This is a genomic window from Nocardia sp. NPDC003693, assembly GCF_053981095.1.
In genome coordinates this window covers 1-56114 of record NZ_JBSFNO010000007.1, presented here as the reverse complement: position 1 = coordinate 56114, position 56114 = coordinate 1, and the positions used below count along the sequence as shown (strand labels likewise).

General features: G+C 68.9%; 50 protein-coding genes and 2 pseudogenes (1 of these 52 running past the window's edge). 38 read left to right on the top strand and 14 right to left on the bottom strand.

Translation table 11 applies throughout. From position 1 onward, the window contains the following. A protein-coding gene (locus ACWDOP_RS10905) for an ArsR/SmtB family transcription factor (RefSeq protein ID WP_454207352.1) crosses the window boundary here: on the bottom strand, positions 1–313 show its 5' portion. It extends 5 nt beyond the left edge of the window; 313 of the gene's 318 nt are visible here — the first part of the coding sequence; the start codon lies at positions 311–313; its stop codon lies off the left edge, out of view. Between the two features lie 87 nt (positions 314–400). Between ACWDOP_RS10905 and ACWDOP_RS10900 the strand changes: the two genes are divergently transcribed. Then, the gene (locus ACWDOP_RS10900) at positions 401–1171 is read left to right on the top strand and encodes a glucose 1-dehydrogenase (RefSeq protein WP_456344872.1); all 771 of its coding nucleotides are present in this window, start codon (positions 401–403) and stop codon (positions 1169–1171) included. A gap of 107 nt (positions 1172–1278) precedes the next feature. Here the strand turns inward: ACWDOP_RS10900 and ACWDOP_RS10895 are convergent, their stop codons facing one another. Further along, positions 1279–2151, bottom strand: a complete 873-nt coding sequence (locus tag ACWDOP_RS10895; protein ID WP_456344871.1) for an alpha/beta hydrolase family esterase — start codon at positions 2149–2151, stop codon at positions 1279–1281. Positions 2152–2456: 305 nt separating this feature from the next. Then, positions 2457–3086, bottom strand: coding sequence for a TetR/AcrR family transcriptional regulator (locus ACWDOP_RS10890; protein ID WP_456344870.1), 630 nt, complete (start codon positions 3084–3086; stop codon positions 2457–2459). A gap of 88 nt (positions 3087–3174) precedes the next feature. On the opposite strand from ACWDOP_RS10890, the gene ACWDOP_RS10885 reads away from it, so the two are divergent. Continuing rightward, positions 3175–3966: a thioesterase family protein gene (locus tag ACWDOP_RS10885; RefSeq protein ID WP_456344869.1), complete on the top strand. Its 792-nt coding sequence runs from the start codon at positions 3175–3177 to the stop codon at positions 3964–3966. An 80-nt stretch (positions 3967–4046) separates the two neighbouring features. Here the strand turns inward: ACWDOP_RS10885 and ACWDOP_RS10880 are convergent, their stop codons facing one another. Together ACWDOP_RS10880 and ACWDOP_RS10875 are read right to left on the bottom strand one after the other, a co-directional pair. Beyond that, entirely contained in the window at positions 4047–4604 is a 558-nt protein-coding gene (locus ACWDOP_RS10880) for a DivIVA domain-containing protein (protein ID WP_456344868.1), read from the bottom strand. A 58-nt stretch (positions 4605–4662) separates the two neighbouring features. Continuing rightward, positions 4663–5328, bottom strand: coding sequence for a TetR/AcrR family transcriptional regulator (locus tag ACWDOP_RS10875; RefSeq protein WP_456344867.1), 666 nt, complete (start codon positions 5326–5328; stop codon positions 4663–4665). Between the two features lie 58 nt (positions 5329–5386). Here ACWDOP_RS10875 and ACWDOP_RS10870 point away from each other — a divergent pair, with 58 nt between their 5' ends. From ACWDOP_RS10870 to ACWDOP_RS10845, 6 genes are all read left to right on the top strand, one after another. After that, the gene (locus ACWDOP_RS10870; protein ID WP_456344866.1) at positions 5387–6880 is read left to right on the top strand and encodes a flavin-containing monooxygenase; all 1494 of its coding nucleotides are present in this window, start codon (positions 5387–5389) and stop codon (positions 6878–6880) included. 347 nt (positions 6881–7227) lie between these two features. Then, positions 7228–7647 carry a preprotein translocase subunit YajC gene (gene yajC, locus ACWDOP_RS10865; RefSeq protein WP_454202863.1) on the top strand — a complete coding sequence of 140 codons (420 nt, stop codon included), beginning with the start codon at positions 7228–7230 and terminating at the stop codon, positions 7645–7647. A gap of 95 nt (positions 7648–7742) precedes the next feature. Continuing rightward, the gene (secD, locus tag ACWDOP_RS10860; protein ID WP_456344865.1) at positions 7743–9488 is read left to right on the top strand and encodes a protein translocase subunit SecD; all 1746 of its coding nucleotides are present in this window, start codon (positions 7743–7745) and stop codon (positions 9486–9488) included. Between the two features lie 2 nt (positions 9489–9490). Further along, positions 9491–10696, top strand: a complete 1206-nt coding sequence (gene secF, locus ACWDOP_RS10855; protein WP_456344864.1) for a protein translocase subunit SecF — start codon at positions 9491–9493, stop codon at positions 10694–10696. A 19-nt stretch (positions 10697–10715) separates the two neighbouring features. Then, positions 10716–12434, top strand: coding sequence for an ABC transporter substrate-binding protein (locus ACWDOP_RS10850; RefSeq protein WP_456344863.1), 1719 nt, complete (start codon positions 10716–10718; stop codon positions 12432–12434). Positions 12435–12483: 49 nt separating this feature from the next. Next, positions 12484–13041, top strand: a complete 558-nt coding sequence (locus ACWDOP_RS10845; RefSeq protein WP_454203133.1) for an adenine phosphoribosyltransferase — start codon at positions 12484–12486, stop codon at positions 13039–13041. An 85-nt stretch (positions 13042–13126) separates the two neighbouring features. Here ACWDOP_RS10845 and ACWDOP_RS10840 read toward each other — a convergent pair whose 3' ends face one another. Next, positions 13127–13414, bottom strand: a complete 288-nt coding sequence (locus ACWDOP_RS10840) for a hypothetical protein (protein ID WP_454202867.1) — start codon at positions 13412–13414, stop codon at positions 13127–13129. 163 nt (positions 13415–13577) lie between these two features. On the opposite strand from ACWDOP_RS10840, the pseudogene ACWDOP_RS10835 reads away from it, so the two are divergent. From ACWDOP_RS10835 to ppnP, 9 genes and pseudogenes are all read left to right on the top strand, one after another. Next, a pseudogene (locus ACWDOP_RS10835) lies at positions 13578–14480 on the top strand (M23 family metallopeptidase); the annotation flags it as partial. Positions 14481–14522: 42 nt separating this feature from the next. After that, positions 14523–15041 (top strand): annotated as a pseudogene (locus ACWDOP_RS10830) (lytic transglycosylase domain-containing protein); the annotation flags it as partial. Continuing rightward, positions 15018–15515 (top strand): C40 family peptidase, encoded by a 498-nt coding sequence (locus tag ACWDOP_RS10825; protein WP_456345004.1) that lies wholly within the window; start codon positions 15018–15020, stop codon positions 15513–15515. The pseudogene ACWDOP_RS10830 and the gene ACWDOP_RS10825, both read left to right, overlap by 24 nt. A 197-nt stretch (positions 15516–15712) precedes the next feature. Continuing rightward, the gene (locus ACWDOP_RS10820) at positions 15713–17308 is read left to right on the top strand and encodes an ABC-F family ATP-binding cassette domain-containing protein (RefSeq protein WP_456344862.1); all 1596 of its coding nucleotides are present in this window, start codon (positions 15713–15715) and stop codon (positions 17306–17308) included. Positions 17309–17602: 294 nt separating this feature from the next. After that, the gene (locus ACWDOP_RS10815; RefSeq protein WP_454202869.1) at positions 17603–19957 is read left to right on the top strand and encodes a RelA/SpoT family protein; all 2355 of its coding nucleotides are present in this window, start codon (positions 17603–17605) and stop codon (positions 19955–19957) included. Between the two features lie 183 nt (positions 19958–20140). Next, positions 20141–20779: a pyridoxamine 5'-phosphate oxidase family protein gene (locus ACWDOP_RS10810; RefSeq protein ID WP_456344861.1), complete on the top strand. Its 639-nt coding sequence runs from the start codon at positions 20141–20143 to the stop codon at positions 20777–20779. Continuing rightward, entirely contained in the window at positions 20776–22080 is a 1305-nt protein-coding gene (locus ACWDOP_RS10805; RefSeq protein ID WP_456344860.1) for an MFS transporter, read from the top strand. The genes ACWDOP_RS10810 and ACWDOP_RS10805 overlap by 4 nt, the downstream gene beginning before the upstream one ends. A 103-nt stretch (positions 22081–22183) precedes the next feature. Next, positions 22184–22711, top strand: a complete 528-nt coding sequence (locus ACWDOP_RS10800; RefSeq protein WP_456344859.1) for a hemerythrin domain-containing protein — start codon at positions 22184–22186, stop codon at positions 22709–22711. A gap of 35 nt (positions 22712–22746) precedes the next feature. Then, positions 22747–23058, top strand: coding sequence for a pyrimidine/purine nucleoside phosphorylase (gene ppnP / locus ACWDOP_RS10795; RefSeq protein ID WP_456344858.1), 312 nt, complete (start codon positions 22747–22749; stop codon positions 23056–23058). Positions 23059–23134: 76 nt separating this feature from the next. On the opposite strand, the gene ACWDOP_RS10790 is transcribed toward ppnP, so the two are convergent. Next, the gene (locus ACWDOP_RS10790) at positions 23135–23896 is read right to left on the bottom strand and encodes a 3-hydroxyacyl-CoA dehydrogenase (RefSeq protein ID WP_454202873.1); all 762 of its coding nucleotides are present in this window, start codon (positions 23894–23896) and stop codon (positions 23135–23137) included. Between the two features lie 292 nt (positions 23897–24188). Between ACWDOP_RS10790 and ACWDOP_RS10785 the strand changes: the two genes are divergently transcribed. From ACWDOP_RS10785 to ACWDOP_RS10725, 13 genes are all read left to right on the top strand, one after another. Continuing rightward, positions 24189–24857: a hypothetical protein gene (locus ACWDOP_RS10785; protein WP_456344857.1), complete on the top strand. Its 669-nt coding sequence runs from the start codon at positions 24189–24191 to the stop codon at positions 24855–24857. A 17-nt stretch (positions 24858–24874) separates the two neighbouring features. Further along, a complete protein-coding gene (locus tag ACWDOP_RS10780; protein ID WP_456344856.1) occupies positions 24875–25750 on the top strand; it encodes a MinD/ParA family ATP-binding protein in 876 nt (291 codons plus the stop codon). After that, on the top strand, positions 25747–26412 hold the full coding sequence (locus ACWDOP_RS10775; RefSeq protein ID WP_454202876.1) for a hypothetical protein: 666 nt from the start codon (positions 25747–25749) through the stop codon (positions 26410–26412). The genes ACWDOP_RS10780 and ACWDOP_RS10775 overlap by 4 nt, the downstream gene beginning before the upstream one ends. 160 nt (positions 26413–26572) lie before the next feature. Beyond that, a complete protein-coding gene (locus ACWDOP_RS10770; RefSeq protein ID WP_354986899.1) occupies positions 26573–26863 on the top strand; it encodes a hypothetical protein in 291 nt (96 codons plus the stop codon). Between the two features lie 11 nt (positions 26864–26874). Beyond that, positions 26875–27126, top strand: coding sequence for a hypothetical protein (locus ACWDOP_RS10765; RefSeq protein ID WP_454202877.1), 252 nt, complete (start codon positions 26875–26877; stop codon positions 27124–27126). Positions 27127–27179: 53 nt separating this feature from the next. After that, positions 27180–28004, top strand: coding sequence for a hypothetical protein (locus ACWDOP_RS10760; RefSeq protein ID WP_456344855.1), 825 nt, complete (start codon positions 27180–27182; stop codon positions 28002–28004). 51 nt (positions 28005–28055) lie between these two features. Continuing rightward, on the top strand, positions 28056–29528 hold the full coding sequence (locus ACWDOP_RS10755; RefSeq protein ID WP_454202879.1) for a hypothetical protein: 1473 nt from the start codon (positions 28056–28058) through the stop codon (positions 29526–29528). Next, positions 29525–31015, top strand: coding sequence for an SCO6880 family protein (locus ACWDOP_RS10750; protein WP_454202880.1), 1491 nt, complete (start codon positions 29525–29527; stop codon positions 31013–31015). The genes ACWDOP_RS10755 and ACWDOP_RS10750 overlap by 4 nt, the downstream gene beginning before the upstream one ends. Before the next feature lie 2070 nt (positions 31016–33085). Then, positions 33086–35644 carry a hypothetical protein gene (locus ACWDOP_RS10745; protein ID WP_456344854.1) on the top strand — a complete coding sequence of 853 codons (2559 nt, stop codon included), beginning with the start codon at positions 33086–33088 and terminating at the stop codon, positions 35642–35644. After that, positions 35641–35949 carry a transposase gene (locus tag ACWDOP_RS10740; RefSeq protein ID WP_354986893.1) on the top strand — a complete coding sequence of 103 codons (309 nt, stop codon included), beginning with the start codon at positions 35641–35643 and terminating at the stop codon, positions 35947–35949. Before ACWDOP_RS10745 ends, ACWDOP_RS10740 begins: the two co-directional genes overlap by 4 nt. Positions 35950–36107: 158 nt before the next feature. Next, on the top strand, positions 36108–36638 hold the full coding sequence (locus ACWDOP_RS10735) for a hypothetical protein (protein WP_456344853.1): 531 nt from the start codon (positions 36108–36110) through the stop codon (positions 36636–36638). 37 nt (positions 36639–36675) lie between these two features. Next, complete coding sequence (locus ACWDOP_RS10730; protein ID WP_456344852.1) at positions 36676–38538, top strand: type IV secretory system conjugative DNA transfer family protein; 1863 nt, start codon at positions 36676–36678, stop codon at positions 38536–38538. Then, positions 38535–38921: a DUF4913 domain-containing protein gene (locus ACWDOP_RS10725; protein WP_454202884.1), complete on the top strand. Its 387-nt coding sequence runs from the start codon at positions 38535–38537 to the stop codon at positions 38919–38921. Before ACWDOP_RS10730 ends, ACWDOP_RS10725 begins: the two co-directional genes overlap by 4 nt. A 437-nt stretch (positions 38922–39358) precedes the next feature. Here ACWDOP_RS10725 and ACWDOP_RS10720 read toward each other — a convergent pair whose 3' ends face one another. Then, positions 39359–39913 (bottom strand): hypothetical protein, encoded by a 555-nt coding sequence (locus ACWDOP_RS10720; RefSeq protein WP_454202885.1) that lies wholly within the window; start codon positions 39911–39913, stop codon positions 39359–39361. Between the two features lie 407 nt (positions 39914–40320). After that, entirely contained in the window at positions 40321–41199 is an 879-nt protein-coding gene (locus ACWDOP_RS10715) for a peptidylprolyl isomerase (RefSeq protein ID WP_454202886.1), read from the bottom strand. A gap of 128 nt (positions 41200–41327) precedes the next feature. Between ACWDOP_RS10715 and hisS the strand changes: the two genes are divergently transcribed. Together hisS and ACWDOP_RS10705 are read left to right on the top strand one after the other, a co-directional pair. Beyond that, positions 41328–42602: a histidine--tRNA ligase gene (gene hisS, locus ACWDOP_RS10710; protein ID WP_456344851.1), complete on the top strand. Its 1275-nt coding sequence runs from the start codon at positions 41328–41330 to the stop codon at positions 42600–42602. A gap of 223 nt (positions 42603–42825) precedes the next feature. Continuing rightward, positions 42826–43473 (top strand): hypothetical protein, encoded by a 648-nt coding sequence (locus ACWDOP_RS10705; RefSeq protein WP_456344850.1) that lies wholly within the window; start codon positions 42826–42828, stop codon positions 43471–43473. A 119-nt stretch (positions 43474–43592) separates the two neighbouring features. Here ACWDOP_RS10705 and ACWDOP_RS10700 read toward each other — a convergent pair whose 3' ends face one another. Next, on the bottom strand, positions 43593–44294 hold the full coding sequence (locus ACWDOP_RS10700; protein WP_456344849.1) for a hypothetical protein: 702 nt from the start codon (positions 44292–44294) through the stop codon (positions 43593–43595). A gap of 247 nt (positions 44295–44541) precedes the next feature. On the opposite strand from ACWDOP_RS10700, the gene ACWDOP_RS10695 reads away from it, so the two are divergent. Next, positions 44542–45552, top strand: coding sequence for a malate dehydrogenase (locus ACWDOP_RS10695; RefSeq protein ID WP_456344848.1), 1011 nt, complete (start codon positions 44542–44544; stop codon positions 45550–45552). 168 nt (positions 45553–45720) lie between these two features. On the opposite strand, the gene ACWDOP_RS10690 is transcribed toward ACWDOP_RS10695, so the two are convergent. Beyond that, complete coding sequence (locus tag ACWDOP_RS10690; protein ID WP_454203135.1) at positions 45721–46596, bottom strand: TIGR03619 family F420-dependent LLM class oxidoreductase; 876 nt, start codon at positions 46594–46596, stop codon at positions 45721–45723. 252 nt (positions 46597–46848) lie between these two features. Here ACWDOP_RS10690 and ACWDOP_RS10685 point away from each other — a divergent pair, with 252 nt between their 5' ends. Beyond that, positions 46849–47598 (top strand): SDR family oxidoreductase, encoded by a 750-nt coding sequence (locus tag ACWDOP_RS10685; RefSeq protein WP_454202891.1) that lies wholly within the window; start codon positions 46849–46851, stop codon positions 47596–47598. Positions 47599–47956: 358 nt separating this feature from the next. On the opposite strand, the gene ACWDOP_RS10680 is transcribed toward ACWDOP_RS10685, so the two are convergent. After that, complete coding sequence (locus ACWDOP_RS10680; RefSeq protein WP_456344847.1) at positions 47957–49618, bottom strand: hypothetical protein; 1662 nt, start codon at positions 49616–49618, stop codon at positions 47957–47959. Further along, positions 49615–49944, bottom strand: coding sequence for a type VII secretion target (locus ACWDOP_RS10675; RefSeq protein ID WP_454202893.1), 330 nt, complete (start codon positions 49942–49944; stop codon positions 49615–49617). Before ACWDOP_RS10675 ends, ACWDOP_RS10680 begins: the two co-directional genes overlap by 4 nt. A 203-nt stretch (positions 49945–50147) precedes the next feature. On the opposite strand from ACWDOP_RS10675, the gene ACWDOP_RS10670 reads away from it, so the two are divergent. The 4 genes from ACWDOP_RS10670 (at position 50148) to ACWDOP_RS10655 (ending at position 55331) form a co-directional block, all read left to right on the top strand. Further along, positions 50148–51140: an NAD-dependent epimerase/dehydratase family protein gene (locus ACWDOP_RS10670; RefSeq protein WP_456344846.1), complete on the top strand. Its 993-nt coding sequence runs from the start codon at positions 50148–50150 to the stop codon at positions 51138–51140. 31 nt (positions 51141–51171) lie between these two features. Beyond that, positions 51172–52188 (top strand): Rv2578c family radical SAM protein, encoded by a 1017-nt coding sequence (locus tag ACWDOP_RS10665; RefSeq protein WP_454202895.1) that lies wholly within the window; start codon positions 51172–51174, stop codon positions 52186–52188. A 111-nt stretch (positions 52189–52299) separates the two neighbouring features. Continuing rightward, a complete protein-coding gene (locus ACWDOP_RS10660; protein ID WP_456344845.1) occupies positions 52300–54252 on the top strand; it encodes a 2-oxoacid:acceptor oxidoreductase subunit alpha in 1953 nt (650 codons plus the stop codon). Continuing rightward, positions 54252–55331: a 2-oxoacid:ferredoxin oxidoreductase subunit beta gene (locus ACWDOP_RS10655; RefSeq protein ID WP_456344844.1), complete on the top strand. Its 1080-nt coding sequence runs from the start codon at positions 54252–54254 to the stop codon at positions 55329–55331. Before ACWDOP_RS10660 ends, ACWDOP_RS10655 begins: the two co-directional genes overlap by 1 nt. 138 nt (positions 55332–55469) lie before the next feature. Here ACWDOP_RS10655 and ACWDOP_RS10650 read toward each other — a convergent pair whose 3' ends face one another. Continuing rightward, entirely contained in the window at positions 55470–55931 is a 462-nt protein-coding gene (locus ACWDOP_RS10650) for a GNAT family N-acetyltransferase (protein WP_456344843.1), read from the bottom strand. Between the last annotated feature and the right edge of the window lie 183 nt (positions 55932–56114).

The following is a 56114-nucleotide window of genomic DNA, read 5'->3' as shown; positions in this document are numbered from 1 at the left end:
GGACCAGGGTCGGGTCGCGGTGGGACGCGGCTATCAGGCTGTCGAGCAGGCCGGGGAAGCGGGCGTCGAGGTCCTCGCGGCGCAGGGACTGCAGGGTCTCGCGGCCGTTGGGGCGCTGCCAGATCAGGCCGGCCTCGCGGAGCACCCGGTAGTGGTGGGTGAGATTCGACTTGGGCACGCCGGGGGCGATCGTGCCGCAGGGCTGTTCACCCTCGCCCGCGAGTTTGCGCACGATGCACAGGCGTAGCGGGTTGCCCACGGCGGCAAGCACGTTCGCCAACTGGATCTGATCCCGCTCGGGGTGCGCCGTCATCACCCGCACAGGATAGCGCGACTGTTGACAGACAGTCGAACTGTACGTAAGTCTATGAACAATCAAACTACCTCGAGAGGTCATGACATGGGTTCCGGCGCTTCACGATTCGACGGCAAGATCGCACTCGTCACCGGCGGCAGTAGTGGAATGGGCCTGGCGACCGCGCGCCGCCTGCTCGACGAGGGCGCGCGCGTCGTGATCACCGGGCGGGACAAGGCGCGGCTCGATGCCGCCGTCGCTGCGTTGAACGCAGGGGACCGGGTGCTGGCGGTGGCCGGTGACGCCGCGAATCTCGCCGACCTCGACGCGTTGACCGGTGCGATAGCCGAGCGTTTCGGCCGGCTCGACGTGGTCTTCGCCAACGCCGGCATCGGCGCGTTCCAGCCGATCGGGGCCGTCACCGAGGAGGAGTTCTACCGGGTGGTGGATCTCAACTTCAAGTCGGTCTTCTTCACCGTGCAGCGAACCGCCCCGCTGGTGGCGGACAACGGCGCGATCGTCATCAACGCGTCGTTCGCCGTGCATCGCGGGTCGCCGGGGGCGGCGCTGTATTCCGCGACGAAGGCGGCGATACACAATCTTGCGCGGACTGTCGCGGCCGAGTTGGCGCCGCGCGGCATCCGGGTGAACTCGGTGAGCCCGGGCTATACCGCGACGCCCGCCTTCGACGCGGAGGCGTCACCCGAAATGCGCAGCGGCGCGGCGGCTTCGGTGCCTGCGGGGCGGATCGGGACTTCCGAGGAGGTGGCGGGGGCGGTCGCGTTCCTGGCGTCGGCGGAGGCGTCGTACATCAACGGGCAGGATCTCAAGGTGGACGGTGGGCTCATCGATGTCACCGCGGGGGCGATGATCTGACCCGGAAAGGGCCGCGAATTTTCGTGCACGATCCACCCCCGTTCGGCGGTTTCCCGCCGATCCACTGGCGACAGTGCACGAAAATTCGCAGCCCTCCGATGTTCGGCCTACGGCCGCGGGTTCGCCTGGAACAGCGACCACATCCGGTTCAGCATCTCGGTCTTGCGCGACCCGGTCGGCCACTCGTGGCTGCCGTTGTTGTACACGCGCCACAGCACCTTGGTGCCGTCCGCGCAATCCCAGATCTTGGAGTCCTTCACGTCGGTGCCGCCGTCACCGCGCTCGTTGGAGCAGGGCCGGTTCTCCCAGCTCCAGTACATGACGTGGCTGTACGCGACGGGTTCGAAGACGACCGGGTCACTCGCGGAGGCGAATACACCCCAGGAGATGGCGCGCGCCGGGTTGCAGCCGGTCGGCGGCGGCGCGGGCGCGTAGACCGCGCCCGAGGCGAACAGCTCCGGCGCGACACAGCCCGCGCGCGAAGCCATCTGCCCGCCGTTGGAGTGCCCGCTCAGGTGGATGCGGGTGGGTGCGACGCAGTAGGTCGCGCGCACATTGGCGACGACCGCCTTGATGTAGTTCACGTCGGCGGTGTCGGCGGCCCAGCCGTACTTGCCCGTGCCCTCGGACTTGCCGCCGCGCGGGTAGACGACGATGAACTTCTTCGAATCCGCCAGCGCGTTCCAGCCCGAATCCGCCTGGTGCGTCGCCGGATTGGACTGGCCGCCGTGGATGGCGACCACGAGCGGGGCGCCGGAGGCCGAGATTCCGGACGGCACGTGGATGCGGTACTTCTCGCGCTGCCCGAAGGTGACGTCCCCGGACTTGGGGGTCGTCGAGCAGGCCGCGGCCATGGCGCTGGGATCCTCGAAGCTCGCGTCGTCGGCGGTCGCCGACCCCGCCGCCGAGACCGCCAGAGTCATTGCCGCACAGGTCGCGCCCACCAGCGCGGCCATCCGTTTGAATAGTGAAGATGCCACGGAATCTCCTTGCGTACGAACGTGATCGCACTGAGAAAAGCCGACGCGCCGGACGACCGGCGAGCCCCCACTTCTGGGGCTGCGCGAAAGCTCCTGTGGCACCGCAATTATGCGATAGCATCGGCGCAGTCATGCCTTGGTAAACCGGTGTGCCGGTGCCGAAAGCGCCGCTGCGGTCTGCGTTTAGCGACTGCTCCGGCCTATCCGGCTACCGCCTGTGTGTTTTGGCGTTCCGGTGAGCGAACGATCGGCTAGACCCTCTCGATGCTTCAGCATCGCCCCGAATTCCCTCGGATACACCGGCCTCAGTCCGCGCGGGTGAACAGCCGCATCGACTCCTGGACCACCGTGTCGCGGGTGCGCCCGTCCGGGTCGGCCTCGGGGCGCAGCCAGATCGAGGCGTGGTTCAGCACGCCGTGCAGACAGTGCAGGGCTACCGCGGGATCGGGGCAGTCGAACTCGCCCGCGGCGATGCCGGCGTCGATGACCTCCCGGAAGATCCGGTCGTGCCGGCGGCGCATGGCCTTGATGGCTTCACCGTGCTGCTCGGGCCAGGGCGCGGGGAACGAGAAGAGTTTGCCCACTTCGGGATACAGCACCGTCAGCACCCGCAGTTGCTCGGCGATCAGCGCGCGCAGCCGCTCGGTTGCGGAGAGCCCGGCGGCGGCGTCCAGTGCCTCGTCGAGCCGGGTCAGCGCGTCGGAGGAGAGCTTCTCCAGGGCCGCCGCGACCAGCGCGTCTTTGCTCGGAAAGTAGTGGTAGAGGGTGGCTTTCGCGATGTCCGAGCGCTCGGCGACGTCCTCGAACCGCATGCCCTGGTAGCCGACCGCGGACAGGATCTGCAGCGCGGCGACGATCATCTCCGCCTTGCGCCGGTCGCGCCGCCGTTCCGCGCGCCCGGCGGGCGCCACGGTCTCGTCCGTGCTCGAGGTCATCGGTCGATCCTATCGAGGCGGTCGGTATCAACCGTGAGGATGGTCATTCGACTTGATGTATCAAAACTCGACCCGTAGGTTGAGAAATGTGAACACGACCAGCGTGGCGTCCGCCTACTTCCAGCGCGTCGGCCCGAACAGCTTCGTGCCGACCGTCCACGCCGGTGGTGCGTGGAACGCCGACGAGCAGCACTTCAGCCCGCTCGGCGGGCTGATCGTGCACGAGATCCAGCGTGCCCGGGCGCAACGGCCCGCGCTCGCGCTGAGCCGGATCAGTTTCGACATCCTGGGCCGCATCGGCTTCCAGGAGTTCGAGATCGCGGTCCGCACGCTCCGGCCAGGGCGCACCATCGAACTGGCCGAAGCTGTCGTCACGATCGCCGGGCGCGACGTCGTCAATGCCCGGGCCTGGCTGCTGAGCGAACAGGACACCGCGAGCGTTGCCGGCGGGGAACCCGATCGGCTCCCCGCCCCGGAAGCACTGCCGTCCTGGCCGCTGTCGGCGATCTGGTCCGGCGGCTACATCGCCTCGGTCGACACCCGGGCCGTGCGCGCCTACGAGCCGGGCCGCAACACCGCTTGGGTGCGCTCGACCGTGGATCTGGTGGCGGGGGAGCCGGTCGATCCCCTGGCGGGCTTCATCGCCCTGGTCGACACCGCGAACGGCATCGCGGTCCGCCAGGACCCCGCCAAATGGATGTTCCCGAACCTGGATCTGACCATCCATCTCCATCGGCAGCCCCGGGGTGCGTGGACCGGGCTGGACACCGGCGTCACCTTCGGTCAGGCCGGACAGGGGTTGACCAGCACCGTCCTGCACGACGTCGACGGCCCGGTGGGTGTGGCCCAGCAGATACTCACGGTCCGGCCGCAGCCCTGACGCGCGCCCCCGAACAGCCTGCGAGACAAAGCTTTACCGCTCCCGCGGCGCTCGTCATCGAGCAACAGCGCTCGCGCGCTTCAGTTCTCGCCCTTCAACTGCTCGAGGACCAGGTCGAGAAAGGCGTCCACCTCGGGGCGGTGATAGGAGGGCGCGCCCTGGGCGGCGATGTGAAACGTGGTGGTGCGCACGTCTTCGGCCGTCATGCCGTTCGGGCCGTCGTGCGCGAGGGTGGCGGCGAGGCGGTCCAGGAAGGCACCCACCTCCTCGATCGAATACCCGGGTAAGCCGAACGGGGGAGCGGAGAAGTGCACGCGCAGCACGTCGTCGTGCGAGAGCGTGTCCTCCACCCGGCCCTCGGGCGCCCGGCCCCGGCCGTGGCGCAGGAGTTCCAGCTCGACGCAGACCTGATCGAGGAAGTCGTCGACCTGTTCGCAGTCGTAGCCGCGGCGGCCGAACGGCGGCCCGTCGAACACGGCCAGCCGGATATCCGCGGCACTGAGATGATCATGGCCGCCCATGGTGTCGGCGATGCGCGCGCAGAAGGCGTCCACCTGTTCGGGGTGGTAGCCGTGATGCCCGAAAGGGGCAGATCCGAACTGCCTGCGGCGTACGTCCTCGGGGGTCACGAGCGTCATTGTGCCAATGCCCTCATGTCCGAATCGCCCCCGCCCCTTGCCAATCCGATTCGTCCGGTCAATCCCGCCGTACGCCGTCGATGATGAGCCGGCGAATCGCCTGTGTGAGATCGGCCGAGAGCCCCTGATCGGGGTTGCGCAGCCCGTGCAGGATCGCGCTCAGGATCATGCCGGTCACCGCGCGCGAGGTATTGACGGTGTCGAGATCTGCGCGCAGATACCCCTGTTCCACACCGTGTTCGAGGTAGGCCGTGGTGAGCGCGTCGGCGGTGTCGAGCAGGCCGTACAGCCGCGTGGTGAGTTCGATGTCGATGCCGGTCGCTTGGAACAGCAGCAGCTGCGCCACCCGGCGGTCCTCGAGGAAGATGTCGTTCAGCGCGCCGCCGATGCGCTCGAGCTGCACCCGGTACTCCTCGAGGCTCTCGGTCGCGTCCGGCGCGTTCTCGAGCCCGAGCGAGGCCACGATGCGCGCGGCCAGATCGTCGATGACGTGATCGATGATGTCGCGCTTGTTCGCGAAGTACCGATAGAACGTGCCGTGCCCGATGCCCAGCTCACTGGCGATATCGGCGATGCCGGTGGCGTGATAGCCCTTCTCGGCGAAGCAGGCGAACGCGGTATCGATGATCTCCTGGCGGAGCTCGGCCTTGCGCCGTTCGATTCGGGAGGATGGCTTCGTCACGGGCTCGATGATACGGTGTTCACAAACGGAATGAGATGTCATTCCGTGACAAGTGAGTCACAGCGGCCGGGTTGGGGCGCTGGTTACAGGGAGGTTCGGCGTGGCACCTCAGTACGACGCCATCGTGGTCGGTGCGGGTTTCGGCGGTATGGGCGCCGGCATCCAATTGGATCGGCTCGGTCTGAGCAACTTCGTGATCCTGGAGCGCGAGAACGATCTCGGCGGCACCTGGCACGTCAACCGCTACCCGGGCCTGGCCGTGGACATCGCCTCGGTCACCTATTCCTATTCCTTCGAGCCGAACCCGAACTGGTCGCGACTGTTCGCCCCGGGCGCCGAGCTCAAGAAGTACGCCGAGCACGTGGCCGACAAGTACGACCTGCGCCGTCGCATGCGCTTCGACACCGTCGTCGGGGGAGCGCGCTGGGACGAGGAGCAGCAGCAGTGGGTCGTGTCCGTCGAGGGCGGTGAATCCCTCACCGCGCGTTACCTGCTCGCGGCCACCGGCTTCCTGTCCCAGCCGTACACCCCGCCGTTCCCGGGCATCGACACCTTCGCGGGCAAGATCATCCACACCACCGCGTGGCAGGACGACTACGACCTCACCGACACCAGGACGGCCATCATCGGCACCGGCGCGACCGCCGTGCAGCTGATCCCGGAGATCGCCAAGAAGGCCAAGGCGCTCACCGTCTTCCAGCGCACCCCCATCTGGGTGGTGCCCAAGGTCGACACCGCCATCCCCAAGCCCGTGCAGTCGCTGTTCGCCCGGGTTCCGGTGACGCAGAAGGCCGCTCGCCTGGCCAACACCGCCATGCTCGAGGCCCTCATGGTCGTGGGCGTGCTGCACTTCAAGCAGGCCAAGCCGCTCAACAAGGCCGCCGCCGCGCTGGCCAAGGCGCACCTGCGCACCTCGGTCCGCGATCCCGAGACCCGCAGGAAGCTCACGCCGGACTACGACTTCGGCTGCAAGCGCCCCACCTTCTCCAACCTGTACTTCAAGACCTTCAACGAACCGCACGTGCGGCTCGAGACCAACTCCATCGATCACATCGAGCCCGACGGCATCGTCACCGCCGACGGCCACAAGACCGAGATCGACACCCTGGTGCTGGCCACCGGCTTCAACCTGTGGGACGTGAACTTCCCGGCCATCGAGATCATCGGCCGCGACGGGCTCAACCTCGGAAAGTTCTGGCGCGACAACCGCTTCCAGGCCTACGAGGGCATCACCGTGCCGAAGTTCCCCAACTTCATCAGCCTCAACAGCCCGTACTCCTACAGCGGCCTGTCGTACTTCACCACCATCGAAGCCCAGATGAAGCACATGGCCCGGCTCTTCGGCGAGATGTTCCGCCGCGGCGCGAAGACCTTCGAGGTCACCGAGACGGCCAACGCCGAGTTCCTGGACCGCGTCACCGACAAGCTCGACTCCTCGGTGTTCTACGGCGGCCAGTGCTCGACCGCGCGCAGCTACTACTACAACCAGCACGGCGAGGCCGCGCTGCTGCGCCCGACCAGCACGGTGAACGCGCACCGCGAGGCCGTGAGCTTCCCGCTCGACGATTACGCCTACGGCGAACACTCCGCCTGACCCACCGTCCCGCCGGGCCCCTGCCCGGCGGCACGATCGATGCCACCGCCGCGGCCGATGTCCCCTCGACATCGGCCGCGGCCGTGTCCGGCATATCCGGGGCACACGCAGGCGAATGGTCCCGCGGCACGGTCCGTGCTCCGGCGTCCGCGCGGTCCGGCGGCGCGCCCGCGTCCGGCCCGGCGGCGGCGTGCCGGACGATCCCGACCGCCCGGCACGGGAATCGGCACGTACCGGGGCGCGCGGCGAACAGATAGAGCAGGTCGGCGCGCCCTACTCGGCGGATAGCTGGCAGACTGTGTGGGCAACGACCCATTCGACCACCTGACTAGGGGCTGACTTCGACGATGGACCTTCTGCTGCCACTGCTTCTGGTTGCTCTGCTCATCCCGATGTTCCTCGGCGTTCGCCGACAGAAGCGGGAAATGGCCAAGGTCACCGAGATGCAGGACAACCTGAAGGTCGGCGACGGGGTGATCACCACCTCCGGGCTGTACGGCACCGTGGTCGACGTCGATGACACCACCGTCGATCTCGAGATCGCCGAAGACGTCGTGACCACCTGGTCGCGCGCCGCGATCCGCGAGGTCCGCGCCGAGGAGACCACCGACGGCGATTCGGCCGAGACGGATTCGGCCGTCGCGGCCACCCCGGCCGAGGCCGACGCCGTCGAGGCCGCCGCCGTCGAGACCACCGGGGAACCCGGTTCCGTGCTGGGCGACCGGCCCGAGACGGCCGACGAGAACCCGAAGCTGACCAAGGACTGACACGACCCCGCGCCGTCGGCCGCCGCATCCCGGCGACCGGCGGCGCTGCGGTGTGCCCGCTCGTTCCACCACCATCCGCCTAGGAGATAACTGCTGTGCCACCTTCCCAGGGAACGGCGCATCCCATGCGCCTGCTCGGCGTGTACGCCGCACTGGTGGCCGTGATGTTTGGCCTGGTGTTCTTCACCGGTGACAAGTCCGCGACCCCCAAGCTCGGCATCGACCTGCAGGGCGGTACCCGCGTCACGCTGACGCCGCGTACCCCCGACGGCGGCAAGCCGAGCAAGGACAGCCTGCAGAAGGCGCAGGACATCATCGAGCAGCGCGTCAACGGCCTGGGCGTCTCGGGATCCGAGGTCGTCATCGAGGGTGACAACCTGGTCATCACGGTCCCGGGCGAGGACGGCGCGCAGGCTCGCACGCTGGCCACCACCGCCAAGCTCTACGTCCGCCCGGTGATCGGCCAGCCGATTCCGCCGCAGGTGAAGAACGGCCAGCCGGTCAATCCGCAGCAGCCGCAACAACCTCAGCCCGCCCCGGCGCCGGAATCGGCCGCCCCGGGCGCGCCCACCACGGCCGACGCGCCGACCACGCCGGAAACCGCCCCCACCACGGGTGAGGCTCCCGCACAACAGAACCGGGTGTTCCCCGCCCAGGCGCCGACCACCGACGCGCCCGCGCCGACCACCGACGCACCGGCTCCCGCGCCCGCACCGGCGTCGCCGCAGCAGGCGCAGAAGGAAATCGCCGAGGCCAAGGCGCTGCGCCAGAGCACCGATCCGACGATTCAGCAGACCGCCATGCTCACCATGGACTGCACCAAGCCGGATCCGCTGCAGGGCAACGACGATCCCAACCTGCCGCTGGTCGCCTGCAGCGCCGACGGGACCGAGGTCTACCTCCTGGACAAGAGCCGGCTCGACGGCCAGGAGATCAAAGACGCGCGCGGCCAGTTCAATTCGCAGGAATCCAAGTGGACCGTGGACGTGGAGTTCAAGTCCGGCGGCGCGGACACCTGGGGCAAGCTGACCACGGAGTTCTACCAGAAGCAGCTGGCCTTCGTGCTCGACACCAAGGTCGTGAGCGCACCGCAGGTGCAGGCCGCCGGCCAGTACACCGGTAGCACCTCCATCTCGGGCACGGGCATCAACAAGACCACCGCGACCGAACTCGGCAACACCCTCAAGTACGGCTCGCTGCCGCTGTCGTTCTCGACCTCCGAGGCCGAAACCGTCTCGGCGACACTGGGTCTGTCCTCGCTGCGCGCGGGTCTGATCGCGGGCGCCATCGGCCTCGTCGCGGTGCTGCTGTACTGCCTGCTCTACTACCGCATGCTCGGCTTCCTGGCCGGCTTCTCGCTGCTCGCGGCGGGCGTGGCGGTGTACCTGATCATCGTGCTGCTGGGCCGGTCCGTCGGCTTCACGCTCGACCTGGCCGGTATCGCCGGTCTGATCATCGGTATCGGTATGACGGCCGACTCGTTCGTGGTGTTCTTCGAACGAATAAAGGACGAGATGCGCGAGGGCCGAAGTTTCCGGTCCGCGGTGCCCAAGGGCTGGGCGCGCGCGCAGCGCACCAACCTCTCGGGTAAGACGGTCAGCCTCATCGCCTCGGCGGTGCTGTACTGGCTCGCCGCCGGACAGGTGAAGGGCTTCGCGTTCACCCTCGGCATCACCACCGTGCTCGATGTCATCGTGCTGTACCTGGTCACCGCGCCGCTCATGATGATGGCCTCGAAGTCGCCGTTCTGGGCCAAGCCCTCGGTGAACGGCCTCGGCGCCGTCGCTCAGATTGCCCGGGAACGCAAGGCGGCCGCCGGCGTCCTGGTGAAGGAGGCGTGACCATGCGCAAGACCAGTCCCGTTCTGGACGTCGACTCCGAACTCGATTACGAGGCGGCGTCCCCGCAGCACGGATTCCTCGAACGGCTCTACACCGGTACCGGCGGCTTCGAGATCGTCGGCCGGCGCAAGTTCTTCTACGGTCTGGCCGCGGTGTTCCTGGTGATCGCCCTGGCGAGCATCGGCATCAAGGGCTTCACGCTCGGCATCGACTTCGCGGGTGGCTCCCGCATCCAGATGCCCGCCGCCGAATCGGTGACCACCGAACGCGTCGAGCAGGTGTACACCGACACGCTCGGCCACGAACCGGTGACGGTGCAGAAGGTCGGCTCGGGAGCGACCGCGGCGATGCAGATCCGGTCCGAGACGCTGGACCTGACGCAGACCGAGCAGTTGCAGGCCGCGCTGTTCGAGGCGTTCCAGCCGAAGAACTCCAGTGGCCAGCCCGATATCAACGCGATCAGCATCGCCGAGATCAGCGAGACCTGGGGCGGCCAGGTCACCGAGAAGGCGCTGTGGGCGCTGCTGGTGTTCGTCCTGCTGACCATGCTCTACATCGCCTTCCGCTTCGAACGAGACATGTCGTTCGCGGCGATCGGCTCGCTGTTCTTCAACCTCATCGTCACCGCGGGCATCTACTCGCTCGTCGGTTTCGAGGTGACGCCGGCCGCGGTCATCGGCCTGCTCACCATCCTCGGCTTCGTGCTCTACGACAACGTCGTGGTGTTCGACAAGGTCGAGGAGAACACCCGCGGCGTCTTGCACCTGACCAAACACACGTACGCGGAGAAGGCGAACCTGGCCGCCAACCAGACGCTCATGCGCTCGATCAACACCACGATCATCGGCATCCTGCCGATCATCGGCATGCTGGTCGTCGCGGTGTGGCTGCTGGGCGTCGGCACCCTGAAGGATCTGGCCCTGGTGCAGCTCGTCGGCATGATCGTCGGCGCGTACTCGTCCATCTTCTTCGCGGTGCCGCTGCTGGTCAGCATCAAGGAACGCTGGGGCCCGGTGGCCGCGCACACCAAGAAGGTGGCGGCCCGGCGCGCCGGCGGCAATGCGGCGGACGTGCACGCGGCCGCGACGCAGCGGGCGGGCGCGGCAAGTCGCGCCGGTGGGCGGGAAGGCTCCGCGCCGCGTCCCCGGGGCGAGGCCCCGCGCCCGGGAACTCGACCGAGCGGAAAACGACACAAGAGAAGGCCATAGGCGCAGGGGGTTGCGGACGGTGCGACAGAACAGGATTCGACGTGGCGCCGCCGTGGCCGTCGCGGGTGTGCTCGCCGTCGGTGCGCTGACGGCGTGTGGTGGCAAGAACCAGGTTCCCTCCATCGGATACGGCGTCGACACCGTGCTGGCCAGCTACAACGGCGGCAGCACGGCGGGCGCCAACGGTGGTGCGGCCGCGGTGTTCGGACGCGTGATCACCGGGTTCTTCTACACCGGCCCCGACGGGCAGCCGGTAGCCGATACCGACACCGGTACCGCCAAAGAGGTGCCGGGCGAGACGCAGACCATTCAGTACCGGCTCAATCCGGACGGGGTGTACTCCGACGGTGCGCCGACCTCCTGTGACGATCTCGTCATGGCGTGGGCGGCGCGCAGCGGGCGCTTCACCAAACCCGGTGCGGGCGGGCAGATTCCGGCGTTCGACGCGGCGAGCACCGCCGGCTACGACGAGATCGAGCGGGTGGACTGCCAGCCCGGGTCCAAGGACGCCACCGTGGTGTTCCGGCCGGGACGGCACTACACGCCGTGGAAGACGCTGTTCAACGCCGGCGAGCTGATGCCCGCGCACGTCGTGGCCAAGGCCGTCGGGGTGCCCAACGTGGTCGCCCCGATCCAGGGCAACGACCAGGGCGCGGTCGAGCGCATCGCGGACTTCTGGAACAACGGCTGGACGCTGACGCCGGGCAAGGTGGATCTCACCGTGCTGCCGTCGTCGGGTCCGTACCGGATCGAATCCTTCGGTGAGAAGGACGGTCTGGTGCTGGTCCAGAACGAGCGCTGGTGGGGCAACGCCGCGCGGACGCCCCGCATCGTGGTGTGGGACAAGAACACCGACCTGAAGGGCAAGCTCGAGGCCAAGTCGATCGGCGTGCTCGATATCGGCGCCGGCGCGTTCGGCGACGCGAGCCTGGACGGGCTGGCCGCGGAGAACGTGCCCGGTCGCGGCGTGGAGCAGCTGGTGCTGAGCACCGGCGGAGTGTTCAGCAACGTCAACGCCCGGCGGGCGCTGGCGCTGTGCACGCCCCGGCAGGAGCTGTTCGATCAGCTCGGGCACCCGGGTTTCGACACCCCGGCGACCGGACTCGGTGCGGGACCGCTGAACTCGCGGACCGTGCAGCAGGACACGCTCTACTACGGCGCGGTGACCGGCGCCGCCGACAAGTACAAGAACGTCGACGTCGCCGGGGCCAAGAAGGCGCTCGAGAACGCCGGGGTGCAGAACCCGACCGTCCGCATCGGCTACGTCCAGCCGGACGAGCGGCGGGCCGCCACCATCGCCAAGATCGCCGAATCCTGCCGTCCGGCGGGCATTTCGGTGGTCGACGCCGGCGCGGCCGACTTCGCGGCGGTCCAGCTCGCCGAGGGCAAGGTGGACGCCGTCCTCGGCGGCACCGCGTCCTTCCCCGGCCCCTCGGGGGCGAGCGTGGCGACCGACGCGACAGCCTCGCTGCGCACCGGTCAGGGGCTGAATTTCGGCCGGTTCGGCAATGGCCGTTACGATGCCATCGCGGATCAGCTTGCGGCGGAGGACAACTCGACGACCGTGCTGAACCTCATGACGGAGCAGGAGAACCTGCTCTGGAGTGAGATGCCTTCGATTCCGCTGTTCGCCGAACCGCGCACCATCGCGTTCGGTGACGGCATGAAGAACGGAATCGTGAGCCCGACCCGGGCGGGAGCGGGCTGGAATATGGATCGCTGGGTGCTCGAGCGGTGAGGGCCTCGGGAGATGAGCGTGTGAGGAGCGGGTGTTGAGCAAGCACGAGATGGTCGATACGGCGGAGGTCGCGACCGAGCGCACCGGACGGGCGAACGCGGCGGTGGAGCGGCTGACCCGCTGGCACGACGACTTTCCGACCCCGGGGGTCCGGTTCGCCGATCTGACCCCGGTGTTCGCCGATGCCGAGGGCTTCCGCTCGGTGCTGGACTGCTTCGCGGCCTGCGCACCGGACGCCGATCTGGTGGCCGGGGTGGACGCGCGCGGGTTCCTGCTCGGCGCGGGCGTCGCCGCGGTGCTCGGCACCGGCGTGGTGGCGGTGCGCAAGGCGGGCAAGCTGCCGCCGCCGGTGCACACCCGGTCCTACACCCTCGAATACGGTTCGGCCGCACTGGAGATCCCCGCGGACGGCATCGAGCTGCAGGGCCGCAAGATCCTGCTGCTCGACGACGTGCTCGCCACCGGCGGCACCCTGGCCGCGGCCGCGGAGCTGTTCCGCGCGGCGGGGGCCGAGGTGGTCGCGGCGGCCGTCGTGCTCGAGCTGGAATTCCTGGGCGGGCGCGCCAAGCAGGGCGACTACCCGCTCACCTCGATCGTGCAGCGCTGAGCGCGCGAGGCGAGCGGGCGCGCTGACAACACGTTTCGGAAGCGGCGGATGGCGACGGTGACGTCGCCGCCCGCCGCTTCCGGCGTCACCGGGCGATCACCCGGGCGACGAATCCACTGACGACCAGCCAGAAGATCGCTGCGAGACCGTAATTCAGGACGACGTCCAGGTCGGGGTTTCCGGTGGTGAACAGGCCCGGGAAGAACAGGGCCAGGGGCTCGGCCAAGGACTTGATGAATTGGAAGAACCGATTGGTCTGATCGGCGTCCAACACCAGCAGCAAGATATACAGGCCCTCGACGAGGGCGAACAGTGCACCGACCGTTGCGATGATGCGCGCGGCGGTGGCCTCATTGCGGGCGACGTACGGCATTACCGAGGGATGCCCGTTGTGTGTGGGTTGAAACCGTGTCGCGGGTCCGTGAAAAGGCGTGTCCGCCATGACATGATGTCCCGGTGATGACCACGTCGTCGGGGAGCGCTGGGGCGTGAACGCCAAGTTCGTCGTCGGAAGTGTGGTCGGCATAGCGTTGTCGATGGTCACGCTCGTATTGGTGATCATCCTGCCGTCGACCGAGGAGAACTGCGCTCCGGGTTCCCCGCTCATTCCGGCGGCCACCACCGCGCGCACCGAACCCGATTGCCCGAGTACGGGTTCCCCCGCCGAAGCGGGTTTGCAGGACGGCGCGCTGCGCGTGTTGCGGTGCACGGTGGCGCGTTTCGGCAGTCTCGAGATGCGTGGGGTGATCGCGGACGACGCCTACCCCGATCATCGCGCGGGCCGCGCGGTGGAGTTCATCGTCGGAACCGACCAGGCCAAGGGCGATTCCATCGTGGCGTTCCTGCAGGAGAACGCCGCCACGTTCCGCGTGGACTACGTCATCTGGAAGCAGCGCAGCTGGACCCCGACGGCCGCCTCGGGCACGCAGTGGACGGCCATGCCCGATCGCGGCGACGCGGTGCGCAACCACCTGGATCGCGTGCAGGTGACCATCAAGGCGGCGGCCGCGACCTCCACCGCGGTGCAGACCCCGGAGGTCTCGCTGGCCGCCATGCCGGGCACCGTCAACGAGGCCGGGCGGCTCTCCGGTGCGGGCCGCCGTCAATACCCCTTGGCGGCAGGCACTTTCACCGTGTCCGACACCTACGGCTCGCGCGGCGGGGATCACCTCGGCGTCGACATGGCCGCCGCCAACGGGACCCCGATCTACGCCGCCGCCGACGGTCTCGTGGTCGCCTCCGGCCCGGCGTCGGGTTTCGGGAACTGGATCGTCATCGACTCCCTCGACGAGAGCGGGCGGCGGTACTCCACGGTCTACGGGCACATGTACGCCTCGGGCCTGTTCGTGCGCACCGGCGATATCGTCACCATGGGCCAGCACATCGGCGCGGTCGGCTCCGACGGCCAATCCTCGGGCCCGCACCTGCATTTCGAGGTGGTGCCCGGCGGGCGGCTCACCGGCGGCAGCCAGGTCGACCCCATGCCGTGGCTGTCGGGTTCGGGGCTGCCGGACGCGAGTGCGAGTTCGCCCAACTGCGAGAACGGATTCGGCACGGCCGGAGGCAATCTCGCCGGCGGCAAGGTGCCCGCCGAACTGGAGATCTGGTATCGGCGCGCGGGCTCGCTGTGCCCGCAGATCAGCTCCTCGCTGCTGGCCGCGCAGGGGCAGGCCGAATCCGGCTTCCGGCGCGGGCTCACCTCACCGGCGGGCGCGATCGGACTGGCCCAGTTCCTGCCGAGCACCGCGACCTCCCTGGCCCCCGACGGACAGCCCTACGTGATCGACGCCGACGGCAACGGCCAGGCCAGCCCTTGGGACGACGGCGACGCCATCATCGGCCAGGGCCGGTACATGTGCACCATCGCGGGCAAGGTGCAGGGCTGGCTCGAGCAGGGCAAGGTGACCGGCGATCTCACGGCGCTGACCGTGGCCGCCTACAACGCCGGCGAGGGCGCGGTGCTGGCCTCGGGCGGCATGCCCAACCAGGTGCCCGGGCACTTCAGCGAAACCCGCCCGTACGTGGCGCGCATCCTGGCCGCGGAGGCCGGCTTCCGCAGCATGGGCAGCACCGGGCGCTTCGTTCCCGACGCCGCCGCGGACCTCGGCCCGCAGATCGCCTCGGCGGGGCACGAATGGATCGGCACCCCTTACGTTTTCGGCGGGGGCGGCACCCAGGGCCCGACCGAGGGCGGCTTCGACGAACCCGGTCTCACCGCGGCCGCGGTGTTCGCCGCCAGCGGGGGCACGATCCAGCTGCCGAACACGGCCGAGCAGCAGTGGGAGATCGGGGTCGAGGTGGCGTTGCTCAAGGCCCAGCCCGGTGATCTGGTGTTCGGGAGCTGGGGGACACGCGGACCCTCGAGCGTCGGGATCTACCTCGGCAGCGGCAAGATGCTACACGCCGAACCCGGCGGGAAGGTGGCCGAGGTCCCGCTGCTCAACGGCATGAAAGCGCGTCGCATCGGGCAGTGAGGACGGGAGCCGGATCCGATCCTGAGATCCGGCTCACGGAAATTGCCACTTGCACACCGGCATCGGGACTGGTTACCTTTGTAAACGTTCCATTCCCTCCCGATCGGAGACCTTACGTTGATCTTCTGAGGTAACGCAGCCCATGGCCCGCGCTCTCGAGCGCCGCCTTCACTCGCGCTTACCTTCCAGGAGTCCGTATGTCACTACCTGTCATTTCCATTTCCGATCTGAGCTTCCTCTGGCCGGACGGTACCCCCGTTTTCGACGGTCTCAACGCGCTGCTCGGACCCGGTCACGTCGGCGTGGTCGGCAGCAACGGCGCCGGTAAATCCACGCTTTTCCGGTTGATCACCGGTGCGCTGCTGCCCGCTCGCGGGTCGATCACGGTGCCGGGGCGGCTGGGCTATCTGCGCCAGGACCTCGGCCTGTCGGCCGGGCAGCGGGTGGACGAGGTGCTCGGTATCGCGCCGACGCGAAAGGCGTTGCATCGCATCGAGTCCGGGAACGGAACCGACGCCGACTTCGAGGCGGTCGGGACGGCCTGGGATATCGAGGAACATGCCATCGCCCTGCTCGGCCGACTCGGATTGCACTATGTCGCAAGCGATATCGGTCAGCTCGATCGCCGGCTGGACACCCTGTCCGGCGGGGAGACCGTGTTGCTGGGCCTGGTAGCCGAACTGTTGCGGGAGCCCGATGTGCTGCTGCTGGACGAACCCACCAACAACCTCGATCGGGTGGCGCGCGAACGCCTGTACGAGGTCGTGGGGCAGTTCCAGGGCACCGTGCTCACCGTCAGTCACGACCGCGAGCTGCTCGACCGGGTCACCACCGTGGCCGAACTGCGCCAGGGCGAAATCCGTTTGTTCGGCGGCAATTTCGGCGACTACGAGCGGATCGTCGAGGCCGAGCAGGAGGCCGCGCGAGCGGCCATCCGCGATGCCAAGGGCGATGTGCGCAAGCAGGCGCGCGAGCTGGTGGACACGCGGATCAAGCTCGACCGGCGACTGCGAACCGGAGCCAAGGCCGAGCGGGAGAAGCGGGTGCCGAAGATCGTCGCGCACAACCGCAAACGCGAGGCGCAGGTCGCGGCGGGCAAACTGCGCAACGAGCACATCGGCAAGCTCGCCGACGCCAAGGACGTGCTGACCGAGGCGGAGGAGCGGTTGCGCGACGACCGCGAGATCCGCGTCGAGCTGCCCGGCACCCGGCTGTACCCGGGGCAGGATGTGATCGAACTGCGGGATGTGGCGCTGGCGAACGGCCCCGTCGTGACGCTGACGATCACCGGACCCGAGCGGATCGCGCTCACCGGCCGCAACGGTGCGGGCAAAACCACACTGCTGCATCGGATCTGCGCGGAATCGCCCACGGTGCCGTGGCGGATGCTGCCGCAGCGGCTGGACGTGTTCGACGAGACGCTCACGGTCTTCGAGAACGTGGCCGCGGCAGCGCCGCACGCCTCGGCGGAACAGATTCGAGCCCAGCTGGCTCGCTTCCTGTTTCGCGGCGGCGACGCCGACGTCCTCGCCGCCGCGCTCTCGGGCGGGGAGCGACTGCGGGCCGCGCTGGCCATGCTGCTGCTGGCCGAACCCGCGCCGAAGCTCCTGCTGCTCGACGAGCCGACCAACAATCTGGATCTGCCGAGCCTGCGGCACCTCACCGAGGCGCTCGCCGGATTCCAGGGCGCGCTCGTCGTGGTGAGTCACGACGAGCGGTTCCTGGGTGAGATCGGCGTCACACGCCGGGTCGAGCTCGACGGGTCCGGATTGACCGAATCCACGGTCGGATAGTGCCCCTGAACGCGGGTCGCGCGGTTTCCGCGCGGCCCGCCGGCGGGTCCGGCGGGGCCCGGGAGAAAGGCCGCCGCGAGCGGGGGATCGACCCGAAATGGAGATCGGAGCAATCCGGACGCAATGCCGCGCCGAACACGGTGCGGATGCGAGTAAGGTTCAACGCTCCGGACGGGTCCGGGAGGGCGTGATTCGCCGTTCCGGTCTCGGAACGTTTCCAGGACTAAAGTGGGTGGTCTACGTGGTTGGACGGTCCGGTAGGTTGAGCCGATCGAGGCCGGGAGAGGTGGTGGCATGACACAGAATCTGGAGAAGGCGAACGCCGGGCAATCGGAGAACGGCGAGCCGGCCACCCCGGCGTCCGGCGCCGCGCGTCCCGCTTCCGCCGCCGTGCCCACCTCCGCCTCGCGCCGGGTGCGTGCGCGCCTGGCGCGCCGCATGACGGGCCAGCGTGGCATCGCCGCGGTGAAACCGGTGCTCGAGCCGCTCGCCACCGTGCACCGCGAGCTGTACCCGAAGGCGAATCTCGCTCTGCTGCAAAGAGCTTTCGACGTCGCGGACGAGAAGCACCAGCACCAGTTCCGTAAGTCGGGCGACCCGTACATCACCCATCCGCTCGCGGTGGCGAACATCCTCGCCGAGCTCGGGATGGACACCACCACGCTGGTCGCCGCGCTGCTGCACGACACCGTCGAGGACACCGGCTACGCGCTCGAGGACCTGACCAACGAGTTCGGCACCGAGATCGCCCACCTGGTGGACGGCGTCACCAAGCTGGACAAGGTCAACCTGGGCGCCGCCGCGGAGGCCGAGACCATCCGCAAGATGATCATCGCCATGGCGCGGGACCCGCGCGTGCTGGTGATCAAGGTCGCCGACCGGCTGCACAACATGCGCACCATGCGCTTCCTGCCGCCGGAGAAGCAGGCCAAGAAGGCGCGCGAGACGCTCGAGGTCATCGCTCCGCTGGCGCATCGCCTGGGTATGGCGACGGTCAAATGGGAGCTCGAGGACCTCGCGTTCGCGATCCTGCACCCCAAGAAGTACGACGAGATCGTGCGCCTGGTCGCGGACCGCGCACCCTCACGTGACACGTACCTGGCCAAGGTTCGGGACGAGATCGTCAACACCCTCGCCGCCAGCCGCATCAGCGCCATCGTCGAGGGCAGGCCCAAGCACTACTGGTCGATCTACCAGAAGATGATCGTCAAGGGTAAGGACTTCGACGACATCCACGACCTGGTGGGCATCCGCATCCTGTGCGACGAGGTGCGTGACTGCTATGCCGCTGTGGGCGTTGTGCATTCGCTGTGGCAGCCCATGGCCGGGCGGTTCAAGGACTACATCGCCCAGCCGCGGTACGGGGTGTACCAGTCGTTGCACACCACCGTCGTCGGGCCGGACGGCAAGCCCCTCGAGGTGCAGATCCGCACCCAGGACATGCACCGGACCGCCGAGTTCGGCATCGCCGCGCACTGGCGGTACAAGGAGACCAAGGGCAAGCACTCCAATGATTCGACCGAGGTCGATGACATGGCGTGGATGCGCCAGCTGCTGGACTGGCAGCGGGAGGCCGCGGACCCGGCCGAGTTCCTGGAGTCGCTGCGCTTCGACCTGAAGTCGCCGGAGATCTTCGTGTTCACGCCCAAGGGCGACGTGATCACGCTGCCGCAGAAGTCGACCCCGGTGGACTTCGCGTACGCCGTGCACACCGAGGTCGGGCACCGCTGCATCGGCGCGCGTGTCAACGGGCGGCTCGTCGCGCTGGAGCGGCAGCTGGAGAACGGTGAGGTCGTCGAGATCTTCACCTCCAAGGCGCAGAACGCCGGGCCCTCGCGGGACTGGTCGAACTTCGTGGTGTCGCCGCGGGCCAAGGCCAAGATCCGGCAGTGGTTCGCCAAGGAACGCCGTGAGGAGGCGCTCGAGGCCGGTAAGGACCAGATCTCCAAGGAGGTCCGGCGCTCGGGTCTGCCGCTGCAGCGCCTCATGAGCGCGGACGCGATGTCCTCGCTCGCGCACGAGCTGCACTACACCGACATCTCGGCGCTGTACGCCGCGGTCGGTGAGAACCAGGTGTCGGCGCATCACGTCGTGCAGCGGCTCATGGCCCAGCTCGGCGGGGTCAGCGACGTGGAGAACGAGCTCGCCGAACGGTCCACGCCGTCGACGGTGCCCGCGCGTCAGCGGCTCACCGGGGACGCGGGCGTGGAGATCCCGGGTGCGCCCGGAACCGTCTCCAAGCTCGCCAAGTGCTGCACCCCGGTGCCGGGCGACGAGATCATGGGCTTCGTGACGCGCGGCGGGGCGGTCAGCGTGCATCGCACCGACTGCACCAACGCCGATTCGCTGCGGTCCGAGCCGGAGCGGATCATCGAGGTCAAATGGGCGCCGTCGCCGTCCTCGGTGTTCCTGGTCGCGATTCAGATCGAGGCGCTCGATCGCACCCGGTTGCTGTCGGACGTGACCAAGGTGCTCGCCGACGAGAAGGTGAACATCCTGTCCGCGGCGGTCACCACTTCCGGTGACCGCGTGGCGATTTCGAAGTTCACGTTCGAGATGGGCGATCCCAAGCACCTGGGTCATCTGCTGAACGTGGTGCGCAACGTGGAGGGCGTCTACGACGTCTATCGCGTGACGTCCGCGGCCTGACAACCCGAAAGTCCCAGCGCGGCATCCGCTCTCCGGAGCGGGTGCCGCGCTGTCGTTCTGTGCCGTGGTCGCGGTGACGTCGGCGGACCGCTCGAGATTTCTCGACCGGGTCGGGAATCCACCGGTCGATGTAACTGTTCAAGTTGATATGACTGGTTATATAGCCGCATCGGTGTCTCGATCATGACCGGGCACTACGCGCAGGTGGCGTTCACCCCCGCGGTCCGGGAGCATCAGCGCAAACACGGCAGCCTGCGCGGCTACGAACGGATGGCGGCGGTGCCCGAGGTCGCGGACGCGATCGGGCAGGACGAGGCCTGGTTCATCGGAGAGCGCGACAGCTTCTACATGTCCACGGTGAGCGAGACCGGCTGGCCCTACATCCAGCACCGGGGCGGCCCGCGCGGGTTCCTGAAGGTCCTGGACCCCCACACCCTCGCCTTCGCCGACTTCCGCGGCAACAAGCAGTACATCAGCCGCGGCAACCTCGACCACGACGACCGCGTGGCCCTGTTCCTGATGGACTACGCCGCCAAGGCCCGCATGAAGATCTTCGGCCACGCCAGAGTGGTTGAGGCGGAGGACGATCCGGCCCTGATGGCGTCCCTGACCCTCCCCGGCACGACGGTCCCGGTGGAACGGGCCGTCCTGATCGAGGTCGAGGCGTTCGACTGGAACTGCCGCCAGCACATCCCCGAGCTCTACCCCCGCGAGGAGGTCCTCGAGGCCGTCCAGTCCCTGCGCGACCGCATCACCGAACTGGAACACGAGAACGCCCGCCTGCGCGCGGACGTGACGACCCGGAAGGAACAAGAGGGATGAACCAGGGATCGAGCGTTGCCGGCGCGCCCCGCGTCGCGATAACCGACGTCGTTCCGGGCCTTGCCGCGTCCGCCGTGACGAGCCCGGCCCCGGGGCGCGGTCGCCAGGTGGCAGAAGCGGGTGTCTCGGGCGCGGCTGCGGCCGGTGGCCGGGCGAAAGTCGCCGGGGTGAAGCTTGCCTGGGCGGGGTTGGCGGCCATGACCGTGTCCTTCGGCTTGAACTTCGGGATGGGGGTGTTCTTCGCGCCCGCGGCGGCCGCGTACGGGGTGAGTGCGAGTGTCCTGGCCGGGGCGGCGGCGTTCAGCACGCTCGTGACCGGGGCGGCGCAGAAACCGGTGGGGTGGCTGCTGGACGTCGTGGGCGCGAAGGCCGTGTTGGTCGGCGGGCTGAGCTTGATCTCCAGCAGCTATCTCGTGTTGTCCGTGGTCCGGGAGACCTGGCAATTCGTCACGGCATACATGCTGCTGGGCGGGCTGGGGTTCGCCGCCTCGTCCACCCTCGCGGTCACCACGCTCATCGGGCGGGCACAGGGGGATCAGGCGGGACCGGCGCTCGCGCGGGCGGCGCTGGGCATCAACCTCGGGCAGCTGCTCACCCCGTGGGCGGCGACGGCGCTGTTCGAACCGGCCGGCGTGCGCGGGGCCTTCGCGTTGCTCGGCGCCGCCGGGGTCGCCGCGACCGCGGTGCTGTGGTTCGCGCTGCCCGCCGACGAACGCGCGAAGGGCCCTGCCGGACAAGCGGAATCGCTCGCCGGGCGCGGAAAGGTGTTGGTCTCGTTCGGGTTACACGCCGCGACCCTGTACGTGTTCGTGCTCATGCTGCCCGCACACGCCGCCGAGTCGGGCTGGTCGGTCGCGTCCGCCGGCAGGCTGGTCGCCCTGGCAGCCCTCGCCGCCGGTCTGACCTCCGCCGCGATGGTGCGCCTGCTCGGCCGACATCGCCCCGAAAACCTGCTCCGCACCCTGTATCTGGTGCGCGCGTCGGCCCTCGCCCTGGCCGTGTTCGTCCCCGGCCCCGAGATCCTGATCCCCGTGGCGATCCTGTTCGGCATCGCGTCGTTCCCCGTGATCCCCCTGACGATGGCCGTGCTCTCCCGCGGCCTGGACCCCGCCCGCATGGGCCGCACCCTGTCCCCGGCCTGGGTGATCCACCAGCTGTCCGCGGCCACCGGCCTCGCCGCGGCGACCCTGATCCACGCCCAGACCGGCACCTACCGCCCCTTCTTCGCCCTGACCCTGTTCTTCACCGTGGCAGCGGCGGCGCTGGTCAGCCCGGCGCGGGCCGCCGCGTCACAGCGCTGAGGTGCCGCCCGGGAGCGTGTGCCGGGCGGACCCACCCCGTGGCAGAAAACCCTCCAGCTACCGGCTGCGCTGGCTAGGCTGCCCTCGACCGAAGGATCATGTTATGTCCCTTGATGATTCACAGCCCGCGGTGGACGTCTCCCGAGCAGAGGCTCCCGGTGATCGGGCGGTCGCCTTCGGCCGCGAGCTGGTGCGTGTACACGACCGGCTGCGGGCCGATCTGCGGCGACTGACCGGCGAACTCGACTCCTACGCCGCGGGCGCGGACCGCCCCGCGGACCTGCGCACCCACTGCCTGGCGTTCTGTACGGCCCTGACCGACCACCATACGAGCGAGGACGCCACGGCCTTCCCCGCCCTGGCCCGCCGGTTCCCCGAGCTGGAGCCGGTTCTGGCCGGCCTGCGCGACGACCACCGCCTGATCACCGGCATCCTGACCCGGTTGAAGGAGCTCCTGGACACCCTGACTCCCGGCAACGTCGGCGCGGTGCGGGGCGAGCTGGCCGGCCTGGCGGCGATCATGGAGTCCCACTTCCGCTGGGAGGAGCGGCGCATCGTGACCGCGCTGAACGAGCTGACCGGCGGTCCGTACACCGGTGCCGAGTTGTTCGGTGTGTCCCCGGTAGGCTGACCGACCGTTGTCCGAGTTCACGACCAGGAGAGTTCATGACCGCGTTCGAGAATGTCAGCGTCACGAAGAAGGCGAACGTCTACTTCGACGGCAAGTGCGTCAGCCACAACATCGAGTTGGCCGACGGCACCAGCAAGTCGGTCGGGGTCATCCTGCCGGCCACGCTGACGTTCAACACCGGGGCGCCGGAGATCATGGAACTCATCGAGGGTGAGGCCAAGGTGACCCTCGCGGGGGAGACCGAGGGCGTGGTCTACAAGGGCGGCGAGTCCTTCTCGGTGCCGGGGAACAGCTCGTTCCGGATCGAGGTCGCCGAGCCCGTGCACTACGTGTGCCACTTCGGCTGAGCCCGAACCGCGAAACCGGCCGAGAGCTTGTGGCTCCCGGCCGGTTTCGCGTTTCAGGGGGGTGCGACCCGCCTGACTAGCGCGGGGCCATGCGGATGGCGCCGTCCAGGCGGATGGTCTCGCCGTTCAGCATCGGGTTCTCCACGATGTGGCGCACCAGGGAGCCGTACTCGGACGGATCGCCGAGGCGGGCCGGGTGCGGCACCTGCGCGCCCAGCGCCGCGATGGCGGAATCGGGCAGGGTGGCGAAAAGGGGCGTGTGGAACAGGCCCGGGGCGATGGTCACCACGCGAATCTTGAGCGGGGCCAGGTCGCGCGCGACCGGGAGGGTCAGGCCGACGATGCCGCCCTTGGACGCCGAATAGGCCGCTTGACCGATCTGACCGTCGAACGCCGCGACGGAAGCGGTGTTGACGATGACGCCGCGCTCGCCGTCGGCCTCCTCGGTGGCCGCGATGCGCTCGGCCGCCAGGCGGATCACGTTGAACGTGCCGATCAGGTTCACGTTGATGATCTTCTTGAACGAGTCGAGCGGGAACGCGCCCTGCTTGCCGACCGTCTTGATCGCATTGCCGATTCCGGCGCAGTTCACGGCGATACGCAGGGTGCCCAGCTGCTCGGCGGCGTCGAGCGCGGCGGTCACGTCCTCCTCGCTCGTCACGTCGCCGGGCGAGAACACCACGCGCTCACCGAGTTCGTCGGCCACAGCCTTGCCCTCGGACGAAGGAAGGTCGAGGATAACGACCTTCGCGCCCGCCGAGTGCAGTTCGCGCACAGTGGCAAGGCCGAGTCCCGAGGCGCCGCCGGTCACGACCGCGGCGATGTCTGCTGTCTTCACAAAACCTCCAAATTGCTTGTCTTGTGAATGTAGATTCTCGTGTGACGCGGGTGCCGGGCGGGTCCCCGGCGTGGTGTGCACACGGAGCCGGGGAGCCTGCTATCGCGTACGCGCGCGGATTACAAGGAGCGTCCTCGGCGCGTCGAGTCGTTGGAATTCTGTACATACGAGAGAATTTCCGATTGGGACCGTACTGCCGCAGTACAGAGATCGACCGTGGCACCAACGGGCCGTAGCTCGATACCGACGACGCCCGACGTCCGTCACGACCGATCGCCGAGAGGGTCCGACGATGCAGCACGACGCGCCCGACGCAGCGGGTACGCGCGCAATGTTGAAGTCGTACAAAAAAGTTTCGCGCTGGTACCCCAGTCTCGAGCCCGGCGCCGACGGCGCGGTGCTCACCGATGCTCAGGGCGACACCGTATTCGGCGACGAGGACGGCCCCGCGCGGTTCCCGCACTACATCAGTGACGCCGAAGCCGAACTGGTGATCCCGCCGGTGCCCGAGTCGATCCTGCGCCGCAGTCACTTCGCGGGCGCCTGGTCGGACTGGATGACCGATCGTGAAACCGCTTCGTACACACCGAAACTGCGCTACCGCGAATCCACCGTGGTGGAGTTCCCCTCCGAGAGCGGTGAATACACCGAGCGTGAGCCCGCCGACACCGCGTCCGCGCTGCTGGACGCCGTCGCGGACGCTCCGCCACCCACCGCGCCGCACTTCGTGCGCAGGCGGATCATCGCCGTCGCGATCCTCGTTGTTGCCATTCTGTTGCTAGCCGTAGCCGGAGGGTTAGCTCTACATACGCTCAAATCTTCCCGTGACACTTCGCAATCCGTCGGCACACTCGAAGAGGATGACCGTTCCGGTCCGAGCGCCCGCATGGCGGCGTACAACGAGATGACGGACACCTTGGTCATCGGCGACCATATCCCCGCGGGCATCCCGGCCGGATAAGAGGAGAGCTGAGACAGATGGATCAGGACTGGAGCCGTTGGCTCGACGAGGTCCCCGACGAGGGGGAGTCGTCGAGCGATCCCGCGCGTTCCAAGGCTCCGGTGGTTCGATTGCGCAAGCGCCGTGGCGATTCCGGCGAACCGGGCCCCGCGCAACGCTCGATCCTGGTGGTCGGCGGCTGCGGCGGCGCGGGCACGACGACCACCGCGCTCGGCATCGCCGGCGAGGTCGGCGCGGCGGGCGCACAGGTCGTCGCGGTGGACGCGACCCACGCCGGTAGCGATCTGGCGCTGCGGGGCGCGGACGAGCATCTCAGCCCCATCAGCCTGCAATCGTGGCTCTACGGCCGCGGTGACGACGAACCGGCGCCGCTCAAGGAGTGCCTGTCCCGCGCCACGTCCGGAATCGGGTTGCTGTGGCGCGATCCCGAACCGCTGCGCAGGCGCGCCACCTACCTCACGGTCGCGCGCGCCATCGGCGACTCCGGATACACCCCCGTATACGACGGCGGCAATCCGATCGCCGGACGGCACCTGCGCCCGCTGCTCGAGGACGGCGATATCGCACTGGTCCTTGCCATTCCGGCTCGCGTGGACGCCGCCAACCGGCTGCGCGTCACCCTGGAGTGGCTCGACGACCAGTTCAGCGGCCAGGGCGAGGGTCAGGGCGCCGGAATTGTGGGGGATACCACGATCGTTGTGTCCCACCAGTTGCCGGGCGTCGACTCTCGAATCGCTGACCATTTGCGAGAGCATCTGGACGGCTGGGTGCGCGATATCCGTGAGATACCCTATGACCCGCACCTCGCGCGCGGGGAGTTGGTGCGGCACAGCAACCTGGCCGCCGAGACACGCCGTGCGTATCGCCGCCTGCTTGCTGGAGTGGCATCATGACCGCAGCCATGAAGGAACGTCGATCTTCCTCCGAGACCGCTATGGCGGCCGGAGTGGTGCCGCCGCCGGAGACCCGCCGCGCACCCATCTGGGACCGTCCCGTACCCGGAGCAGGTCGAGCGCCACTGGTGTGGCTGCTCGGCGTGCACGGCGGCGCGGGGGCGAGCACCCTCGCGCATGTGCTTGCGCCGGCGGCGGATTCGTACCGGCGCTGGCCGGGCGGCTTCGACCGGGAATCACCCTTCGTCGTGCTCGTCGCCCGCGAGACCATCTCCGGACTGACCCGCGCGCACGACCTGCTGCGCCAGCACCACGCGGGCCTGGCCGGTTCGTGCGAGGTGCTCGGCCTGGTGACCGTCGCGGCCCGGCCGGGCCGAATCCCGGCCGAGATCAGGCGCTATCGCGACGTGGTCGGCTCGCTCGCGGGCGAGGTGTGGCAGGTGCAGTGGCACGAGGAGTGGACGCTCGTCGAGCCCGATCAGCTGCCGATCTGGTCGCCCGGCGACGCGGTGCCGCAGCAGCAGCGCCGGCGCAAAACCGATGCGCTGGAAGAGGTCATGCCCGACGTCCGTGAGCTCGGCGCGGGAATCGTGGCGGCCGTGCAGGACGCCCTCGACGCCCCTGCCGCCCCCCGGTCCGATCCGCCGGACGCCGGGGAGTGATCATTGTGCCGAGTGGAAAGCTTTGCGCACCAACGTTTTTATCCCCGCCCACCGGGGTGCGGGAGCGATTGTCCGAAGGAGTTGCCGGGGCCGGCCGTGCACGAGGGCCGATCATCGGCGAGATTGTAACTAGCAGTTCGCTTTTGGAGAAGGACAGACAATGAGCATGCTCCTCGCAGTGCACGACGCCTACGGTTCCATCCTCGCCCAGGTCGGTAATCCGACCCCCGAGGCGCCGCCCGCGTCGGACAAGTTGTTGAAGCTGGTTCGGTACTTCACCTGGTTCGTTCTGTTGTCGGGAGTCTTGGGGATCACCTACGCGGGTGGTCGCTTCGCCTGGGAGAAGTGGACAGGAGGCGGTTTGGAGTCGCCGAAGATGGTGGCGGGCGCGATGATCGGCGGCATCATCGCCACCAGTGCTGGAACGATCATGAACGCAGTGATCACCTAATGTCCGCCACAGTGGCCCTGCTGGCCTACAAGCAGATGCCCGCAGACGTGTTGCGGCCGATGATGCAGTTGATCGACTGGCTGCTGTGGTGCGTACTGCTGTTATGCCTGGCCTGGATGATCCTGTCCGCGGGCAAGCTGTGGTACGCGTTCCGCGACGATCTCGCGGCGAACGACGCGACGCACGGGGTCGTGGTGAGCCTGATGGGTGCGATCATGGCGAGTTCGGCCAGTGGGATCGCGCTCGCCCTCTTGCCGACCTAAAGTTCTTAGTTAGCTCAATTGTCCAGTGACATACAGACTTTGGAGGCGCCGCAATGAGCGAGAAGGAGTCGCCCGAGCGCGACCGGATCTCGTTCGGCGTCATCGTCTCGGCGGCCGTGGTGACGTTGATCGTCATCGTCGGCGTCGTGGTCTACATCGGCCGCGACGACACCCCGTCGAGTACGAAGGCCGAGGGAACGACACCCATCGCGGGTGATGCGGGTGCGACGGGATTCGCCGCGCCCGAAGTGGATCTGTTCGGCCGCCGGGTCGACATACCCAACAATTCGGCGGGGCAGCCACTCTCCCAGGAACCGGGCAAGCAGCGCAAGCCCGCGGATAAGGACTGGCTGACCGGACTGCCGCACGGTATCACCGAACCGCACGGCTGGCAGCGGGTTTTCGGCGCTTCGGTGCCATTCTCCACCTCCGACGGTCCGGCCCGGCTCGAAAACGGTTTGGCCGTCGGCTATTCGCACACGCCGCAGGGCGCCGTGCTGGCCGCGGCGCAGATCACCTACCGGCTCAACGCCCGTCCCGCCGACCGCGAGCTCTACGTGCGGCAGGTGCGGGTGTCGGCACAGCAGGTGGCCGCCTACGACCAGGCCCTGGCCGATCAGCGGTTACCGAAACAGCAGCCGGAGCGGGTGACCCGCTACCTGGTGGCCTCGGACGGCTTCCAGGTGGAGAACTACGCCGACGACATGGCCATCGTGCGCCTGGCCGCGCGCGGTCCCGTCGTCGACAACCGGCAATTGTGGGCGGCGGTACGCCTGATCATGGTGTGGGACGCCGGTGACTGGCGCCTCAAACCGTCGGCTTCGAAGTCCTCGCAGACGGAATACGTCGATTCCCTCGCGGGATGGACGCGGTGGTGATGAACGAATGGTGAATGAAGTGGCAACTCGACCCACGAAGGGGCGGACCACATGCTGAGGCGCATCCTGACGATCCTCGCGGTCGTGTTCACCGTCATGATCGCTACACCGACGGTGGCGTACGGACAGAACTACGGTTTCGACGAGGCGTGCAACCAGTTACACGATTCGCTCGACGGTCTCGGTATTCCCGGTCTCACCCTCGGTGACGCGGCCTCGGCCGCGTGCAAGGCCGGCAACGTCGCCACCCATCCCGTCGACGCCGCGGACACCGTCCGGGACAAGGCGTGGGACTCCACCTTCGGCAAGGTGGTCGACTCGCTCATGAGCGGTCTGGGCGAGGCGCTGATACTCGCGCTGACGTTCTGGATGAAGCTGCCCAACGAACGGGTCAGCGACGCCGGAACATTGTTCAGCAAGATAAACGACTACACGTATCAAGCGCAGATATTGCTCTTGATGGTGTCGGTGATCCTATCCGGCGCCAAACTGGCGGAAGCCAGACGAGGGGCCGCTGTCAGTGAGGCGGCCGAATCCTTCCGCATGTACGCGCGGGTCATCTTCAGTTCCTGGATGCTCGGCGCGGTGATCGTGGCGGCCACCCAGGCCTCGGACAAGTTCTCCGAGTGGGTGATTCAGGATTCCACCGACGGGCAGGCGCGCAACATCGCCGAACTCATGGTGAAAACGTCGAAACTGCAAGCGTTCTCACCCGGTCTGGTGCTGATCATCGCGATCGTCGGCCTGCTCGGCGCGCTCGCGCAGATCGTGCTCGCCATCGTGCGCCAAGGGTTGCTGATAGTCGCGGCGGGCGTGCTGCCGCTGGCGGCGGCGGCCTCGGGCACGGCGACCGGGCGCGGGTCCTATCCCAAGCTCATCAGCTGGATCATCGCGTTCATGCTCTACAAACCGGTGGCGGCGATCGTCTACATGATCGCGTTCACCACCGCGGGCAACACCGATGAGCTGACCTCCACCGCGGGTCTGCCCGACGCCGATCAGGCCCAGCGCATGCTGGTCGCGATCGTGCTGCTGTGCAGCGCGGCGTTCGTGCTGCCCGCCCTCATGCGCCTGGCCACCCCGGCCGTGGCCATCGTCGGCAGCGGTGGTTCGGGTCTGACCGCCACCACCGGCACCCTGGTCGGCGTCGCCGCCATCGGTGCGGTCGGCAGCCGGGCCGTGGGCGCGAAGGTGGCTGCCGGTCCCGGCCGGGCCGGCTTCGTCGGACCGCAGCGGGGCGGACCCCGCGGCCCCGGTGGGCCCGGCGGTCCCGGCGGCGTGGCGGGACGGCCGTTACCGCCGCGCGGTGGCGGCGGAGGCGGCGGCGCGGCCGCGAGTCCTTCCGGTCCGGGCGGCGGTGCGGCAGTACCGTCGGGCGCGGCACGAGCAGCAGCGAACCGGGTCTCGCAGGTGCGAGCCGCGACAGCCGGGTTGAACCGGGCGGATGCGGCCGCGGGCGATCTCGCCGGTGACCGCTGGACCAACCGTTCACCCGACCTCGGCAGGAGCACCATCCCACGATGACCATGACCGACACCTACGAGCGCCGCTCGTACGGACTGTGGCAGAAGCCCCGCAGCGCAGGACTTTTCGGCCTGCGCTGGGGTGAGACCGTCGTCGGCTTCGCGGTCGTGATCGGGGCGCTGCTGACCGCGCTCATCGCGGGACCCAAACCGGCGCTGTTCGTGGCGGTCGTCGGTCTGGTCGTCATGGTTCCACTGGTGTGGCGAACCGGAGGACGCTCCGGATACGAGACGGGATTGATGATGTTCCATTGGTTGCGCGGCCGCAGTAAGGGCGAGCACGTGTATCGCGGCGGCCGGTTCTCCCGGATTCCGGGTGGCGTCACCCGGCTGCCCGGGATCATGGCGCCCTCGCGGCTGTACGAGGGCATCGACGCCGGCGGCTACAGCTTCGGCATGATCCACCTGCCGCAGTTCGGGCAGTACACGGTGGTGCTGCGCGCCTGGCCGCAGGGGCACGAGGCCGTGGATCAGCCGGTGATCGACCGGTGGGTGTCCGCGTGGGGCACCTTCCTGGCCTCGCTGGGACAGACCTCCGACATCGTGGCGGTGGTGCCGGTCATCGACACCGTGCCCGAGACCGGAAACCGTTTGCTCACCGAGGTTTCCGCGATCACCCGGCCCGAGGCGCCGGATCTGGCGCAGCAGGTCATGTACGAGCTGGCGACCGAACTGCCGCAGGAGCGGGTGCAGCTGCTGCCGCGCGTGTCCATCACGTTCAAGGCGACAACCGCTGAGCGGCGCAAGAATCCGGCGGAGGAGGCGGTCGAGATCGGCCGCCGGCTGCCGGGCATCTGCGCGGCGCTGGCCGAGGCGGGCGTGCGCGCGCAGCCGATGTCGGCCGACGACGTCATCGCGTTCATCCGGCGTTCCTACGATCCGGCCTCGCAGGCCGATCTCGAGGTGGCGGCGGGCGAAGCCGGTGGGCACGGGCTGGATTGGGCCGACGCCGGGCCGGTTTCGCACGAGGAGCGGTGGGATCACTTCATCCACGACGGCGGACGTTCGGTCACCTGGGAGATGGACACCGCGCCCGAGGGCGCCGTGGACGAGCGGGTGCTGCAGCGGCTGCTCGCGCCCAATCCCGAGGTGCCGCGCAAGCGCGTGACGATCGTGTACCGGCCGCATTCGGCCGGTGACGCGGCGCAGATCGTGGACGACGACTACAAGAACGCGCTCGTGGCTCAGCAGAGCGAGCGCGGCGTGGTGTCGGCGGCGGCGACCATCCGGGTCGGCGCCACCCAGCAGGCACGGGAGGAGCAGGCGCGCGGGCACGGCGTCACGCGATTCGGTGCGCTCGTGACCATCACCGAACCGCTGCGCGGGGATCTGCCGCGCATCGAGGCCATTACCCGCGACCTGTCCACCCAGTCGCGGTTGAAGATCCGGCGCTGCTACCGCTACCAGGCGGCGGCCTTCGCAGCCTCGCTCGGCTGCGGGGTGATCCTGCCGGAGCACGCGACCATTCCGAAAGCGCTTGCGGGGTAACTGTTCATGCCACGTGATTTCGAACCACCGGTCCGGGACCGCGACGCCGCCGCTTCGGCGCGTCGCGGTTCTCGCCGCGATCAGGGGACGGCGGATCAACCCGACCGCACCCCCGCGGATCCCGACCAGTCCTGGCCCTCGGCCCGCGTGGCCCGCGATGAACACCGCCCCCGCCGCGGCACCCTCCCGGATCGCCGCATGCTCCGCCGCGATCCGGTTCCCCCGGAGACCTTCATCCACCCTTCCCCGGAGGAGACCGCGGCCGCCGAGGCCGCGACGAAAGCCCCCGACCCCACTCCCGAACCCCGCCAGCCGGATTCGCCCCCGCCCGCCCGCCGCCCCGCCTACCGCTTCGATCCCGGCCGCACGACCCGCGACCCGGAGGCTGAGGCGGCAGCGAGCGGAGAGGTCGGCACCGAGTCCGCTTCGGGCGCAGGCGCTTCCACCACCGCCGGTGGGGTGAGCGCTGCTGCTTCCGGAATGGCGAGCGGTCCGGACGCCACCGCTGCCGGCACCGTGACCGGTGCGGATGCCATCGCTGCCGACACCGTGAGCGGTGCGAACGCGAGCGGTTCCCGCACCGTGGGTGGTTCCGTTGACTCGGGCGCCGGTGCCTCCCTCGATGCGGCGAGTGAATCCCGTGGCACGAGTGGTACTCCCGCTGGTGATTCGTCGGGCGCGGGCGGTTCCGACACAGCGACCGGCGTCGCCGCCGACGTGGCCCCCGGCTCCACAGCCGCTTCGGGATCCGCTCAGTCGGTGCCCGCCCGCCCGAGCCCGCCCCGCCCGGAGTCGTCCTTCCCTCGCACCCCACCCGCCCGCAACCGCGCGGGCGAACCCCCGTGGTCCCGCTCCGAGCCCGCCGACCGTCGCCGCCCGACCGCGCCCCCACAACCCAATTCGACGACTTTCGGCGCGAACCGAGCCGCCGCGGGCACGGTCCCCCCGCGCCGCCCGATCCCGTCCCTGCGCCCCGATCCCGGCGCCCAGGACACCTCGAGCCGGCCCGCCCCGAGTCCCCAAACTGATCCGGTGGCCTCCGACCCCTTCGACCGCGAGCGAACCAGCGCGGAAGCCCTGGCGCACGCTGCGGCAACGAACCCGGACGGCTCGAGCATCACCCCCGAGCACCGCGCAGTCTCGTCCGACCCCGCATCTACCGTTGCACCGAAGCCCGGTCGTCAGAACGAGGCAGGTGCAGCGTCGGCACACGAGCACGCCTCGACCCCGACGGATGGTGGTGGTGTCGCGAACAAGTCCAGCGAGCCAGCCGTCAAGCCCGTTGCGCACGAGGGGAACCGAGAGACCGACCATGGCGGACCCGCGGGTGCTGTGGGCTCGGGCGGTTCGCTCGATCGACAGGCGGGTGCGCCCGCCGTGGGTGGCGTAGGCACGCGCGATGCGGAGAGCCTGTCCAGCGCAGGGGATCAGGAGCTGTCGGCCGGTCGATCCACGTCGCCGGGATCTCCGGACTCGGGCACCGCGCCGCACAGGGATGCGGGCGCGGCCGAGGCGGGCACGGTCGACACCGGTGACGGCTCAGGCGTTGCCCGGGAGCGGGTTTCGCGGGCAGGTGGCGGCCGCGGAGACAAGGCTGTCGGCAGCGAGGACGCGCCCGAGGCAGCGGCCTCGACGCGGCGTGACGGTGGGGCCGCCGACGAAGTAGCGGCGGGCGCCGAGGCGGCCGCGACCGGAAGCGGCGGCGCAGCCGCCACCGGTTCCGCAGGTGCGGGAGACGAGGCGGTTGTTGGTGTGGGGCAGCGGGATTCGCGCGGCGAGGCCGACAGCCACGCGCGGGGTGATCAGGGTGTAGTGGGGAGCGAGGCGGACGCGTCGGGCGTGAGTGGCGCCCGGCGGGGCGGGCGGCGGACCATTCCGTCGTTGTCGCTCGAGGGGGAACCCGTGGGTGACGGGGGTGGGCGAAGAGCCGGGGGGAGAGCGGACGGGGACCCGGCGGTGGCGGGGTCGGAACAGGTTGGTGGCTCAGAAAGTTCGGAGCGCGACCACGCGCGCCCGGGGCAGGCGGCGGGATCGGCTGCGCTCGGTTCGGAACGATTCGAGGGGGACCGCATGGACCGGGAACGTGGCGACGACGGCGTGTCAGGTGCGGACGGCGATGCGCGGGAGCGGGATCGGAGTTCCGCGGGGCGCGTCGCGCAGGACGTGCGGACCCGCGACGGCGAGACCGTAGCGGCCGAACGGGCGCACGGGGCCGGGCAGCGGCCGCACGCCGGAGAGATCGGCACCGGACCGCATCGGCCGGCGACGACCGGGCAGCGGGCGCACGGCACCGAGATCGGAACGGGACCGCATCGGCCCCAGACCGCCGGGCAGCGGGCGCACGGCGCGGAAACCGGTGCGGGCGAGCGCGGGCGCGGCCCGGAGCGCGGAAGCGAGGCACGGCGCGGTACCGCCCCGGACGAGCGTGGGAGCGACGCACGCCGCGGGACCGCCCCGGACGACCGGGGGAGCGACGCGCGGCGTGCCGGTGAGCGCGGGCGCGGTGGCGAGGCACGTACGCGGCGCGACGGTGATCCGCGGGCGCGGAGCCGGGCGACCGAGGCCGACGGGCGCGAACGGCGCAGCGGCGCGGACCGCGACGCGCGTCGGGCCGCCGAGCGGGAAACCGGTCGGGGAGGCGCGGATTCGGCGGGACGCGACGGCGAGCGCGGTGCGGACGGGCGGACGCGGCCCACCGACGCGGACCGGGTGCACATCGGCGGGCGCGCGGGATCTTCGGGACGGACGCGACGGCCGCGGCCCGAGGGCGAGGCGGGCGAGCGGACCGCGCGCAAGCGGACGGCCCGGCCCGAACGGATCGACGGCGACGGCGGTTCGCGCCGCGGCGGTCAGGACCGGGACAAGGGCAAGGCCCGCGTGCCCAAGGGCGCGGCGGCGCGCAAGAAGGCCGCCAAGAAGCGCCAGCAGGGACCCAAGCTGCTCGACGACGCGTCGCGGGCCAAGCTCGAGGTCATCGTTCGCGAGCAGAACGGGCTGCGGGCGGTGTGGGCGACCTTCCGCCTGCACACCGACGACCTGCGCAGGCGGAACTTCGCCGCGCGAGTCGAACGCATCGAGTACGGCAGCGTCGACGAATTCGACCGCACCACAGCGCAACTCACCGACCGCGGCTACATCGGCGCGGGCGGCGGCCGGATGAACGTCGTCGGGCGGCCGGTCGAGTACCGCGCCACCACCGCCCAGGTCGCGGGCCTGTGGCCCTGGTCGGTCGGCGCCGGCGCACCCCTGATCGGCACCCCGCTGGGCTCGCACCTGCACACCGGCGCCCCGGTCTGCTTCGACCCCATGAACTGGTTCATGCGCGGCAGCTTCATCACCGCCCCGAGCCTGTTCGTGCTGGGCCTCAACGGTTTCGGCAAGTCCTCGCTGGTCCGCCGCATCGTGCTGGGCGGCGTCGCGCAGGGCATCACCCCGCTGATCCTGGCCGACGTCAAGCCCGACTACCGCAAGCTCGTGGAGCTGGTCGGCGGTCAGGTCATCGACCTGGGTTACGGCCACGGCAAACTCAATCCGCTCGCCGCCGGCGTCCTGGGCTCGATCGTGCCCCGCCTCGACGACCTGCCCGAACTGCAGACCCAGGTCATGCAGGAGATGCGCGCCCGCCAGGTCACCCTGGTCGCGGGCCTGGTGGAACTGGTGCGCGGAGCGCGCGTGCGCGACTACGAGGAAACCCTCATCTCCACCGCCCTGCGCATCCTGTACCGCGAGGGCAGCGAGTTCACCCCGGACCAGCCGCCCATCATCGAGGATCTGCTCACCGTCATCGTCAACGGCGGCGACGAACTCATGCTCGACGCGGGCGCCGACAACCCCGACGAATACCAGAACGCCATCAAGGGCCTGCGCCGCTCGCTGCGCGCACTGACCCAGGGCCCGTTCGGCGCGATCTTCAACGGCCACACCACAACTCCCATCGACACCGCTTCGACCGCTGTCTGCATCGACGTCTCGCACATCCCCAACGGCGACAAGAAGCTCAAGGCCGCGGTCATGCTGGCCTGCTGGGCCGACGGTTTCGCCTCGGTGGAAGCCGCGCACGTCCTGGCCGACGCGGGCCTGGGCCCGCAGCGCTACTTCCAGGTCGTGATGGACGAGCTGTGGCAGGTCCTGGGCCTGGGCGACTTCATGGTCGACCGCGTGGACGAGCTCACCCGTCTGCAGCGCAGCATCGCCACCGCGCTGATCATGATCAGCCACACCATCAAGGACCTGCAGTCCCTGGGCTCGGAAGCGGCCATCTCCAAGGCGCTCGGCTTCCTGGAACGCGCCCGCGCCAAGATCTTCGGCGCGCTACCCGCGGAGGAGATCGGCCGGCTGGACTCGATCGTCCCGTTCACCTCCGCCGAGGAGGACATGGTCACCAGCTGGTCCGCCCCGCAGGCCCTCACCGGCGAGGCGCTCAAGCCCGGCCAGCAGCGCCCGTCCGCCCCCGGCACCGGCAAGTTCCTCATCAAGATCGGTGAGGACCGCCGCCCCGGCATCCCGTTCCACATGGAGTTCTCGCCCTCGGAGAAGGAGAGCGGAATTCACGACACCAACCAGCGTTTCAGCGAATTCAGCGAAACCACCGCCCGGCGCGGCAACGACGACGACGGGAGCCCCGAATGATGCCGCACCGGTCCTACCGAAGAGTCTCGCCGGAGGTGCGGCAGGCCGCCGTCGAGCAGGTGGTGGCGCTGAGCGCGAAGATGCGCTCGGAATCGGAGGCGTGCCGGGTGGTCGCCGAACAAATAGGCGTGCACACCAATTCGGTCCGCAACTGGGTGCGCGCGGCCGAGAGCCCCGGGCTCGAGCAGATGGACGCGAGCACCCTGCGCCGCAAGGTCGCGCTCCTGCAGCAGCAGCTGGCCGCGGCCGCGGAAATGAACCGCAGCCTGGTGGAAACGCTCAATCACGCCAAGCGGGGGTCATGACCGCAACCCGGCGATTCGGACACGCCGATTCGGGAAAACCGCTGGTATCGCCCAGCGCTCGGCCCGGAGGACTAGCCTGGAACACAGGTCCGACGCTGCGTCGCCGGCACGGACCCGGCGATGCGGTCCCGGCGGCCAAAGGCGCGAAACTGGTGGTGATGCTGGTGCCTGTCATCGCGATGCTGACCGCCGCGTGCGGCAGCGGTTCCGATGGTGGCTCGGGTCCCGTTACCCTGCAACCGCCCACCTCCACCACGCGGTTGCTGCTCAGCGCCCCGGCTCCCGATCCCGCCAGCGGCGAGGGCGTGGCGGTCGCGGCCCTGCGCGAGATCTACACCTGGTATCCCGCCACCGAGGTGCAGGGTGCCCCCGCCCTGGCGCGCGCTCGGAAATGGCTGGGACCCACGCTGATCCGTACACTGGATGCACCACCCGCCGGTGCCGCGACGCCGAAGGCGACGTTGCAGTGGGCCGATTGGAGCAAATCCGGGGCTCACGTCGAAGCGTTCGCGTTCGCGTCCGGTGAGAAGGCTCCGCCCGGCGCGGATCCCGACCGTCAGCGATACAAGATCGGCATCGAACAGACGGTCGTCTATCCCGACGGCCGCCGCGAACCCTTGTCGCCCAGTACCGTCGTCGCCACCGTCGTGCGCGTCCCCGGCGGCTGGGCGCTGGACGAATTCCGTTGAGCCGCATCGACTTACAGGTCATCTGAGGAGGCTGGAGATGGCGAAGAAACCGGTGAAGGATCCCGCCGCACCGGGTCCGGACACCACGCTGTTCATGATCTACACGGCATTCGCCGTGCTGGGAACACTGTGGGTGTCCATCCAGGTGGGCAATGCCCTGTCCTCGCCCAAACAGGACCTGCCGATCAATCCGATCGCCATCGCCGTCGACCTGGCCAAGGGCAAGCTGTACTGGCCCGGCTGGGCGACGGTCGTCGTGCTGCTGGTCGTGCTGAGCGCGGTCGGCTACCAGCTCTACAAGCGAAGGGCCAAGGCGCGCAAGGCGATCGGGCGACTCGCGGTCGATGACAAGGCCGACCACATGGGTTCGGGCGGCGCCATCAAATCGCTCACCGACGCCGGCGTGCGCGAGAAGGCGACCCAGCTCGGCATGCGACTGGGCAGCAACGACATGCCCGGCGTTCCGATCGGCATGTCGGTGGCCGACGGCTGCATGCTCTACGGCTCCTACGAGGACCTGCACATCGACATCTGGGGTCCGCGCCAGGGCAAGACCACCTCGCGCGTCATCCCGGCGATCCTGGCCGCCATCGGCCCGGCCCTGGTGACCTCGAACAAGCGCGACGTCGTCGACGCCACCCGCGACGTGCGCGAGAACAAGGGCAGCCCGATCTTCATCTTCGACCCGCAGGACATCGCGGGCGATCCGATGAATCACGATGACCGGGCCCGCAATTGGTTCTGGGACCCGCTGGCCTGGATCGACGCCCGCAGCGACGGCTGCGAGATGCGCGCCGCCCGCCTGGCCGGGCACTTCGCCGACGCGGACGAGGGCGCCGGCGGCGGCATGGCCACCTCCACCGACAGCTTCTTCGACCAAGAGGCCGAGGATCTGCTCGCGGGCCTGTTCCTGGCCGCCGCGGTCGATGACCGGCCCATCACCCAGTGCTGGGAATGGGTCACCAACCCGCAGGACACCGAGCCCATCGAGTTGCTGCGCCGCACCGGCCGGTTCCACTTCATGGCCTCGGGCCTGGCCCAGCAGTACAACGTCGACGAGCGCACGCGCAGTGGCGTTTTCGGTACCGCCAAGAAGATGATCCGCTGCCTCAAGCTCTCCAACGTGCACCGCTGGATCACCCCGGAATCGGGTCGTTCGCAGTTCGACGAACTCGCCTTCATCCGCGACAACGGCACGCTCTACTGCCTCTCGCTCGAAGGCCGCGGTTCGGCGGCCCCGCTGGTCAGCGCGCTCACCGAGGCGGTCATCGACATCGCCATGCGCGAGGCCTCGCGCTCGCACGGCGGCCGCCTCGAGATCCCGCTGCTCGCGGTGCTGGACGAAGCCGCGAACGTGGTGCGCTGGAAGGATCTGCCCAAGCAGTACAGCCACTTCGGCTCGCGCGGCATCGTCGTCATGACGGTGCTGCAGTCGTGGGCGCAGGGCGCGCGCTGCTGGGGTCTGGACGGCATGGAAGCGCTGTGGGCCGCGGCCAACATCAAGGTGCTCGGCAGCGGCGTGGACGACACCAAGTTCCTGCAGGAGCGCTCCGAGGCCATCGGCGCGTACGACAGCATCTCGTCCTCGGTCTCGGAATCCAGTGGTGGCAAGAGCTATTCGCGGTCGCTGGGCTCGTCCAAGACCTTCGACGTGCACGGCCTGGCCACGCTGCCGCGCGGGCGGGCGATCGTGTTCTCCTCCGGCACGCCGGCGGTGCTCGTGCGCACGGTGCCGTGGTGGGAGGGTGAATACGCTGCCGCGGTGAAGGATTCGATCACCCAGCACGACCCGTCTCCGCGCAAGAAAACCGAGATAGCGGATCTGATCGGCACGCCGTCACTGGTCAAGCAGGAACCGGCGAAGGACGCCGGGAAAATCGAGGAGGTCCGGCCGCTGTGACCGAACAGCAGCAACAACCGATGGTCTACCAGAGCGTGGTGGAGTTCGTCGAGAACTACCTGAGCCTGGTGTACCGCCGTCAGGTGACCGATATCAGCGACACGGTGTGGTGCCCCGAATGGTGGAAGCACGCCGAGGCGGTCGCGCGCCTGGACGCGATGTGGCGCGCCTGGGAACACTACCGCCAGGACGGCAAAACCGGTCTGAGCGTGTGGTTCCTGGATCACGCGGATCCGCACATGGGCAAACTGTTCGACCCCAAGGGGCCGTTCAAGTACTGCAGTGTGCGCAACGGGCACAAGGACATGCTCACGCCGCTGCCGCTGAAGTCGCCGCAGCAGGGGCTGTTCAGCGATCCCACTATGGGGGACTTCCGGCTCTGAGCCGGCTGTCGCGGACACGTCGATGACGTTGTGGCGGATCGGGTTCGAGGATCCGCCACGGCGTGCTCGACGGAGATACGGGGCGTTCGGGCTGTTTGCCTGATTCGCCGGTTGTCCGCGAGCTAATGGATCGTCTGGACCGCGCGACATCGAATCGTTGTGAACGCCAGTCGAGCCCGGGCGTGTCGAAGCGAGATCTCGGGTTCGGATCCGTGTGACCGTGGCGGCCGGTTTATCAGCCGGACCGCCTGTCGGCCGGCCACCGCCGGCTGCGAGCTGAGCGATCGGGGACACGGCGGTACCGCAGATCGCCTGTTCGATAAGGCCACTCGCCCGGTGTATCCGTGCGACACGCTTGCGTGACCCGCACGCCCTGATGATCGAGCGACACAGCCGAGTTCAGCTGTGTCGCTCTGATTTCCCGCGGGTACGTGCGTCTAGGTGCGTGTGCGCTGGAGGCCGCGCGCTTCCAGCTCCCGCGCCCGGCGCTGTGCGACGGCGGCTTCCTGTTCCCGGGCCTTGACCGCTTCGGCTGCCGACTGCGCCTGCCCTACCTCGAGCAGCATGCGTACCGCGGCCAGTTCCGGCGCGATACCCATGCGGGAAAGGTGTTGGGCCAGAGCGGTTCGGCGCTCCACCGAGTCGTAACGGACCAGATTCTTGTTCATGGCGGCCTGCGTGGCGGCCATGCGCGTGGCCTCGGCCTGCGCGGTGAACCTGTCCTTCTCGAGGGATACGCCCTTGTCCAGCGGCGGCTTTTCGATCATGCGCGCCAGTTCGAGGTTGCGCGGATCCTTCGCCTTGGAATCCGCGGCTTCCCGGAGCTGGAGCTCACGGGCCTCTTTCTGCCGGGACTCGGTGACTTTGACGCGCGCTTCCGCTTCTTTCTGGCCACGTTCCCGGGTGCGCAGCGCGACAAGTGTCGCGAGCTGCAACATTTGCCTCATCATCGCCGCCGTCTGGGCGCCGATGTCGTCGAGTTCCTCGGCCATTGCCTGCTCCCCGATGCTGCAGTGATCACTATGGATGATTGTGGTGCTTCGTCTCGAACATCGCCATACGAACGGTGATTCGGTCAGCCATGTCCCGCCTGCGAACGCGACACCGGGAGTGCTGGGAGGCGTGGGGGGCTCGGTCCGTTGGGGGTTGCCCGGTGGGCCTTACTACGCCGCTTCGTACTCCGTTCTACGAGGTTACCAGCGAAAACTCGGATACCGCCGTACGCGCGCGTCGCGATACAGCATATATCGCACAATTCCGGCATCTCAGCGAAAACTCAGGATTTTCTTTGGTTAGGGAAGCCTTACACCGAAGGTTCGGAGGAGGTATGCGGTTGCTTTTCGCGAAAAACGAACGGCCCCGGTGCTCTACGAGCGCCGGGGCCGAAAAACCGTGCTGGTCAGTCGATTCGGACCGACTGGATGGTGACGTCCTCGGCGGGCTTGCCATCCGGCGCGCCGCCGGCGACACCCGCCTTGGCGATCTTGTCCAGCGTGGCCAGACCGCCCTCGTCGATGGTGCCGAAAATCGTGTACTGCGGCGGCAACTGCGAATCGCCGTACACGAGGAAGAACTGGCTGCCGTTGGTGCCGCCGCCCGTCGTCTGATCCGGCCCGGCGTTGGCCATGGCCAGCACGCCGCGCTTGTAGCCGACCGGCATCTGCGCCGCGGGATCGGCGGCGTCGTACTGATCGCTCGGGTACTCGTTGTCGTACTGGTAACCCGGGCCGCCCATGCCGGTGGCCGACGGGTCACCGCACTGCAGCACCTGCAGGCCCTCGCCGGTGGTCATGCGGTGACACTGGGTGTCGGAGAAGAAGTTCTGCTTGGCCAGGCTCACGAAGCTGTTGACCGTGCAGGGCGATTCGGCCGCGTTCAGGGTCACGCCGATCGCGCCCTGATTGGTCTCGAGGGTCGCCTTGGCGTTGGTCGTGGTGGAGATGTCCGCCGTGCCCGGCCGCTCGACCGGCTTGGACGCCGGGCTCTGGGCATTGCGGTAGTCACAGGTGACCGTGGCGGGCTTGGCCTTGGCGACCGGGAGCGGCGCGGCCGAGGACAGGGAGGCGTCCGGGGTCTCGGAGGTCGCGGTGGTGCTCGTGTTGTCGTCACCACGGTTCCAGAGGTACAGACCGACACCCGCTGCGATCACGACCACGACGCCCAGGGCCGACGCGGCGATCGTCATCTGCTTCTGCTTGCGTGCCCGCGAGGCGCGGTTCGCCAGCTGGCGCTCCAGCTTCCGTTTCGCCGCAGCGCGTCGCTGTTCATTGCTCGGCACTAGCTAGTCCCTCCGTATCGGTTGCTTCCGGCATAAGAGTGTGCCATCACTTCCTGAGACGCTCCCTTATAACCGGTGCACACTAACCGGTTGGACTTGGATAAGCACCATGGGGAAAACTGGACGGCGTGACCAAGACCAGCAGCTTCCGTGCCCCGAAGGGGGTACCCGACTATCTGCCCCCCACCTCCGCGGAGTTCGTCGCCGTGCGCGACGCACTGATCCACACCGCGCGACTGGCGGGATACGGGCACATAGAGCTGCCGATCTTCGAGGAAACCGCGCTCTTCGCGCGCGGCGTCGGCGAGTCCACCGACGTGGTCTCCAAGGAGATGTGGACCTTCGCCGATCGCAACGGTGAGAGCTTCACCCTGCGCCCCGAAGGCACCGCCGGTGTCATGCGCGCGGTCATCCAGCACGGCCTCGATCGCGGTCAGCTGCCCGTCAAACTGGCCTACGCCGGGCCGTTCTTCCGCTACGAACGCCCGCAGAAGGGCCGCTATCGGCAGTTGCAGCAGGTTGGCCTCGAGGCCATCGGCGTCGACGATCCGGCCCTGGACGCCGAGGTGATCGCCATCGCCGATCGCGGCTTCCGCTCGCTCGGACTCGACGGGTTCCGGCTCGAACTCACCTCGCTCGGTGACGACAGCTGCCGTCCGCAGTACCGGGAGCTGTTGCAGGAGTTCCTGTTCAAGCTCCCACTCGACGAGGAGACCCGCCGCCGGGCCGAGATCAACCCGCTGCGCGTGCTCGACGACAAGCGGCCCGAGGTCAAGGAGATGACCGCGGGCGCGCCGCTCATGATCGATCACCTGTCCGAGTCCGCGAAGGCGCACTTCGACCAGGTGCTCGGACACCTGGACGCGCTCGGCGTGCCGTACGTGGTCAACCCGCGCATGGTGCGCGGCCTGGACTACTACACCAAGACCACCTTCGAATTCGTGCACGACAGGCTGGGCGCGCAGTCCGGCATCGGCGGCGGCGGGCGCTACGACGGGCTCATGGCCGAACTCGGCGGGCAGCCGCTCTCGGGCATCGGCTTCGGCATCGGGGTCGACCGCACCGTGCTCGCGCTCGAGGCCGAGGGCAAGTCCGCCACCGACGGCACCCGCATCGACGTGTTCGGCGTGCCGCTGGGCGAGGTGGCCAAACAGCGCCTGGTGGTGCTGGCCGGTGAACTCCGCGCCGCGGGCATCCGGACCGACATCGCCTACGGCGGTCGCGGGGTCAAGGGTGCGATGAAGGCCGCGGACAAGTCCGGGGCGCGTTTCGCGCTGGTCCTGGGCGAGCGCGAGGTCGCCGAGGGCGAGCTCGGGCTCAAGGATCTGAGCACCGGCGAACAGCGCCAGATCGCCCTGGACGACGCCGTCGCCCAGATCGCCGCCGCCCTCGCGGGGGAGTAGACCGAAGCTCGTGGACCACCGCGCCCCGGACCACGGTCCGGGGCGCGGTGTCGTTCGCGGGTAGCCGCGCGTGCGGGCGCCGCCGGGCGGTTCTTCCGCACCGCCCGGTGCGCTGGCGGACAATGGATTCGGAAGTGGGGCACGCCGGGGGAGAGTCCTGGTAGCGTCCCCGCGGTGCGTGGCAGCCGCGGCGCGCCTGATGCACTTGGACGAATGCGCAACTGTGACTGACAAATCGAAATCCGGCGCCGCCGCCGAGGTCGGGCTCGATCTCATCGCGCCGGAGCTGCTCGCTCCCGCGCTGCGCCGGCTCACCCTCGCCGCCCTCGGCGTCGGCATCGGGATGGGACTGCTGACCGCGCTCTGGGTGAGCTGGCCGGTGGCCGTCGCCATCGGGCTGGTGCTCGGCGCGCCCACCGCCCTGTATGCCACCGCGGTCCAGCGCAAGCGGATATTGCTGTCCGGCACCGTGATTCGCGCCCGAACCTGGCGCGGCGAGCACAGCGTGGACCTCGCCGCCGCGACCGGCACCGAGATCGTGGTGTACCCGGGCAAGGTCAGCCGGGTGCTGCTGCGCGTGACCGCGAACGGCGACACCCGCGTGGTGCCCCTGGCCATCTACACCGATTCCGGCAGCGGCCGCGAACTCCACATCCTGGGCCTGCGCAAGCTCGCCGACGCCCTGGCCGCCTGCCCGCTCGCCGCCGCCCTCGCGGTCTCCGACCTGCTCGTCCAGCAGCTGCGCGCCGAGGCCCGCGACGCCAACGCCGAGGAACGCCCGCTGTACCGCGCGATGCGCCAGGTCCGCGACCGCGACGCGGTCTCGATGGTCGTGCTGTCCGACGCCGACATCTCCGAGCTGACCCGCTAGCACGTCGCGCTTCCGGGCCACGAGCCCGTCGAGTACGTGTGGCGTGCCGTTCGTGAGCCCTGCGCGCTGATGCGCCGGGACAGCCCGGCGCGCAGCCTATTTCGGCGGAGCCGTGCCGATCAGGCCGGACGGTCGACATTCCCCATCGACCCGAATTCCCCGTGACCCAGAAGATCCGCGACACGCAGCAGCGGGGCCGCGTAGCCGGGGATTGCGCGCGGATCGCTCAGCCGGACGTTCGGTACGTAGGTGAGAAGGTCGGTCCCGGCCAGACTCCACAGCGGGACCGCGCCCGCGATGTGCGCCTCGATCAGGTGCGGCCCCACCATGGCTTTGGCATACGCCGGATCGCCCGCGTCGATGCGGAAGGTGTAGTCGAACAACGGGTTTCCGGTCGCGGTCTTCCGATCACCGAACAGCGCCCGGCCCAGCAGCGACCACATGCCCTGCGTACGCACCGACAGCAGCGGGTACGGCCGGTCGAGGTGCACCACCGTAACCAGGTATCGATGGGTCGTGGTGTCGGTGACAGTGGAATCACCGCTGGAGCGGGTGCTGGTGGTTTCGTGCGAGTACTCCGCCACCGTCACCCAGCGGCCGTCGATGTGACCGACGAGGCTGATGCCGATGCCGTGCCGGTTTCTGCCGGGCAGCCGGCCGGTCCACGGCGCGTCGCTTCGGTGGTGCACCCGCCATCCGGCCATCGCCGCCCAGCTGTACAGGCGGTCGACGCGTTCGCGTTCGGCCCGGGCCGAACTCGCGGCCGCCAGCATCATCAAGCCGAAGAATCCCGCCACGATCAGTACGCAGAGCCACCCCATCGCATATCCCTCCCCGTTCGGCCGCGCGGTCGGGCGCGGTCCCGCGAATGATCTTCCGAGCGGCTTAACGCTGAGCAGGGCAATCGGTTGGAATCGCCGCCGCCGGGACAAACACCCAGGTAGTCGATCTGGTCGAGGCGGATGGCCCGGTGTCTGGTTGATCACTTCCGGCCTCACCGCCGAGGCTTTTCGGGTGTGAGCGGGGATAGGGTGAAAACGGATATCTCGACTACGCGAGGAGTTCGTGGTGAGCGAGCAAGGCCGTCTGGAACCCGTCACCGTCACCGTCACCGGCGCCGCCGGGCAGATCGCCTACGGGCTGCTGTTCCGCATCGCCTCCGGCGCGCTGCTGGGTGATCGGACACCCGTGCGACTGCGACTGCTCGAGATACCGGCCGCCGTGTCCTCCCTCGAGGGCGTGGCCATGGAGCTCGAGGACGGCGCGTTCCCGCTGCTGGCGGGCATCGACATCACCGACGATCCGTGGGTCGGCTTCGACGGGGCCAACATCGCCATCCTGGTCGGCTCGCGCCCGCGCACCGCGGGCATGGAACGCGCGGACCTGCTGGCCGCCAACGGCCCGATCTTCACCGATCAGGGCGCGGCCATCAACGCCAACGCCGCCGCCGACGTGAAGGTGCTCGTCGTCGGCAACCCGGCCAACACCAACGCCTACATCGCCATGAGCAACGCCCCCGACGTGCCCGCCGAGCGCTTCACCGCCCTCACCCGGCTCGATCACAACCGGGCCATCGCGCAGGTCGCCGCGCGCACCGGGGCGGCGGCCGCCGACATCGAGCGAATCGCCATCTGGGGCAACCACTCCGCCACGCAGTACCCGGACCTGAGCTACGCCACGGTGGGCGGCAAGCCCGCCCTCGAACTCATCGGCGACCGCGACTGGGTGGAGAACGACTTCATCCCCACCGTCCAGCAGCGCGGCACCGCCATCATCAAGGCGCGCGGGGCGTCCTCGGCGGCGAGCGCGGCCAGCGCCGCCATCGACCACGTGCACGACTGGGTGCTGGGCACCGCGCCGGGCGAATGGGTATCGATGGCCGTGCCCTCGGACGGTTCGTACGGCGTGCCGCGCGGGCTGATCAGCTCGTTCCCGGTCACCTGCGCCGACGGTGCGTACAGCATCGTGCAGGGGCTCGAGATCGACGAATTCTCGCGCGCCAGAATCGATCTGAGCGTGGCCGAGCTGGCGGCCGAGCGCGACGCGGTCATCGAGCTGGGCTTCGCCAAGCACTCCTGAGCCGGCCGATGCTCAGCGCTGTGGCCGGGGCGATTGCCGCCGCGCGTCGTGAGGAGCGCTGGGCCCTGAGCATCCGGTAGTCGGTGCTCGCTCTCGCGCGATGACCGCGCGACGCGTGCGCCCCCGGCATCGGGAGCGCACGCGACAGCGGCTCGAGCGCGGCGGGACTCAGCTGTTCAGCTTGCCGATGATCTTCTCGCCGTACCACTTGATCTTGACGATCTTCTCCTCGAGGGTCTCCGTGTCGTGCTCCTTGGCGTAGGAGTTGCGGAAGCCGACGATGGCGTCGGTGATGCCCTTGTCCTCCATCCGCTTGACCCCGTCGACCGAGTAGGCGTCCATCGAGGCGGCGTGGATCTCGAACTCACCGGGATTGTCACGCTCGCTGCGCAATTCGTTGATGCGAGCCAGGTAGCGGTCCAGATCCTCGGGCTTGCCGCCGGCGTGCATCCAGCCGTCGGTCAGGCGCACCGCGCGCCGCAGCGCCGCGTCGCTGTGCCCGCCGACCAGGATCGGCAGCGGCTCGGTCGGCGCGGGGGTCATCTTGATCTTCTGGATGTCGTAGAACTCGCCGTGGTACTCGAAGTACTCGCCGGTGGACAGGCCCTTGAGGATCTCGATGCACTCGTCCAGGCGCTTGCCGCGCTTCTCGAACGGCACGCCCATGATGTCGAAGTCCTCCGGCCACGGGCTGATGCCCACGCCCAGCGCGAAGCGGTTGTTGCTCAGGCGCGCAAGCGAACTCGCCTGCTTGGCCACCAGCACCGGCGGGCGGATCGGCAGCTTGAGGACGAACGGGGTCAGGCGCAGGGTGGTGGTGGCCGCGGCGATGGCCGCCGAGAGCACGAAGGTCTCGATGAACGGCTTGTCCTCGAGGAACTCGCGGTTGCCGTCCGCGTTGTACGGGTACTTGGAGTCGGACTCCGCCGGGTAGGCGATGCTGTCCGCGACGGTGATGCTGTGGAACCCGGCCTCCTCGGCGGCCCGCGCCAGGGGGATGTAGTAGTCCGGGTTGGTCATCGCCTCCGCGTAGGTGAAGCGCATCGGGATCGTCCTCTCGACGGTGAGCAAGTACGAAAACTAGAACAGATTCTAGTTAGTAGAGGTGATGCTAGCGGGGGTTCGAGCGCACTGGCCAGAAGTCGGCGAGATCCGGGTGTATTGCCGCGGATCGTCCTGAATTGCCTGATCCTTTGTAGCGCATCCGGCTGGTGACCGGGGCCGGTGGTCCCGATGGCTGAGATCGCCGAGGGTGTGGGTTGCGGCGGCAATCTGAACCTTGTTCTAATCGCAGACATGACCATCGCCATCACCGGATCCGGGTCGGGCATCGGGGCGGCCACCGCCGCCGCGCTCACCGCGGCGGGCCACGACGTCATCGGCATCGACCTGCGCAATGCCGACATCACCGCGGATCTGACCGATCCGGCCGCCCGTGCCGCCGCCGTCGACGCGGTGCTCGAGCGCTCGGGCGGCGCGCTGACCGGACTCGTGCTCTGCGCGGGCGTCGGCCCGCACGTCCCCAACCCCAACTTCGTGGTCGAGATCAACTACCGGGCCACCGTCGCGTTCCTGGACGCGCTCTTCCCGGCCCTGCAGAAGGGCGAATCCCCTGCGGCGGTGGTGGTTTCGTCGGTGGCCTCCACCCATATCGCGTGGGCGGACAACCCGATCAACAAGGGCACCGAGGCCGAAGCCTTCGCCGAGGCGGGCGACTTCGCGGGCCAGTACGCCTACGCCTCGTCGAAGAACGCGGTCACCGTGGCCGTCCGCGAACGCGCTCCCGAATGGGGTGCGGCGGGTGTGCGCCTGAACACCGTGGCGCCCGGCGGCGTGGACACCCCGCTGCTGCGCGCCGGTATGGACGACCCGCGCTACGGCGACGCCATTCGCAACTTCGTTCCGCCGATCGGCCGCAACGGAACTCCCGATGAGATAGCGTCCCTGATCGCATACCTGCTCGGCCCGCAGGCCGGTTTCATCCACGGCGCTCAGTTCGTCATCGACGGCGGGATCGACGCCCAGGTACGCCCCACAGCGGTCTGATCGATCCGCCGGTCACACGCACCGGCCCCCATACGGTGTCGGAGCCCGCGAGGTGTACAAATCGCGTTCCGCCTCCACGATGCCGCGGTCCCGGAGCAGCTACTCCGACGGCCGCGGCATCACCTTTTCCTGGACGTATCGGCGGAGTTCGCGGCGCGGCAGCCGAATCGACGAGGCCTGGCGATGCCGCACCCCAATTCGAGTGAGCGGCACGGTGTCCGGTCGCCGGATCGCTCGACCGGGCGGTGAGCGGTCTGCCGGTGGAGTTGGGGTCCTCGGGTACGTCTGCACCGACGCACGTGTTCGTGGTCGGCGTCGCGCCGGCCTGTGCCCGCTACGGCGACTCGTCCGAGACGGATCAGGCTTGGGTGGGCTGGTCTTCTTCGGCAGGGTTATCAGGCTCGCCGATGACGCGGGGGATGGCGGGGCCGAGGTCGGCGGTGAGTTCGCTGTCGCCCGTGGGGCTTTGGTACGGCTGGACCGCGCGGGCGTGATCCTGGTCGGCGCCGCGGCCCGCGGCCGCCGCGGCGGGGGAGCCCATGAAGCCGGGGGTCAGGGGGCCGGTCATGCCGGGTACGCCGGGGCCGCCCGCACCGAAGGGGCCGGGCGCGGCCGGGGCGAGGCGACCGCCGGGTACGGACGAGCCGGGACCGCCCGGTGCGGAGGGTGTTCCGCCGCCTCCGCCCAGACCGCCGCCCCCGAGGCCGCCACCGCCGCCAACCGCCGCGCCTGCACCCAGACCCGCGGCCTTGGTGTCCGGATCGGTGGGTGAGCCCGGACCGGGTGCGGCCGCAACGGCGTTCGCCGCGTTCAACCCGCCCTCGATCAGCTGCTTGGCCTGTTCGAGAATCGGCTGACCGACGTTCTGCGCCAACGACTTCGCCACCTCGGCGGGGTTGGGGCCGGCGTTCTGCCCGAGCAATTGGCCGACCACGGCGTTGACCTGCGCGGTGTATCCCGCGAGCTCGCCGCGGGTCACGTTCACGACCGTCACCGCCGAGGCGAGATGTTCGGTGGCCGAGGCGATCAGCGCGGTCTGCGCGGGCGGGGCCAGGATCACCGGGGCCAGCGCCGTCGCCTGGGCGGCGAAGGACTGCGCGATGGCGGTGAGCTGAACGTTGCCGCGCTGCACCACCGCGGCGGCCTGCTCGGTCACGGCCGACAGATCGAAGCCGCGCTGGGTGGTCTCGCGGCCGTGCGCCTGCGCCTGCTGACTCGCGTCCTGCGCGCCGCCGGACGCCTTGCCCTGCCAGGCCGATTCGACGGTCTCGACCGCGCCCTTGCCGACCTGCAGCGCCGTCTCGATGAGCTGCGAGCCCTGGCTGAGCAGGGTGGCCGGATTCAGTTGCCCCAGAACGCCGGTGCCGAAGGCGTTGATCAGATCCAGGAACGGCTTGAACAGCGCGTCGATCCCGGGGATGGCGGGCAGCGCCAGGCCCTTCATGAGATCACCGACCGGGTCCGCGGGTAGCGGCGGCAGCACCGGAAGGGTCACCGCGGCGTTGCTCAGCGCGGCCTGTGCCGCGTCGAGGGCGGCGGGAATGCCGTTCACGGCCGCCTGCGTGCCCGAGAGCGCGCCCTGCGCGTCCGCGAGGGTGTGCTGCGCGCCGGAGAGCACGCCGTGCGCCGCGTCGATGCCGGGGGTCAGCACACCGGCCAGGGCGGACGAGGCGGAGCTGTCCGGGCCGTTCGCCCCGCCGAGACCGTGCGGCAGACCGCCGGTGAGCGGGGACCCCGCGGTCTCGATTTCCTTGCGGGACAAGACGAAAGCGGGCGGCGCGAAGGGCGCGACGTTGTCCGGCAGCTGACCCAGCGGCAGGTCCGGCAGTCCTGAGTGCTCGCCGCCGGCCGCCCCGGACGTGCCGGCCCCGACTGTGTCGAGCGCCGTGCCGCCGGATGCGTCGAGGACCCCGGGGCCGGATGCGCCCACGAGTTCGGGTGCAAGACCCGACGGGCCGGGAGCGCCGAGCTCTCCGATGGAAGGCACCGCGCCGATCACGCCGTTCTCGACCGGGCTCATGCCTGCTCGCCGATCGCGCCCTCGATCGAGCCGAGGCCGGCGGCGAACGCGGCATCGGTGCCGTCGTAGGTGGCGGCCGAGCCGAAAGCGGCCTGACCGAGGTGGGCGAACCGGCTCGACAGGGAGTTGATGTCCCGGTCGTGCAGCAGTTCGGCGACGGCGAAGCTGGCCAGGAAGTCGGCGCCGATCACGCCGAAGACCGGGGTCATGGCGGCCACGTGGGTTACGGTGTCCAGGCCGCCGGCCGCGGCGATGTTCGCGGCGACGCCGTCCTGCGTCGCGGCGAAAGTGCGAACCGCCGCGGTATCGACCGAGAGCTCGGCCATTGGTGCCCCCCAATCGTCGTGGACATGCGGGTGCGAATATAACGCATCGATCGTCCAGCTCGGCGTGGCGGATTAACCTCGCGCACGTGCGTCCGGGCCGCCTGCTTGGTATGCGGGCGCATGCCGAGTCAGGTACGCGAGCGTCTCCGGATCGGGTCCCGGCCGTTCTTGCAAATTAGAACAAGTTCTATATTCTTCATCACATGAAGGTCGCAGTCACCGGCGCCGCCGGGTTCCTTGGCACCAATTTGCTTCGCCTGCTTACCGATCGCGGTCACGAGGTCACCGCCATCGACCGTGTCAAGCCCGCCGGACCGGCCGTCCCGGGTGTCACCTGGGTCAGCGGCGACGTCCTCGATCCCGCCTCCATGCGCCGGACGCTGGAGGGCGCGGAAGTCGTCTACCACCTCGTCGCGCTCATCACCCTCGCGCACAAGAACGACCTCGCCTGGCGGGTCAACACCGAGGGCGTGCGCGTGGTCGCCGAGGCCGCGCTCGAGGTCGGTGCGCGCCGCATGGTGCACACCAGCTCCATTCACGCGTTCAACCAGTACACCTGCGGCGGCACCATCAACGAGCGCTCGCCGCGGTCCATCGATCCCGATCTGCCGGTGTACGACCGCTCGAAGTTCCAGGGCGAGGTCGAGCTGCGCAAGGTCATCGATCAGGGCTTGGATGCGGTCGTCTGCAACCCGACCGGTGTGTACGGCCCGGTCGACAACACCGACTCGCGCATCAACAAGACGCTGTGGGACGCCGCGCGCGGCCGCGTGCCCGTCATGATCAGCGGCGGCTTCGACCTGGTCGACGTGCGCGACGTGGCCAACGGCCTCATCCTGGCCGGCGAGCGCGGCAAGACTGGTGAGAACTACCTGCTGGGCGGACACTTCACCAACATGTTCGACGCCACCCGCCTGGCCGCCGAGGTCAACGGGAAGCTCAAGCCCGCCTTCGCCATTCCGGCCAAGTTCATCAACGCGCTGATGCCGGTGCTCGAGCCCGCCGCCAAGGCCGTGGGCAGCGACCGTATCTCCAAGGCGGCCATGGGCGCGCTGCTGTCGGCGCCGGTCGTGGAACACGACAAGGCGAGCACCGATCTCGGCTACCGGCCACGCCCGGCGGACGAGACGATTCGCGACCTCGTGGCCTTCTACAATGGGCAGAACTTCAAGACGGTCACCCAGAAGATCGCTTGACACCAGGTAGAACAAATGTTCGACTTGTGTGGTGCGGTGGCAGAGCCAGACCCTCGAGGCCGATGACGGCGCGCTGCCCGGGCTCGAACGCGCGGGGTTCGTACGCAGCGTACAAACCCCGGAGTTCGAAGGCATCACTTTTCACGAAGTGCTCTGCAAGAGCGCGCTGAACAAGATGCCCGAGGGCGGCAGTCTGCCGTTCAACTGGACCGTCAACCCCATGCGGGGTTGTACGCACGCCTGCCGCTACTGCTTCGCCCGCCCCACCCACGAATACCTGGATCTGGACGCGGGCGAGGATTTCGACAACCAGATCGTCGTCAAGACCAACATCGCGGCCATCCTGCGCCGGGAGGTGCACAAGCGCTCCTGGCGGCGGGAAGTCGTTGCGCTGGGGACCAATACGGACCCGTATCAGCGCGCCGAGGGGCGCTACCGGCTCATGCCGGGCATCATCGGCGCGCTCACCGAATCCGGCACCGGGTTCTCCATTCTCACCAAAGGCACACTGCTGCGCCGGGATCTGCCGCTGCTCACCCAGGCGGCGCGCCAGGTTCCGGTGCATCTGGCCGTCTCCATCGCGATGCTCGATCCCGAACTGAGCACCGCGCTCGAACCGGGAACACCCTCGCCGCGCGCGCGGCTCGAGCTCGTGCGCGCCCTCGCCGACGCCGGGTTCGCGGTGAATGTCATGGTGGCGCCGATCATTCCGTGCCTCACCGACGGCCGGTCACAGCTGGACGATCTCTTCGCCGCCATCGCCGAGGCCGGGGCCGCGAGCGCGGTCGCCTTTCCCATGCATCTGCGCGGCAGCACCCGCGGCTGGTTCCTCACCTGGCTCGCCGAACAGCACCCGGCGCTCATCCGGCGCTATCGGCAGCTGTATGGTCGCGGGACTTCAGTGACACCGGAGTACTCCGCGTGGTTGCGCGGCCGGATCGATCCGTTGCTGGACAAGCATGGTTTGAACCGCGAACGGCAGGCCGAGCCGCAAGTGCGTGCCGCCGAATCGCATACGCCCGACCCGCAGCTGGCACTGTTCGCCTGACGCCGGCCGCGAAATCTCGACGTTTCACCGCTGTTTTCGCGGGTGTGTCGCGAATATAGCGGAGTAGTTTGGCGTTGGTACCTCTCACGGACGAGGAAGTGATGCAGGCGCATGGGTTCCCAGCATGACGAATCGGTGACAGCGGCCCGAAACGGCGCTGCCGCTGAGAAATTGGAAAAGGTTGTAATTCGCTTCGCCGGCGACTCCGGTGATGGTATGCAGCTCACCGGTGATCGATTCACCCATGAGGCAGCCGCTTTCGGAAATGATCTTGCAACACAGCCGAACTTCCCGGCCGAGATCCGCGCGCCCCAGGGCACGCTGCCGGGTGTCTCGTCGTTCCAGATCCAGATCGCGGACTACGACATCCTCACCGCCGGTGATCAGCCCGATGTGCTGGTGGCGATGAATCCGGCGGCGCTCAAGGCGAATCTGGAGGAGCTGGCCCGCGGGGCCACGCTCATCGTGAACACGGACGAATTCACCAAACGTAATCTTTCGAAGGTCGGTTACGCGGGGGATCCGCTCGCCGACGGGACACTGTCCGATTTCGTGGTGCATCAGGTGCCCATGACATCGCTGACCCTGGCGGCAACCGAACCGACCGGTGTGGGTAAAAAAGATGGGCAGCGCGCGAAGAATATGTTCGCGCTGGGATTGCTCTCCTGGATGTACGGCCGTCCACTCGGTGGTACCGAACAGTTCCTCCGGGAGAAATTCGGGTCCAAACCCGAAGTGGCCGAAGCGAATATTCTCGCATTCCGGGCCGGGTGGAATTATGGCGAAACCACCGAGGCGTTCGCGACGACCTACGAGGTCGCCCGCGCGACGCTGCCCGCCGGGACCTACCGGCAGATCACCGGCAACACCGCCCTCGCCTACGGGTTGGTGACGGCCGGTCAGCTGTCCGGGCTGCCGGTGTTCCTGGGCACCTACCCGATCACGCCGGCCTCGGACATCCTGCACGAGTTGAGCAGGCACAAGAACTTCGGCGTCACCACCTTCCAGGCCGAGGACGAGATCGCCGGAATCGGTGCGGCCCTGGGTGCTTCGATCGGCGGCGCGCTGGGCGTCACCAGCACCTCCGGACCTGGGCTCGCGCTCAAGAGCGAGGCCATCGGACTCGCCGTCATGACCGAGATGCCGCTGCTCATCATCGACGTGCAGCGCGGCGGTCCGTCGACGGGTCTGCCCACCAAGACCGAGCAGGCCGATCTGCTGCAGGCGCTGTACGGCCGCAACGGCGAGTCGCCGGTCGCGGTGCTGGCCCCGCGCTCGCCCGCGGACTGCTTCGACGCCGCGGTCGAGGCCGCGCGCATCGCCATCACCTACCGCACGCCGGTGCTGCTGCTCTCGGACGGATCCATCGCCAACGGGTCCGAGCCCTGGGCGATTCCGCAGGTCGGCGATCTCGCGCCCATCGATCCGGCATTCGAGCCCGAGGGCGCGGACGACGACGGCTTCCTGCCGTACGCGCGCGATCCCGAGACCCTGGCCCGGCCGCTGGCCGTGCCCGGGACGAAGGGCCGCGCGCATCGCGTCGGCGGTCTCGAGAAGGCCGACGGCAGCGGCAACATCTCCTACGAGCCCGCCAATCACGAACTGATGGTGCGGCTGCGCCAGGCCAAGATCGACGGCATCACCGTGCCCGACCTCGAGGTCGAGGATCCCAGCGGCCGGGCGGAACTGCTGCTCATCGGCTGGGGCAGTTCCTACGGGCCCATCGGCGAGGCGTGCCGGCGGGCGCGGCGGCGGGGCGTACCGGTCGCCCAGGCGCACCTGCGGCATCTGAATCCCTTCCCCGCCAACCTCGGCGCCGTGCTGGGCCGGTACCGCACGGTGGTCGCGCCCGAGATGAACGGCGGCCAGCTCGCCATGCTGCTGCGCGCCCGCTACCTGGTGGACGTGCAGCCGTGGACCAAGGTCGCCGGGACGGCGTTCTCCGCACAGGAACTGGTCGGGGTGATCGACGCGGCACTGGACGGCTCCATCGCCGAGATGGAGCAGAGCAAGGCCTTCGCGGCACGAGCGCGGGCCACCTACCGCACTCCAGGGGGTAACTGATGACCATCCTCGAAAACCCGCTCGTCGGAACGGATCTGGGGCTAACCGGATTGTCCGGGGTGCCGCACGCCGACGGTCCGCAGAAACCCAAGGACTACACCACCGATCAGGAGGTGCGCTGGTGCCCCGGCTGCGGTGACTACGTCATCCTCGCCACCGTGCGCGGGTTCCTGGCCGAGCTGGGGCTGAAGCGCGAGAATCTGATGTTCGTCTCCGGCATCGGGTGCTCGAGCCGCTTCCCGTATTACCTGGAGGCGTACGGGATTCACTCGATTCACGGGCGCGCGCCCGCCATCGCCACCGGGCTCGCGGTCACCCGGCCGGACCTGTCGGTCTGGGTCGTGACCGGTGACGGCGACGCGCTCTCGATCGGCGGCAACCACCTCGTGCACGCGCTGCGGCGCAACGTGAACATGACGATCCTGCTGTTCAACAACCGGATCTACGGGCTCACCAAGGGCCAGTACTCGCCGACGTCGGAGACCGGCAAGGTCACCAAGTCCACGCCGATGGGTTCGATCGACCATCCGTTCAACACGCTGTCGGTGGCGCTCGGGGCCGAAGCCACGTTCGCCGCACGGGCTCTGGACTCCGACCGTGCCGGACTCACCGAGGTTCTGCGCGCGGCCGCCGAACATCGCGGCACCGCGTTCGTGGAGATCCTGCAGGACTGCCCGATCTTCAACGACGGGTCGTTCGACATCCTGCGCAAGGAGAACGCGGAGTCCCACCTCATCCGGCTGCGGCACGGTCAGCCGATTCGATTCGGCGCGGACAACGAACTGGCCGTGGTGCGAAGCGGATTCGGGCTGAAGGTGGTGCCCGCGACGTCGGTCCCGGAGTCCGAGATCGTGGTGCACGACGCGTACACCGACAATCCCGAGTACGCGTACGCGCTGTCCCGGCTGTCCGATCAGGACATGACCCGGGTGGTGACCGGGGTGTTCCGGGCCGCTACCCGGCCCACCTACGACGACGGCGTTCGTGCGCAGCTGAGTGCGGCTCGCGAACAGAAGCCGGTGGCGGAGGGGACCCTGCAGACGTTGCTTACCGGTCGGGAGACCTGGACTGTGACATAGGGTTTCGGGGTATTTGGTGCTGTTTCTGATGCCCGGCTCCTTTGTGAGCCGGGCATCTTCTGTCTTCTGCGGGTTTCGGGGGCTGGAGCTCGTGCGTGGAATGGCTCGTATGCGCGGGGGTCCGGTGTGCGAGTTCGGCTAGGACCGGCGCATGAGGCGTTCGTCGGAGTCGTCGGGGGAGGGGCCCGCGTCGGCGAATCCGTGACGCTCGTACAGGCGGATCGCGACGGCGTTGTCTGTCTTGACCGACAGGATCACCGGCCGGGGCCCTGCCCATTTCACTACCGCGTCTATCGCGGCGTCCGATACGCCCTTGCCGCGCGCGAAGGGGGCGACCCACATCGAAATGAGCTCTACCGTCCCGGTTTCGGTGTCCGAGGGGTACGCGCCGACCATGCCGGCGGGGGTGCCGCGCCAGGAGACGACGGCGTTGAAGGGGACGTTGTCGAAGCGGGAGCGCCAGCGGGCCTCGGTGTCGCCGGGGCCTGTCCACTCGGCGAGGGTCGAGCCGAAGGCCCAGGGCGCGTCGGCGAGAGCGGCGAGCCGGAGCTGGCGCCAGAGTTGCCAGTCGTCGGGTTCGAGTACGCGTACCTCGATCATTTGCGTCAGTTTAGGGGGCTGCGATGGACGGGTTTCGGTGTTGTTGAATTGAGGGGGTCGAATTGTCTGAATAGTGTTGTATCCCAATAGAATTGGGCTATTCATGCTCGCTATGAAGGAGTAGAATAGAGGCATGGATTCGAGGAAGGTACCCACCATCGCGACCAGTGCCAAAGCACTCGG

Excerpts from the sequence above, each read along its gene's own strand:
- ACWDOP_RS10900 (WP_456344872.1), top strand. The coding sequence starts at position 401 with ATGGGTTCCGGCGCTTCACGATTCGACGGCAAGATCGCACTCGTCACC.
- ACWDOP_RS10890 (WP_456344870.1), bottom strand. The coding sequence starts at position 3,086 with ATGACCTCGAGCACGGACGAGACCGTGGCGCCCGCCGGGCGCGCGGAA.
- ACWDOP_RS10880 (WP_456344868.1), bottom strand. The coding sequence starts at position 4,604 with ATGACGCTCGTGACCCCCGAGGACGTACGCCGCAGGCAGTTCGGATCT.
- ACWDOP_RS10875 (WP_456344867.1), bottom strand. The coding sequence starts at position 5,328 with ATGACATCTCATTCCGTTTGTGAACACCGTATCATCGAGCCCGTGACG.
- yajC (WP_454202863.1), top strand. The coding sequence starts at position 7,228 with ATGGACCTTCTGCTGCCACTGCTTCTGGTTGCTCTGCTCATCCCGATG.
- secF (WP_456344864.1), top strand. The coding sequence starts at position 9,491 with ATGCGCAAGACCAGTCCCGTTCTGGACGTCGACTCCGAACTCGATTAC.
- ACWDOP_RS10845 (WP_454203133.1), top strand. The coding sequence starts at position 12,484 with ATGGTCGATACGGCGGAGGTCGCGACCGAGCGCACCGGACGGGCGAAC.
- ACWDOP_RS10840 (WP_454202867.1), bottom strand. The coding sequence starts at position 13,414 with ATGCCGTACGTCGCCCGCAATGAGGCCACCGCCGCGCGCATCATCGCA.
- ACWDOP_RS10825 (WP_456345004.1), top strand. The coding sequence starts at position 15,018 with ATGCCCAACCAGGTGCCCGGGCACTTCAGCGAAACCCGCCCGTACGTG.
- ACWDOP_RS10820 (WP_456344862.1), top strand. The coding sequence starts at position 15,713 with ATGTCACTACCTGTCATTTCCATTTCCGATCTGAGCTTCCTCTGGCCG.
- ACWDOP_RS10815 (WP_454202869.1), top strand. The coding sequence starts at position 17,603 with ATGACACAGAATCTGGAGAAGGCGAACGCCGGGCAATCGGAGAACGGC.
- ACWDOP_RS10810 (WP_456344861.1), top strand. The coding sequence starts at position 20,141 with ATGACCGGGCACTACGCGCAGGTGGCGTTCACCCCCGCGGTCCGGGAG.
- ACWDOP_RS10805 (WP_456344860.1), top strand. The coding sequence starts at position 20,776 with ATGAACCAGGGATCGAGCGTTGCCGGCGCGCCCCGCGTCGCGATAACC.
- ACWDOP_RS10800 (WP_456344859.1), top strand. The coding sequence starts at position 22,184 with ATGTCCCTTGATGATTCACAGCCCGCGGTGGACGTCTCCCGAGCAGAG.
- ppnP (WP_456344858.1), top strand. The coding sequence starts at position 22,747 with ATGACCGCGTTCGAGAATGTCAGCGTCACGAAGAAGGCGAACGTCTAC.
- ACWDOP_RS10785 (WP_456344857.1), top strand. The coding sequence starts at position 24,189 with ATGCAGCACGACGCGCCCGACGCAGCGGGTACGCGCGCAATGTTGAAG.
- ACWDOP_RS10780 (WP_456344856.1), top strand. The coding sequence starts at position 24,875 with ATGGATCAGGACTGGAGCCGTTGGCTCGACGAGGTCCCCGACGAGGGG.
- ACWDOP_RS10775 (WP_454202876.1), top strand. The coding sequence starts at position 25,747 with ATGACCGCAGCCATGAAGGAACGTCGATCTTCCTCCGAGACCGCTATG.
- ACWDOP_RS10770 (WP_354986899.1), top strand. The coding sequence starts at position 26,573 with ATGAGCATGCTCCTCGCAGTGCACGACGCCTACGGTTCCATCCTCGCC.
- ACWDOP_RS10760 (WP_456344855.1), top strand. The coding sequence starts at position 27,180 with ATGAGCGAGAAGGAGTCGCCCGAGCGCGACCGGATCTCGTTCGGCGTC.
- ACWDOP_RS10755 (WP_454202879.1), top strand. The coding sequence starts at position 28,056 with ATGCTGAGGCGCATCCTGACGATCCTCGCGGTCGTGTTCACCGTCATG.
- ACWDOP_RS10750 (WP_454202880.1), top strand. The coding sequence starts at position 29,525 with ATGACCATGACCGACACCTACGAGCGCCGCTCGTACGGACTGTGGCAG.
- ACWDOP_RS10745 (WP_456344854.1), top strand. The coding sequence starts at position 33,086 with ATGGACCGGGAACGTGGCGACGACGGCGTGTCAGGTGCGGACGGCGAT.
- ACWDOP_RS10740 (WP_354986893.1), top strand. The coding sequence starts at position 35,641 with ATGATGCCGCACCGGTCCTACCGAAGAGTCTCGCCGGAGGTGCGGCAG.
- ACWDOP_RS10735 (WP_456344853.1), top strand. The coding sequence starts at position 36,108 with ATGCTGGTGCCTGTCATCGCGATGCTGACCGCCGCGTGCGGCAGCGGT.
- ACWDOP_RS10730 (WP_456344852.1), top strand. The coding sequence starts at position 36,676 with ATGGCGAAGAAACCGGTGAAGGATCCCGCCGCACCGGGTCCGGACACC.
- ACWDOP_RS10720 (WP_454202885.1), bottom strand. The coding sequence starts at position 39,913 with ATGGCCGAGGAACTCGACGACATCGGCGCCCAGACGGCGGCGATGATG.
- ACWDOP_RS10700 (WP_456344849.1), bottom strand. The coding sequence starts at position 44,294 with ATGGGGTGGCTCTGCGTACTGATCGTGGCGGGATTCTTCGGCTTGATG.
- ACWDOP_RS10690 (WP_454203135.1), bottom strand. The coding sequence starts at position 46,596 with ATGCGCTTCACCTACGCGGAGGCGATGACCAACCCGGACTACTACATC.
- ACWDOP_RS10685 (WP_454202891.1), top strand. The coding sequence starts at position 46,849 with ATGACCATCGCCATCACCGGATCCGGGTCGGGCATCGGGGCGGCCACC.
- ACWDOP_RS10680 (WP_456344847.1), bottom strand. The coding sequence starts at position 49,618 with ATGAGCCCGGTCGAGAACGGCGTGATCGGCGCGGTGCCTTCCATCGGA.
- ACWDOP_RS10675 (WP_454202893.1), bottom strand. The coding sequence starts at position 49,944 with ATGGCCGAGCTCTCGGTCGATACCGCGGCGGTTCGCACTTTCGCCGCG.
- ACWDOP_RS10670 (WP_456344846.1), top strand. The coding sequence starts at position 50,148 with ATGAAGGTCGCAGTCACCGGCGCCGCCGGGTTCCTTGGCACCAATTTG.
- ACWDOP_RS10660 (WP_456344845.1), top strand. The coding sequence starts at position 52,300 with ATGGGTTCCCAGCATGACGAATCGGTGACAGCGGCCCGAAACGGCGCT.
- ACWDOP_RS10655 (WP_456344844.1), top strand. The coding sequence starts at position 54,252 with ATGACCATCCTCGAAAACCCGCTCGTCGGAACGGATCTGGGGCTAACC.
- ACWDOP_RS10650 (WP_456344843.1), bottom strand. The coding sequence starts at position 55,931 with ATGATCGAGGTACGCGTACTCGAACCCGACGACTGGCAACTCTGGCGC.